At 68.3% G+C, this 56808-nt stretch carries 52 protein-coding genes (1 of these 52 only partly in view); 20 read left to right on the forward strand and 32 right to left on the reverse strand.

Features of this window, described 5'->3' with window-relative positions; genetic code table 11:
- Positions 1 to 587: 587 nt before the first annotated feature.
- From LSI54_RS11645 to LSI54_RS11665, 5 genes are all read right to left on the reverse strand, one after another.
- Entirely contained in the window at positions 588 to 2027 is a 1440-nt protein-coding gene (locus tag LSI54_RS11645) for a maltokinase N-terminal cap-like domain-containing protein (RefSeq protein ID WP_241478437.1), read from the reverse strand.
- Complete coding sequence (gene rlmB / locus LSI54_RS11650) at positions 2028 to 3020, reverse strand: 23S rRNA (guanosine(2251)-2'-O)-methyltransferase RlmB (RefSeq protein ID WP_241466041.1); 993 nt, start codon at positions 3018 to 3020, stop codon at positions 2028 to 2030.
- A gap of 2 nt (positions 3021 to 3022) precedes the next feature.
- Positions 3023 to 4513 (reverse strand): cysteine--tRNA ligase, encoded by a 1491-nt coding sequence (gene cysS / locus LSI54_RS11655; RefSeq protein ID WP_241466039.1) that lies wholly within the window; start codon positions 4511 to 4513, stop codon positions 3023 to 3025.
- 25 nt (positions 4514 to 4538) lie between these two features.
- Positions 4539 to 5882 carry a 2-C-methyl-D-erythritol 2,4-cyclodiphosphate synthase gene (ispF, locus tag LSI54_RS11660; RefSeq protein WP_241476698.1) on the reverse strand — a complete coding sequence of 448 codons (1344 nt, stop codon included), beginning with the start codon at positions 5880 to 5882 and terminating at the stop codon, positions 4539 to 4541.
- A 65-nt stretch (positions 5883 to 5947) separates the two neighbouring features.
- Positions 5948 to 6466, reverse strand: coding sequence for a CarD family transcriptional regulator (locus LSI54_RS11665; RefSeq protein ID WP_036477487.1), 519 nt, complete (start codon positions 6464 to 6466; stop codon positions 5948 to 5950).
- Positions 6467 to 6736: 270 nt separating this feature from the next.
- Between LSI54_RS11665 and LSI54_RS11670 the strand changes: the two genes are divergently transcribed.
- Positions 6737 to 7297 carry a hypothetical protein gene (locus LSI54_RS11670; protein ID WP_241466035.1) on the forward strand — a complete coding sequence of 187 codons (561 nt, stop codon included), beginning with the start codon at positions 6737 to 6739 and terminating at the stop codon, positions 7295 to 7297.
- Positions 7298 to 7429: 132 nt separating this feature from the next.
- Here LSI54_RS11670 and LSI54_RS11675 read toward each other — a convergent pair whose 3' ends face one another.
- The 11 genes from LSI54_RS11675 to trhO all read right to left on the reverse strand — a co-directional run bounded on the left by LSI54_RS11675 (position 7430) and on the right by trhO (position 19726).
- Complete coding sequence (locus LSI54_RS11675; protein ID WP_241478438.1) at positions 7430 to 7690, reverse strand: glutaredoxin family protein; 261 nt, start codon at positions 7688 to 7690, stop codon at positions 7430 to 7432.
- 92 nt (positions 7691 to 7782) lie between these two features.
- A complete protein-coding gene (locus tag LSI54_RS11680; RefSeq protein WP_081652675.1) occupies positions 7783 to 7881 on the reverse strand; it encodes a 30S ribosomal protein bS22 in 99 nt (32 codons plus the stop codon).
- Between the two features lie 135 nt (positions 7882 to 8016).
- Positions 8017 to 9201 carry an acetoin utilization protein AcuC gene (locus tag LSI54_RS11685; RefSeq protein ID WP_241476696.1) on the reverse strand — a complete coding sequence of 395 codons (1185 nt, stop codon included), beginning with the start codon at positions 9199 to 9201 and terminating at the stop codon, positions 8017 to 8019.
- Between the two features lie 10 nt (positions 9202 to 9211).
- Positions 9212 to 9883, reverse strand: a complete 672-nt coding sequence (locus tag LSI54_RS11690; protein WP_241466029.1) for a potassium channel family protein — start codon at positions 9881 to 9883, stop codon at positions 9212 to 9214.
- Positions 9884 to 9992: 109 nt separating this feature from the next.
- The gene (locus tag LSI54_RS11695) at positions 9993 to 11402 is read right to left on the reverse strand and encodes a TrkH family potassium uptake protein (protein ID WP_241466027.1); all 1410 of its coding nucleotides are present in this window, start codon (positions 11400 to 11402) and stop codon (positions 9993 to 9995) included.
- Entirely contained in the window at positions 11380 to 12273 is an 894-nt protein-coding gene (gene proC, locus LSI54_RS11700) for a pyrroline-5-carboxylate reductase (protein WP_241478439.1), read from the reverse strand. The genes LSI54_RS11695 and proC overlap by 23 nt, the downstream gene beginning before the upstream one ends.
- A 2-nt stretch (positions 12274 to 12275) precedes the next feature.
- Positions 12276 to 13115 (reverse strand): sugar phosphate isomerase/epimerase family protein, encoded by an 840-nt coding sequence (locus LSI54_RS11705; RefSeq protein WP_241466023.1) that lies wholly within the window; start codon positions 13113 to 13115, stop codon positions 12276 to 12278.
- Positions 13105 to 14166, reverse strand: coding sequence for a Ppx/GppA phosphatase family protein (locus LSI54_RS11710; protein WP_241471151.1), 1062 nt, complete (start codon positions 14164 to 14166; stop codon positions 13105 to 13107). Before LSI54_RS11710 ends, LSI54_RS11705 begins: the two co-directional genes overlap by 11 nt.
- Before the next feature lie 15 nt (positions 14167 to 14181).
- Positions 14182 to 17004 (reverse strand): type I DNA topoisomerase, encoded by a 2823-nt coding sequence (gene topA / locus LSI54_RS11715; protein WP_241478440.1) that lies wholly within the window; start codon positions 17002 to 17004, stop codon positions 14182 to 14184.
- Between the two features lie 107 nt (positions 17005 to 17111).
- Positions 17112 to 18779: a DUF7059 domain-containing protein gene (locus LSI54_RS11720; RefSeq protein ID WP_241478441.1), complete on the reverse strand. Its 1668-nt coding sequence runs from the start codon at positions 18777 to 18779 to the stop codon at positions 17112 to 17114.
- Positions 18779 to 19726, reverse strand: coding sequence for an oxygen-dependent tRNA uridine(34) hydroxylase TrhO (gene trhO / locus LSI54_RS11725; RefSeq protein WP_241466015.1), 948 nt, complete (start codon positions 19724 to 19726; stop codon positions 18779 to 18781). The genes LSI54_RS11720 and trhO overlap by 1 nt, the downstream gene beginning before the upstream one ends.
- Positions 19727 to 19814: 88 nt before the next feature.
- Between trhO and LSI54_RS11730 the strand changes: the two genes are divergently transcribed.
- The 7 genes from LSI54_RS11730 to LSI54_RS11760 all read left to right on the forward strand — a co-directional run bounded on the left by LSI54_RS11730 (position 19815) and on the right by LSI54_RS11760 (position 26511).
- Positions 19815 to 20516, forward strand: coding sequence for a GNAT family N-acetyltransferase (locus LSI54_RS11730; protein ID WP_241466013.1), 702 nt, complete (start codon positions 19815 to 19817; stop codon positions 20514 to 20516).
- Positions 20517 to 20626: 110 nt separating this feature from the next.
- On the forward strand, positions 20627 to 21673 hold the full coding sequence (locus tag LSI54_RS11735; protein ID WP_241478442.1) for a homocysteine S-methyltransferase family protein: 1047 nt from the start codon (positions 20627 to 20629) through the stop codon (positions 21671 to 21673).
- Positions 21674 to 21754: 81 nt separating this feature from the next.
- Complete coding sequence (locus tag LSI54_RS11740; protein ID WP_241478443.1) at positions 21755 to 24214, forward strand: DEAD/DEAH box helicase; 2460 nt, start codon at positions 21755 to 21757, stop codon at positions 24212 to 24214.
- Between the two features lie 36 nt (positions 24215 to 24250).
- On the forward strand, positions 24251 to 25273 hold the full coding sequence (locus LSI54_RS11745; RefSeq protein ID WP_241478444.1) for an aldo/keto reductase: 1023 nt from the start codon (positions 24251 to 24253) through the stop codon (positions 25271 to 25273).
- A 269-nt stretch (positions 25274 to 25542) separates the two neighbouring features.
- Entirely contained in the window at positions 25543 to 25782 is a 240-nt protein-coding gene (locus LSI54_RS11750) for a DUF4244 domain-containing protein (RefSeq protein WP_241476689.1), read from the forward strand.
- Positions 25766 to 26116 (forward strand): TadE family type IV pilus minor pilin, encoded by a 351-nt coding sequence (locus LSI54_RS11755; protein WP_241476688.1) that lies wholly within the window; start codon positions 25766 to 25768, stop codon positions 26114 to 26116. Before LSI54_RS11750 ends, LSI54_RS11755 begins: the two co-directional genes overlap by 17 nt.
- Entirely contained in the window at positions 26113 to 26511 is a 399-nt protein-coding gene (locus LSI54_RS11760; protein ID WP_241478445.1) for an Rv3654c family TadE-like protein, read from the forward strand. The genes LSI54_RS11755 and LSI54_RS11760 overlap by 4 nt, the downstream gene beginning before the upstream one ends.
- 73 nt (positions 26512 to 26584) lie before the next feature.
- Here LSI54_RS11760 and LSI54_RS11765 read toward each other — a convergent pair whose 3' ends face one another.
- Positions 26585 to 27754 carry a M20/M25/M40 family metallo-hydrolase gene (locus LSI54_RS11765; RefSeq protein ID WP_241465994.1) on the reverse strand — a complete coding sequence of 390 codons (1170 nt, stop codon included), beginning with the start codon at positions 27752 to 27754 and terminating at the stop codon, positions 26585 to 26587.
- 51 nt (positions 27755 to 27805) lie between these two features.
- Between LSI54_RS11765 and LSI54_RS11770 the strand changes: the two genes are divergently transcribed.
- From LSI54_RS11770 to LSI54_RS11785, 4 genes are all read left to right on the forward strand, one after another.
- Positions 27806 to 28618: a hypothetical protein gene (locus LSI54_RS11770; protein ID WP_241465992.1), complete on the forward strand. Its 813-nt coding sequence runs from the start codon at positions 27806 to 27808 to the stop codon at positions 28616 to 28618.
- A gap of 14 nt (positions 28619 to 28632) precedes the next feature.
- Complete coding sequence (locus tag LSI54_RS11775; RefSeq protein WP_241465990.1) at positions 28633 to 29325, forward strand: MurR/RpiR family transcriptional regulator; 693 nt, start codon at positions 28633 to 28635, stop codon at positions 29323 to 29325.
- On the forward strand, positions 29325 to 30455 hold the full coding sequence (menC, locus tag LSI54_RS11780) for an o-succinylbenzoate synthase (RefSeq protein WP_241476685.1): 1131 nt from the start codon (positions 29325 to 29327) through the stop codon (positions 30453 to 30455). Before LSI54_RS11775 ends, menC begins: the two co-directional genes overlap by 1 nt.
- Before the next feature lie 103 nt (positions 30456 to 30558).
- Positions 30559 to 30837 carry an Lrp/AsnC family transcriptional regulator gene (locus tag LSI54_RS11785; protein ID WP_036476260.1) on the forward strand — a complete coding sequence of 93 codons (279 nt, stop codon included), beginning with the start codon at positions 30559 to 30561 and terminating at the stop codon, positions 30835 to 30837.
- A 132-nt stretch (positions 30838 to 30969) separates the two neighbouring features.
- Here LSI54_RS11785 and LSI54_RS11790 read toward each other — a convergent pair whose 3' ends face one another.
- On the reverse strand, positions 30970 to 33090 hold the full coding sequence (locus LSI54_RS11790; protein ID WP_241471161.1) for a TRAP transporter permease: 2121 nt from the start codon (positions 33088 to 33090) through the stop codon (positions 30970 to 30972).
- On the reverse strand, positions 33087 to 34091 hold the full coding sequence (locus tag LSI54_RS11795; RefSeq protein WP_241465985.1) for a TAXI family TRAP transporter solute-binding subunit: 1005 nt from the start codon (positions 34089 to 34091) through the stop codon (positions 33087 to 33089). The genes LSI54_RS11790 and LSI54_RS11795 overlap by 4 nt, the downstream gene beginning before the upstream one ends.
- A 236-nt stretch (positions 34092 to 34327) precedes the next feature.
- On the opposite strand from LSI54_RS11795, the gene LSI54_RS11800 reads away from it, so the two are divergent.
- Positions 34328 to 35242 carry a DUF4031 domain-containing protein gene (locus LSI54_RS11800; RefSeq protein WP_241478446.1) on the forward strand — a complete coding sequence of 305 codons (915 nt, stop codon included), beginning with the start codon at positions 34328 to 34330 and terminating at the stop codon, positions 35240 to 35242.
- On the opposite strand, the gene LSI54_RS11805 is transcribed toward LSI54_RS11800, so the two are convergent.
- Genes LSI54_RS11805 through LSI54_RS11825 form a run of 5 tightly spaced genes read right to left on the reverse strand, consistent with a single transcriptional unit; the run spans position 35229 to position 39261 of the window.
- Positions 35229 to 35534, reverse strand: coding sequence for a thiamine-binding protein (locus LSI54_RS11805; RefSeq protein ID WP_241478447.1), 306 nt, complete (start codon positions 35532 to 35534; stop codon positions 35229 to 35231). The genes LSI54_RS11800 and LSI54_RS11805 overlap by 14 nt on opposite strands.
- A gap of 9 nt (positions 35535 to 35543) precedes the next feature.
- Positions 35544 to 36143: a type II secretion system F family protein gene (locus LSI54_RS11810; RefSeq protein ID WP_241478448.1), complete on the reverse strand. Its 600-nt coding sequence runs from the start codon at positions 36141 to 36143 to the stop codon at positions 35544 to 35546.
- Positions 36136 to 36969, reverse strand: a complete 834-nt coding sequence (locus LSI54_RS11815) for a type II secretion system F family protein (protein WP_241478449.1) — start codon at positions 36967 to 36969, stop codon at positions 36136 to 36138. Before LSI54_RS11815 ends, LSI54_RS11810 begins: the two co-directional genes overlap by 8 nt.
- 8 nt (positions 36970 to 36977) lie before the next feature.
- Positions 36978 to 38147, reverse strand: coding sequence for a TadA family conjugal transfer-associated ATPase (locus LSI54_RS11820; RefSeq protein WP_241465975.1), 1170 nt, complete (start codon positions 38145 to 38147; stop codon positions 36978 to 36980).
- Positions 38140 to 39261, reverse strand: a complete 1122-nt coding sequence (locus LSI54_RS11825) for a hypothetical protein (protein WP_241478450.1) — start codon at positions 39259 to 39261, stop codon at positions 38140 to 38142. The genes LSI54_RS11820 and LSI54_RS11825 overlap by 8 nt, the downstream gene beginning before the upstream one ends.
- A gap of 220 nt (positions 39262 to 39481) precedes the next feature.
- Here LSI54_RS11825 and LSI54_RS11830 point away from each other — a divergent pair, with 220 nt between their 5' ends.
- A complete protein-coding gene (locus LSI54_RS11830; protein WP_241465972.1) occupies positions 39482 to 40219 on the forward strand; it encodes a PIG-L deacetylase family protein in 738 nt (245 codons plus the stop codon).
- A gap of 10 nt (positions 40220 to 40229) precedes the next feature.
- On the opposite strand, the gene LSI54_RS13230 is transcribed toward LSI54_RS11830, so the two are convergent.
- The gene (locus LSI54_RS13230; RefSeq protein WP_241476680.1) at positions 40230 to 41060 is read right to left on the reverse strand and encodes an NUDIX hydrolase; all 831 of its coding nucleotides are present in this window, start codon (positions 41058 to 41060) and stop codon (positions 40230 to 40232) included.
- Complete coding sequence (nth, locus tag LSI54_RS11840; RefSeq protein ID WP_241471168.1) at positions 41053 to 41835, reverse strand: endonuclease III; 783 nt, start codon at positions 41833 to 41835, stop codon at positions 41053 to 41055. The genes LSI54_RS13230 and nth overlap by 8 nt, the downstream gene beginning before the upstream one ends.
- Before the next feature lie 117 nt (positions 41836 to 41952).
- Here nth and acs point away from each other — a divergent pair, with 117 nt between their 5' ends.
- The gene (gene acs, locus LSI54_RS11845; RefSeq protein ID WP_241465966.1) at positions 41953 to 43965 is read left to right on the forward strand and encodes an acetate--CoA ligase; all 2013 of its coding nucleotides are present in this window, start codon (positions 41953 to 41955) and stop codon (positions 43963 to 43965) included.
- 145 nt (positions 43966 to 44110) lie between these two features.
- Positions 44111 to 44563 carry a type II 3-dehydroquinate dehydratase gene (gene aroQ, locus LSI54_RS11850; RefSeq protein WP_241465964.1) on the forward strand — a complete coding sequence of 151 codons (453 nt, stop codon included), beginning with the start codon at positions 44111 to 44113 and terminating at the stop codon, positions 44561 to 44563.
- A gap of 5 nt (positions 44564 to 44568) precedes the next feature.
- Here aroQ and LSI54_RS11855 read toward each other — a convergent pair whose 3' ends face one another.
- The 4 genes from LSI54_RS11855 to LSI54_RS11870 are packed head-to-tail and all read right to left on the reverse strand — an operon-like array spanning position 44569 to position 51528.
- Complete coding sequence (locus LSI54_RS11855; RefSeq protein WP_241466054.1) at positions 44569 to 46395, reverse strand: ABC transporter ATP-binding protein; 1827 nt, start codon at positions 46393 to 46395, stop codon at positions 44569 to 44571.
- Positions 46396 to 46447: 52 nt separating this feature from the next.
- The gene (locus LSI54_RS11860) at positions 46448 to 48307 is read right to left on the reverse strand and encodes an ABC transporter ATP-binding protein (protein ID WP_241476679.1); all 1860 of its coding nucleotides are present in this window, start codon (positions 48305 to 48307) and stop codon (positions 46448 to 46450) included.
- 36 nt (positions 48308 to 48343) lie between these two features.
- The gene (locus tag LSI54_RS11865; RefSeq protein ID WP_241476678.1) at positions 48344 to 49228 is read right to left on the reverse strand and encodes a metallophosphoesterase; all 885 of its coding nucleotides are present in this window, start codon (positions 49226 to 49228) and stop codon (positions 48344 to 48346) included.
- 23 nt (positions 49229 to 49251) lie between these two features.
- The gene (locus LSI54_RS11870; protein ID WP_241478451.1) at positions 49252 to 51528 is read right to left on the reverse strand and encodes a transglycosylase domain-containing protein; all 2277 of its coding nucleotides are present in this window, start codon (positions 51526 to 51528) and stop codon (positions 49252 to 49254) included.
- Positions 51529 to 51632: 104 nt separating this feature from the next.
- On the opposite strand from LSI54_RS11870, the gene LSI54_RS11875 reads away from it, so the two are divergent.
- The 3 genes from LSI54_RS11875 to LSI54_RS11885 are packed head-to-tail and all read left to right on the forward strand — an operon-like array spanning position 51633 to position 53605.
- Positions 51633 to 51800 carry a hypothetical protein gene (locus tag LSI54_RS11875; protein WP_166645872.1) on the forward strand — a complete coding sequence of 56 codons (168 nt, stop codon included), beginning with the start codon at positions 51633 to 51635 and terminating at the stop codon, positions 51798 to 51800.
- 10 nt (positions 51801 to 51810) lie between these two features.
- Complete coding sequence (locus LSI54_RS11880; protein WP_241471173.1) at positions 51811 to 52284, forward strand: RidA family protein; 474 nt, start codon at positions 51811 to 51813, stop codon at positions 52282 to 52284.
- Positions 52274 to 53605, forward strand: a complete 1332-nt coding sequence (locus tag LSI54_RS11885; RefSeq protein ID WP_241478452.1) for a carboxylate--amine ligase — start codon at positions 52274 to 52276, stop codon at positions 53603 to 53605. The genes LSI54_RS11880 and LSI54_RS11885 overlap by 11 nt, the downstream gene beginning before the upstream one ends.
- 134 nt (positions 53606 to 53739) lie before the next feature.
- Here LSI54_RS11885 and LSI54_RS11890 read toward each other — a convergent pair whose 3' ends face one another.
- Positions 53740 to 54417 carry a Crp/Fnr family transcriptional regulator gene (locus tag LSI54_RS11890; protein ID WP_036477681.1) on the reverse strand — a complete coding sequence of 226 codons (678 nt, stop codon included), beginning with the start codon at positions 54415 to 54417 and terminating at the stop codon, positions 53740 to 53742.
- Positions 54418 to 54639: 222 nt separating this feature from the next.
- Between LSI54_RS11890 and LSI54_RS11895 the strand changes: the two genes are divergently transcribed.
- On the forward strand, positions 54640 to 55815 hold the full coding sequence (locus LSI54_RS11895; RefSeq protein ID WP_241471175.1) for a MarP family serine protease: 1176 nt from the start codon (positions 54640 to 54642) through the stop codon (positions 55813 to 55815).
- A gap of 76 nt (positions 55816 to 55891) precedes the next feature.
- Here the strand turns inward: LSI54_RS11895 and purD are convergent, their stop codons facing one another.
- Positions 55892 to 56808, reverse strand: partial view of a phosphoribosylamine--glycine ligase gene (gene purD / locus LSI54_RS11900; RefSeq protein WP_241478453.1) — the 3' end only. 1417 nt of this gene lie beyond the right edge of the window; the window shows 917 of its 2334 coding nt (coding positions 1418-2334); its start codon lies beyond the right edge, outside the window — the gene reads right to left on this strand; the stop codon is at positions 55892 to 55894.

Below are 56808 nucleotides of genomic sequence, written 5' to 3' on the forward strand. Positions count from 1 at the left end.
ACAAACTTGGCACACTATTGAGTTCTCAAACAACAACCGCTACCGGCACCATCAGAAGTTTTTCTCTGAATCGCTCCGAAGCAACTTTGTAAGCTTACCAACAAGCTCCCGCTTCGTCAATTCAGCGTTTCCGCCGTCCTGACCCGACTTCGAATGAATCATTCCCAGCGAATACTCGCTGCGAACGACTCGAACTCGTCGTCTGCGCGGTTCTCAACTCTACGTCGCGGCGTTCGTCTTCGTCAACTCGAGGTCAACTCTGCATGAACACCACACAAACCGTGGTCTCGAACCCCCCGGGAACACCTCGCTTGAGCCGATGACCAACCCCAGAGGGCCAGCGCACCGCAACAAGGAACAGATCCTGTGTGGGGAGAAGCTATGTGGTTATCAAATCCGGGGATCTTCACGGTCCGCCTCAGCTTCCCGCCGTGCCCCCTTGAGCACGAGATAGAACTTTACACACGCCCCGCCGAGTCCGCAAACCAAAACCAGTGCGACCTGCATCACACCCCTGGATCCCCGTGACCTGGCGGTTTTCACATCGAACCCGGACTCATCCCCGACGGACCAGCGCGGTCACAGGCTCAGGTCCTGCTTGGCCGCAACATGGATGGCTGGAAGACCCAGCGGGCGGCCGAGCGGTGGAAGAGCTCGAGTGCTTCGGTGAGCATCGCGGCGCGGAAGGCGTCCGATTCGATTCCGGCACGTGGTGCATCGCTGCTCCGGTACCCCTCCAGCACTGCGTCGGTGACTTGTTCGTACCAGAGGCCAAGGTCGAGCTTGGCTGTGTCGGCTGGGGCTGCCGCTGGGCGAGCATCCTCCTGGGAGGTCTCCATCACCAGCTCCGCCAAGGAGATGAGCACGGAGACCACGTCGCGCAGAGGCAGGGCGTGATCGACCATGCCGCCGTCCTCGTCGATGATCCACCCTGCATCGTGGTCTGCCTGTCGGATTCGATCCACGCTCAGAGCACCGTGGATCTTCTGCAGGCTCATCACCTGCTCGGCATCTCGGAGCTCTCGGGTCAGGAGCTCCACAACCTCGGCAAGGTCCGTCGCCTCGGACTCCTCGAAGTCTTCGCGCACCTGCCCCCACGCCTGGTCCAGCGCGTCGGCGGCACGGCCATTCATGATCTCCAGCTGCAGGGACGTCTGCGGGTATGCCCCGAAGTTTCCGGCCAGATCAGCGTGGAAGTCACCCAGGCTACGACCCAGCCGAGTGGCCTCGGTGAGGAAGTCTGATTCATCGTGCAGGGCGGTGCGGACCAGCGCTGAGGCCGGTGCGGCTGCGATTGAGGCTTCGCGGATGATACCCAGATCGCCGGTGACCCACCGGTTCTCCCCGGTGGTCGGGTTCGACTCTGGCCAGCTTCCGGTGACCACGCCCAGGACCCCTGCCATGGTGCGGCTGCCGCTCCTGGTCATCCGAAGCACCGTGTCCAGCGGTGCTGAGCGCTGCGGGTCAGGTCGGCGGATGAAGTCCACGACAGTCCTGCCTGTCTCGCCGACTTCACCCTCGATGGTGACCGCGGTGCGGACCACGGCAGGCGTCGGCGCGTCCAACGGCGTGCGCTGCAGCTTGGCAGTGAAGGCTGGCCAGGTGTCGAACTCGGCGAAGGCCTCGCCTCTCGAACGGCCGTTGCGGCTGCCCTGCTGGCGGCGGGCCATCTCGTGCCAGGCGGCGAGGAAGGCCCGATCCCTGGCCCCGTCGTAGACCCAGAGGTCACCTGCGGGGGTGGCGAGTCGTCCGATGAAGGCGGTCTTGCCGGCCAGCGCCGATGGTCTGGTGCGCAGCGCCATCGGCACCGCCACGCGTGCCTGCCCGGCGGAATGGTCGACGGTCAAGATGTGCAGTTCAAGGTGCAGGCCCTGGTCGGGGTCGCCGTGCGAGGCGGGCAGCCGCAGACCACCGACACGGGTGATGACACGGCGACCTGGTGCGGCCTGGAACCACGACTGCTGGGACAGCCACGTTCCGACCAGATCCAGGAATCCTGACTGTTCCTCACCTCGGAAGCTCACCATTTACTGACGTGCCCCCTGGCGCCGCATCGCGATCTCGTAGAGGCTGATGCCCACGGCCATGGAGGCGTTGAGGGATTCGGTCGCGGAGGTGATCGGGATCGAGACGATCTGGTCGCAGGTCTCCCGGACCAGCCGGGACAGCCCCTTGCCCTCGGAGCCGACCACGATGATCACCGGTTCCTGGGCGAGTTCGATGTTCTGCAGGGAGATGTCTCCGTCTCCGTCGAGTCCGAGCACGAAGAAGCCCAGCTGCTTCGCCTCCTTGAGCGCCTGGGTGAGGTTCTTCGCCCGTGCCACCGGGATCCTCGCCGCGGCCCCGGCCGAGGTCTTCCACGTGGTGGCGGTGACGCCGGCGCTGCGCCGTTCGGGGATCAGCACGCCGTGGGCGCCGAAGGCCGAGGCAGCACGCAGCATCGCGCCGAGGTTGCGCGGATCGGTGATCGAGTCGCAGGCCAGGAACAGCGGCTGGTGCGGGATGTGGCCCTTGGCCGCGCGCTCCAGCTCGTTCTCTGCCAGGTCCAGCACGTCGACGTAGTCGTAGGGCTCCAGCAGCAGGGCCAGCCCCTGGTGGACCGCGCCGCCGGTGGAGTTGTCCAGGTGCCGGCGGGTGACCTCCCGGACCCGGACCCCGGCTTCGGCGGCGAACTGCAGCGCCTCGCGGACGCGGCCGTCGGATTCCACATCGGTGGCGACGTGCAGCTCTTTGGCGGGAACTCGTTCGCGCAGCGCCTCGAGCACGGAGTTCCGTCCGGCGACCATGTCTTCGGCACCGAAGCCGGAGCCGCGCTGGCGCGGCTGGCTGCTGCTGGTCTTGGTGGCAGCCCGATCGGCGAGCATCTTCTGCCGGTGTGCCTTGTGATAGACCCGGTCCTCCGCCTTCGGCGTCGGTCCCTTGCCGCGCAGCGCGCGTCGTCCCTGACCCCCGGAACCAGTCTGGGGGCCCTTCTTCTCTCTGCGGATCGCGGCCGATTTCGGCCGTGAGTCTTTCGCCATGTTCAGCCTTTCCTGGCCCCGGTGGCGGGGCTGGTGGTCGAACTCGACCGGGCAAGCGCCCAACGAGTTCCATCTTTGGAGTCTTCCAGTGCGATCCCGGCTGCGCTGAGCCGGTCGCGGACAGCATCGGCGCGGGCGTAGTCCTTGGCGGACTTCGCCTCTACGCGGTCGTGGAGCAGGGCTTCGATCAGCTCACTCAGGGCGGTCTCCGCGTGGGAGCCGCCAGCGTCTCCTGATTCGGGGACATCGCTGAGACCGAGCACCGCCACCATGGTGGTCACGGCCCCGGCGCTGCGGGCGAGGAGCGCGGCGTCTTCGGCGTCGAGCGCGATATTGCCCGCGCGCACGGTCTCATGCAGCACCGCCAGCGCCTGCGGGACGTTGAGGTCATCGTTCATCGCCGCCCTGAACGCCTCGGGAACACCATGGTCGGCGCTCAGCTGCTGGCCGGAGAGGCTCTCGGCTGCGCGGGCCAGGAAGGTCTCGATGCGTTCGACGGCGGCCTGCGCCTCGTCCAACGAGGTCGGGCGGTAGTCCAGCTGGGAACGGTAGTGCGCCTGTCCCAGGAAGTAGCGCACAGCGCGGGGTCTGGCTGCGGCGAGCATCTCCTCCGGGGCGATGGTGTTGCCCACGGATTTGGACATCTTCTCCCCGGCGTAGGTGACCATCCCGTTGTGCAGCCAGAAGCGCGCGAAGCCGTCACCGGCGGCGGCCGACTGGGCCAGCTCGTTCTCGTGGTGGGGGAAGCGAAGGTCCAGCCCCCCTCCGTGGATGTCGAAGGTGCTGCCCAGGTACTTGGTGGCCATCGCCGAGCACTCGACGTGCCAGCCCGGCCGTCCGGCGCCCCAGGGGGCGTTCCAGCGGGCGGTCTCCGGGTCGGTCTCCTTGTGGCCCTTCCACAGCGCGAAGTCGCGCGGGTCGCGTTTGCCGCGGGCGTCTGCGTCAGCGGCGTCCTGCATGTCTTCGGCCCGCTGGTGGGTGAGTTCCCCGTACCGGGGCCAGGAGCGGACGTCGAAGTAGACGTCGCCGGAGCCGTCCTGGGCGGGGTAGGCGTGGTCGGCGTCGATGAGTCGTTGGATCAGCGCGAACATCTCGGTCATATGCCCGGTGGCGCGCGGCTCGTAGCGCGGGCGCTTCACCCCGAGGGCGTCATAGGCCTGATGGAAGGCCTGCTCGAAGCGGTAGGCGAGGGCGAACCAGGGCTCCTGCGCCGGGTACTCCGCGCTGGGAGTGTGCTCGGGCTGGTAGGAGAGCGTCGACTTCTCCAGGATCTTGTCGTCGATGTCGGTGACGTTGCGGACGCTGAGCACGTCGAGGCCGCTGTGCTCGAGCCAGCGGATCAGGATGTCGAAGGCCACGGCCGATCGCACATGGCCCACATGGGGGCGCCCCTGCACGGTGGCGCCGCAGTAGTACAGAGACACCCGGCCCGGCTCAAGGGGCTCGAAATCTCGCACGGTCGCCGTCTTGGTGTCATAAAGTCGCAGTGCCACGCGGTCAGCCTATCCGGTCCTCGGTTCAGAGCGTGTAGATCACCGCGGTGGCAGTGGCCAGGATTCCTTCGCCGCGGCCGGTGAAGCCCAGTCCGTCGGAGGTCGTGGCGCTGATCGCGACCGGCGCTCCGGCTGCCGCGCTGAGCACCTGTTGGGCCTCCTCGCGGCGTGGACCGAACTTGGGTCGCTTGCCCACGAACTGCACGGCGATGGAGCCGATCCCGAAGCCTTCCCCCGCCAGGATCCGCGCAGCCTCGGCCAGCAGCTGTGCCCCGGAGGCTCCCTCGAGCTCAGGTCGAGCCGTGCCGATGGTGTCGGCGCCGAAGTGCACCCCCAGATCTCCAAGCCCTGCGGCGCTGAACAGCGCGTCGCAGCAGGCGTGTGCCACTGCGTCGCCGTCGGAGTGTCCGGTCAGGCCCTGCTGGCCGGGCCAGAACAGTCCGGCCAGCCAGAGGTCACGTGGTTCCTCGGCGGGGGCGAAGGCGTGGACATCGTGGCCGATTCCCACCCGCGGCAGCACAGGCTTCGTCTGCTCGGGGGTGTGGATGCTCGCCAGCAGAGCCTGCGCCGCAGCGAGATCGGCTTGAGTAGTGATCTTCAGGGCGCTCTCCGAGCCAGGCACGACGGCGACCGCGATGCCCATCGCTTCGGCGATCATGGCCTCATCGGTCAGCCCCTCCGCCTCCGCGTCGGGGAGATCTCCGATGAACTCGAAAGCCTGCTGGAGCAGCGCGAGCGTGAAGCCCTGCGGGGTCTGCACCGCGCGCAGCGAAGACCGCGGCACGGTCTCGGCCACCCGTTCGACGCCGCTGTCCGCGGCCGGCTCCGGATGCACGCGCTTGATGGTGTCGGTCACCGGCAGGGCAGGGACGACGGCGGCGGCGCCGGCCTCCACCGCTGCGAAGACCCGGGCGTAGACCTGCTCCGGGGTCATGGCGCGGGCGGCGTCCTGGATCAGCACCGTGGTGGTGGCGGGGTCCCAGTCCGCCGCCGCGGCGCTGAGCAGATGGTTCACCCCGGCGCGCACCGAGGAGGACCTGCTGCCTCCCCCGCGGGTGGAGAACACCGGGACTCCCGCAGCGGCGCTGAACTGCTCGCCCACTGCGGCCAGCTGGTCATAGCTGGCCCGGTCCGGTGGAAGCACCAGCACCACGGCGTCCAACCCGTGGCTCAGCCGGCCCGGCGTCAGCCCACCGCTGCTCAGCCCGTGGAGGCGCTGCAGCACCTGGGCAAGGATCGGTCGACCACCCAGATCCACGCAGGCCTTGGGTATTCCGTGTCCGAGCCGCTCTCCGCTGCCGGCGGCCACAACGATGAGCGCCCGGCGCGCTGTGACAGGTTTCCCCGTCCCGGCGTCCGGGCGACTCATCGATGGCGCTCCTGCGGGAGCGACCGTGGCTGCCGGTGCGACCTGTGGTCCCACCTGGCTCATCTCTACTCTGCGACCTTCTCTGGCTCTGCCGGAGTCGGGGCCTGATCGAGGATCTCGTCGAGAAGCTTCGCAGCCTCTTCCTCGTCGAGCTTCTTCGCAAGAGCCAGCTCCGAGACCAGAATCTGCCGGGCCTTGGCGAGCATGCGCTTCTCGCCCGCGGAGAGACCGCGGTCGTTCTCGCGCCGCCACAGGTCACGTACGACCTCGGCGACCTTGTTCACGTCGCCGGAGGCGAGCTTCTCAAGGTTCGCCTTGTACCGGCGTGACCAGTTGGTGGGCTCTTCGGTGTACTCGGCACGGAGCACGTCGAAGACATGCTCCAGGCCCTCCGCACCGACGACATCACGCACGCCGACCAGGTCGACGTTGTCTGCTGGCACCTCGATGGTCAGGTCTCCCTGAGACACCCGGAGCTTCAGGTACATCTTCTCTTCGCCGCGAATGGTGCGGGTCTTCACTTCTTCGATCGTCGCCGCACCGTGGTGCGGATATACGACCGTCTCGCCGACCTCAAAATTCATGTAATGATTCCCCTTTCCCGGACTCAAGTTTATCACGCGTCACAATTGGCTCCGCGTGTCGCTCCGGATTCCCTCCCGCGTCACCACATAGGGTTCGCCGCCGAATGATTTCGACATCCTGTAGAATTGGGCCAGACCAGACCATCACGTGGGCAGAGGATTCTCCGCTGACGTGGACGACATCTGCGCCGCACGCCAATCTCCGGGGTCCAAGACCGCGTACCCTGGAGCTGATCTGTATCGCTCCAAGCCCGTGAGGAGACTCTCCACGTGAAGTTCTCAGCTGATAAGACCCGCCGCATGGCAGCGGTCTCCGTGGCCGCCGCCGCACTTCTGGGCGCCAGCGGCTGCAGCGCCGTCAACTACCAGGCCACCACACAGCAGTACGCCGCCTCCGACGGCACCCGCGCCGACGTCGAGGACGTGAAGTTCCGGCACATGGCGTTCATCACCGACGAGGCCGGCAACCCCGCTCGGGCCATGGGTTCGATCATCAACACCGGCACCGAGGACGCCGAGGTGGAGGTCACCGCCGACGGCGAGACCTTCTCCACCACGGTCCCGGCTGGGGAGAAGATCTCGCTGGAGCTCGACGAGGAGCTCGTCGTGGAGTCCTTCCAGGGCGAGCCCGGCGCGATGCACGAGATCACCGTCAGCGTCGACGGCGAGTCCAAGCAGATCCTCGCCTCGGTCTTCGACGGCGTTCTGCCGGAGTACCGCCACCTGCTCCCCGACGGCTTCGACGAGTCCATGGCCGAGCACCTCGTACACGGTCCTGACACCTGGGGCAGCGGCGCGGCCCACCACGACGAAGACGACGCCGGCCACTAGAGACCACTTGCCGCCGCGGCCCCGGGCCGCAGCGAGCACTGGAGCTTCCCGAACAGAGAGGGCCCGCTTCTTCTGAAGCGGGCCCTCTCTGTTCATCCAGGCCCGTTCCTCGGATCTGGGCGCGGAATCCCGCTAGGATTCTGCGGTCGCTTCCCGCAGCAGTCGGCGCAGGCGCTGCGGATCGATGCGCCAGAAGTCCTTGACCTGACCGTTGATGCGCAGCACCGGGATCTCCTCGGCGAAGCTGGCGAGCAGCTCCTTCTCGGTGGTGATGTCACGTTCGATGAGCTCCACGGAGAACTCCGCGCAAGCCTCGCGGGCGACTGCCACGGCGTCCATGCACAGATGGCATCCCTGCTTGGTGAGCACCTCGACCTCGACTGATCGGCTCACGAACCCCCCTCTCCTCTCAGGACTTCCTGGTGGGACGAAGAAACCCCGGCCGCCTGCTGGCTGCCGGGGTTTCTTCGCGCTTCCAAGAAGTCTTATTTCTTGTTGCGGCGCTGATGACGAGTCTTCCGCAGACGTTTACGGTGCTTCTTCTTCGCCATGCGCTTGCGGCGCTTCTTGATCACTGAGCCCATGGGGTGCAGTCCTTGTCTGTAGGTAAACAACGAGAAAAAGGTCTCGGAACAGTGTAGCCGCAACGCAGTGCTGGCACAGAATCGACGCCCCCTCCGGGTCGCGATCGGACCACAGGGTCCCAGTCACTCCAGACCTCAGTCGAACCAGGGGTCCAGTCCGTAGAGCGGGAAGATCTCTTTGCGGGTCTGCATCACCGCGCGATCCACTGCGTCCGAAGGGTCGTAGCCGAGCTCCCAGGAGCGCCACCACAGCTCCGCGTCATCACCCATGGTCTCGGGTGCGCAGACCTGGTACCGCTCGCGCACATGGTCCCGCCAGGAGCGGGGCACCACGGTCTTGAGCGACAGCGGGGCCCCGACGATGACGCCGGTCAGGTGCGTCCAGCTGCGCGGGACCACGGTGTGCACCGCGTAGCCGCCTCCCCCGGTGGCGATCCAGCGTCCTTCACAGTGCTCGTCGGCGAGGTGGGCGATGTCCAGGGCACTCTGCCGCTGCGCGTCCACGCTGAGCTGCAGGTCCGAGAGCGGGTCGTCCCGGTGCGAGTCACAGCCGTGCTGGGAGACGATGACCTCGGGTTCGAAGGCGGCCACCAGCTGAGGTATGACGGCGTGGAAGGCACGCAGCCAGCCGGCGTCGCCGGTGGTCTCGGGCAGCGCGATGTTCACCGCCGAACCCTCGGCCCCCGGACCGCCGGCCTCGTTGGGGAATCCGGTGCCCGGGTAGAGCGCGACCCCGGTCTGGTGGATCGAGATGGTCATCACCCGCGGGTCGTCGTAGAAGATGTCCTGGGTGCCGTCCCCGTGGTGGGCGTCCACGTCGATGTAGACCACTCGACGGGTGCCCTGATCCAGCAGCAGCTGGATGGCGACCGCGGAGTCGTTGTAGACGCAGAAGCCGCCCGCGCGGGATCTCGCGGCATGGTGCATCCCGCCGGAGAAGTTCAGCGCCCGGACCGCGGTGCCGTCGAGCAGCGCCTGGGCGCACTGGCGGGTGCCGTCGACGATCCGGGCGGCGCCGAGGTGGATCTCGCTGAACACCGGGGTGTCCTCGGTGCCGAGCCCGTGGTCATCGGAGGCGTGTCCATGCTCGGCGGCGTTCTTCACAGCGGTGATGTAGTCGGCGGAGTGGACCGTGCCCAGCACGGTGTCCGAGGCGATCCCGGTCTTCAGCTGCCGCACATGTGAGCCGCTGAACAGTCCGAACTCGTCGCAGAGCTTCGCGGTGAGCTCCAGCCGCACGGGATCCATGGGGTGGTTGGAGTTGAAGCGGTACTCGAGCAGCGCCTCGTCCCAGACGACGGCGGCGGGAAGTTCTCCCACGGTGGCCTCCTCAGGCGTGGTCGGCGAAGTACTCCAGCTGGGAGACGTCCCCGGAGACGATGATGGTGTCTCCGGCGGAGACGAGGGTGTCTGGCTGGGCATAGACGAAGTCCTTGCCCGGCGATTTCACGCCCACCACGTTGACCTTGTGCCGGCTGCGCGGCTGGCACTGGTCGATGGTCTTGCCGTGCAGCTCGCGCGGCGGGCGCATCTTCACGATCGCGAAGTCGTCGTCGAACTTGATGAAGTCCAGCATCTGACCCGAGACCAGATGCGCGGCCCGGACGCCGGCGTCGTGCTCGGGGTAGATCACGTGGTGACACCCGATCCTGGTCAGGATCTTGCCGTGGGTCGGGTTGATGGCCTTGGCCCAGACCTGGTGGACCCCGAGGTCCACCAGGTTCGCTGCGATCAGCACGGAGGACTCGATGGAGGTGCCGACTCCGACGACGGCGGCGTCGAACTCCTGGGCGCCGACCTGTCGCAGCGCCTCGATGTCGGTGGCGTCGGCCTCCACCACATGGGTGAGCATATCGGCGTACTTCTGGACCAGGCCGCGGTTCTGCTCCACCGCGAGAACCTCTTTGTTCTGGCTGACCAGCTGGTTGCTCAGCGCGATGCCGAAGCGTCCCAGTCCCACGACGAGGACCGGTTTGTTGCTCTGGGGGTTCAGCTTGGGCACGAATGCGTCCTTTTCCGCGAAGAAACGTGCTCGGCCAGGAAGGGCCGAGTCGTGAAGTGCTGACTCCAGGGTAGACCCCTTCTGGTCAGCGGGTCAGCCGGCGAGCGGGTCAGCCGATCATCGGACGGCCTTCGGGGTAGCGGTAGCGGACCCGGCTGCGCTGACGCACGGTCAGCGAGGCGGCGAAGGTGATGATCCCGACCCGACCGGCGAACATCAGCGCTGCGAGCACATAGAGCCCTTCCGGCGGCAGGTCCTCGGTGAGACCGCTGGTGAGCCCGACGGTCGCGAAGGCGGAGATGGACTCATACAGCGGACGGCCCATGTCCAGGCCGGTGATGTACATCAGCCAGACGGTGGAGATCAGCACCAGCGTCGCGCCCATGGCGACCACCGAGACCGCCACCCGCACGGCGGACGGCGGGATGGTGCGGCCGTGGGCAGTGGACTCGGCGTCGCCGCGGGCCTCGGCGAGGAAGGCCAGCCAGATCACCGCGATGGTGGTGACCTTGATGCCTCCGGCGGTGGAGGCTGAACCGCCGCCGGCGAACATCAGCGCATCGGAGACGAGCATGGTCTCGGCGTTCTGCAGATTCGACTCCACCACCGAGAAGCCGCCGGAGCGCATGTTCACCGAGGCGAAGAGCGAGTTCTGCAGCTTCTCCCCGATGCTCATGTCGCCGATGGTGGAGCTGTTGGACCACTCCATGATCCCGTAGAGCACCGCACCGATGACCATGAGCAGCAGCGTCACCTCCAGGGTGAGCTTGGTGTGCAGGCTCCAGCGACGCACGTGCCAGCGGTTGCGCCAGAGCATGAACAGCACCGGGAAGCCCAGGCTGCCCAGGAAGACCCCGACCATGATGGTCCAGATGACCACCGGGTCGTTGTCGAAGCCGGCGAGACCTTCGGAGTGCGCCACGAAGCCGGCGTTGTTGAACGCCGAGATGGCATAGAACGTGCCGTCCCAGAGACCGCTGGCGACGTCGCCGTTGAGATGGATGAAGCGCGGGATCAGCACCATCGCCAGCAGCGCCTCCACCACCGCGGAGACGATCACCACGGTCCGGATCACCTGGCCGGTCTCGCCCATCGAACCGGTGGAGATTCCGCCCTCCTGCGCGACCAGCCGGGTGCGCACCCCGAGGTTGCGGGTCACCGAGATGGCCAGCAGCGCAGCGATCGTGATGATGCCCAGTCCACCGACCTGGATGCCGATCAGGATCACCACTTCACCGGCGAAGGACCAGTGGTCAGCGGTGTTCACCGGGGTCAGGCCGGTGACGGTGACCGCAGAGGTGGCGACGAAGAGCGCCTCGTGGAAGGCGGCGGAGGAGCCGGAGGCGGTGGCCCAGGGCATGTTCAGCAGTGAGGCGAACACCGCGATGGTCACCCCGAAGATCAGCATCGCCGCACGTGCCGGCGAGGTGCGGGTCAGCCGCCCCATCCACCGCTTCAGGTAGAGCCGAGGTCCGGTCCGGCGGCCCCTGCCGTGCTCAGTCTGCGCTGCGGAGCTCATCGGTGATCTCCGCTGACCGGTGCGCGCTGGCGTTGACGGCGGCGCGCACGGCGGCGGGCAGGTCGTGTTCGTCGAAGGCGTTGATGGCACGCTCGGTGGTGCCGTTGGGCGAGCAGACCGCGCGGCGCAGTCCGGCGGCGTCGGCGGTGCCCGCAGCCTGGTGCTCGACCAGCATCTTGCCGGCGCCATAGATGGTCTGCGCCGCCAGATCAGCCGCCAGCGCCCGGTCCAGGCCCAGCTCCACGCCGGCCTCTGCCATCGCCTCGGCGAGATAGAAGGCGTAGGCGGGACCGGATCCGGAGATCCCGGTGAGGGCGTCGATCTGGGACTCATCGATCACGTGGACGGCGCCGCTGGCGCCCAGCAGCTGGGCCACGGTCTCGGTGTCCTGCGGGCTCACGTGGGTGCCCGGGACCAGCCCGACCACGCCGAGGCCCACCGAGAGCGGGGTGTTCGGCATGGACCGGATGACAGGTTGGCCCTGGGGCAGTGCCGCCTCGATCATGTCCACGCTGATCGCGGCCGCCACGGAGACCACCACGGCCCCTGGCTTCACGGTGCTCGCGATCTCTGCGGCCAGAGCGACGATGCCATGGGGCTTGACCCCGAGGAAGATGATGTCGGCCTTCCCGGCGGCGCTGCGGTTGGCCTCGGCGTCGTCCTGCTCGGCGAGCACGCTGATCCCGAACTGCGTCGCGCGCTGTTCGGCGGTGGCGGCGCTGCGTGTGGTGGCCTGGACCTGCTCCGGGGCCACCGAGGAGTCCAGCAGACCCGCGAGGATCGCGCCGTTCATCGAGCCGAGGCCGAGCATCGCTATCCGCGGCGCGGTGGGAGTGCTGGTGCTGGTGCTGGTGCTGGTGCTGGTGGACATCGTCACTCCTGACCGAGGTGTCTGCGGGCGAAGGCCAGGGACTCGGCGAGCCAGCGCTCCCGGTCTCCGACGTTGCGGGCGGTGCGGGTGGCGACCTCGACAGCGACGACGCCGTTGAACCCGGTCTCGGCGAAATCGGTCCGGCCGAGCATCTCCATCGCCTCGGCCACGCGCTGCTCCCCCTGACCGGGGATGAGGTGATCGTCTTTGAACCCGTTGGACCAGCCGTCGGTCAGGTGCACGTGGCGCAGGCGCTGCCCCAGTGCCTCGACGGCCTCGAGCGAGTCGGCCTCTGCCGTGGCGGCATGGGAGAAGTCCCAGGTGACGTGCGGGTAGGGCTGATCCACCGGGTCCCAGTGCGGCAGGTACATGGTGGCCTCGCGACCACCGGCCCGCCAGGGGTACATGTTCTCGACGGCGAAGAGCACTCCGGTCTCCTCCTCCAGATCCTTGATCCCCTCGGCGAAGCCTTCGGCGTAGCCGACCTGCCAGCGGAAGGGCGGGTGCGCGACGACCACGCCGGCGCCCACCTCGTGGGCGAGGGCGGCGCTGCGCTTGAGCTTGTCCCAGGCGGAGCCCCAGACCTGCTGGGTGAGCAGCAGAGTGGGGGCGTGGATGGCCATGACCGGCAGGCCGAAGCGCCAGGAGAGCTCGTTCAGCGTGGAGGCCTGCTGGGACTCCCCGCGGTGGGTGACCATGACCTCCATGCCGTCATAGCCGAGGTCCTCAGCGATGGAGAAGCCTTCGGCGACCCCCATCGGGTACACCGAAGAGGTGGAGAGCGCCACGGGGATCCGCGGAAGCTTATGAGGCGGGCGCGGCTGGACTTCCTCAGTGGGCATGTTCAACCGCCGCCGTCGCCAGGGTGCGACCGCCGGGGATCTCACCGCGGGAGGGCTTGCGCAGCTCGCGGCCGAGGTTGACGTGCCCGACGCCGGGAGCGGCGGGCACGGCCACCGCGCCGTCGCGGACCAGGGAGTCCAGCCGGCGCAGGATCAGGCCCTCACGCAGCGCCCAGGGGCAGATCTGCAGCGTCTCGATGCCGAAGACCTTCATCGCCTGCTCAGCGACCAGTGCGCCGGCGAAGACCTGCCGGGCACGCAGGGTGGAGACGCCGGGCAGCTCGGCCCGCTCGGCCGCGGTCATCGTCGCCAGGTTCTTCACCAGCGGCTTCAGCTCGGCATGGGCCAGGCTGCGCGGAACATAGGGACCCTCTGCGGAGGGCGCGGCGCCGGTCATCCGCGCCAGCGAGCGGAAGGTCTTGGACGTGGCGAGCACCTCGATGTGTCCGCTCAGGACCGGGAACTCGCGCCGCGCCGCCTCCAGCTCCTCACGCACATAGCTCTTGAGCGCCTTCACCTGGTCCTTGCTGGGCGGGTCCTCGCCCAGCCAGTCACGGGTGAGCCGGCCGGCGCCGAGCGGAAGCGAGACCGCGGTGGCGGGCAGCTCGTCGCGCCCATAGGCGATCTCGAAGGAGCCGCCGCCGATGTCGAAGTTCAAGATGTCCCCGGCGCTCCAGCCGCGCCAGCGCCGGGCGGCGAAGAAGGTCATCGCCGATTCCTGGGCGCCGGTGAGCTCGGTGAGCTCCACCCCGGTCTCGGCGACGACCCGTTGCAGGACCGCCGCTCCGTTGGCGGCCTCGCGCAGCGCTGAGGTGCAGAAGGAGAGCAGATCCTCGGCCCGGTGCCGCGCGGCGAACCGGGCGGCCTCGGCGATGAAGCCGATGAGCTCGAGCTGACCGTCCTCGGTGATCGCCCCGTGCTCATCGAGGTGTCTGACCAGGGACAGCGGTCGCTTATGGGAGGCGAACGCCTCGGGTTTGGCCCCGAGATGAGCATCCACCAATAACAGGTGCACGGTGTTCGAACCGATATCCAGCACGCCCAGACGCATCAGGTGACTCCTTGACTAGGATCCGGTCTTCGCGGTGGTCTTCTTGGCTGGAGCCTTCTTCGCGGCGGGCTTCTTGGCCGGAGCCTTCTTCGCCGTGCTCTTGGCGGCCCGCTTGGGCGCACCGGGCTTCTTCGGTCCGGCGGCGCGCTTCTCCGCCAGCAGCGAGTATGCGTGCTCCTTGGTCAGCGTCTCCAGCGAGACGCTGCGGGGCACTGTCACATTGGTCTCACCATCGGTGACGTAGGGGCCGAAGCGGCCGTCCTTGACCACCACCTGCTTCTCCGAGGTGGGATCGGCGCCGAACTCGGCCAGCGGGGGAACCGCTGCCCGGCGTCCACGCTGCTTGGGCTGGGCGTAGATCGCCTTCGCCTCGTCCAGGGTGATGGTGAACATCTGCTCCTCGGTCTCCAGCGAGCGGGAGTCCGAGCCCTTCTTCAGATACGGGCCGAAGCGGCCGTTCTGGGCGGTGATCTCTTCGCCGTCTGCATCGGCGCCGACCACGCGCGGCAGCGAGAGCAGCCGCAGCGCCTGCTCCAGCGTCACCGTCTCCAGGGTCATGTCGGAGAGCAGCGAGCCGGTGCGGGGCTTCTCCTTGGCCGGCTTCTTCTTCGGCTTGGGCTTGCCGTTCTTGTAGTACTCGGTCGGCAGCGACTTCATATGCTCTTCGAGCTGCGCCTCGGTCATCTCTTCGATGAGCTCGGTGACGTAGGGGCCGTAGCGACCGTCCTTGGCGACGATCTCGCGACCGGTCTCGGGGTCGGTGCCGAGCACCCGGCCTGAATACTGGGCCTGTTCGAAGAGCTCCTCGGCCTTGGCGACGGTGAGCTCGTCCGGAGCCAGGTCCTGGGGCAGGTTGGCGCGCTGGGGCTCCAGCTCACCCTCGGCGTTGACGACGCCGTCGGGGTTCGGCCGCTCCAGATAGGGGCCGTAGCGCCCCACCCGCAGGTTCACGCCGGGGGCGATCTCGATGGAGTTGATCGCCCGGGCGTCGATCTCGCCGAGGTTCTCCACCACGTGCTTGAGCCCGTCGACGCCGTCCTCGGCGCCGAAGTAGAAGCCCTGCAGCCAGGCCTCGCGCTGGAGCTCGCCGCGCGCGATCTGGTCCAGGTCCTCTTCCATGCGGGCGGTGAAGTCGTAGTTCACGTATTTGCCGAAGTGCTCCTCCAGCAGCCGGATCACGCTGAAAGCGGTCCAGGAGGGGATCAGCGCGGAGCCGCGCTTGGTGACGTAGCCGCGGTCCATGATGGTCGAGATGGTCGGCGCGTAGGTGGAGGGGCGACCGATCTCGCGCTTCTCCAGCTCCGCGACGATCGTGGCCTCGGTGTAGCGGGCCGGCGGGGTCGTCTCATGGCCCTTGGCCTGGACGTCGCGGCCGATCAGGCTCTCGCCGGTCTCGATCTTCGGCAGTCGCTTATCGGCCTTGCCGGCCTTGGCCTCGTCGTCCTCCGAGGTGCTCTCGCGGATCTCCTCGTAGGCGGCCAGGAAGCCGGGGAAGGTGATGACGGTGCCGGAGGCGCCGAAGGTGGCGGTGGTGCCGGCCTTGGGTCCGTCGGAGACGGAGGCGCTGAGCCGCACGGAGGCGGTGAAGCCTTTGGCGTCCTCCATCTGGGAGGCGACGGTGCGCTTCCAGATCAGCTCGTAGAGCTTGAACTCATCCTTGGAGAGCTCCTTGGCCACCTGGCCGGGGGTGCGGAAGTGGTCGCCGGAAGGCCGGATCGCCTCGTGGGCCTCCTGCGCGGTCTCGCTCTTCTTGGAGTACAGGCGCGGGCTGGCGGGCACATGGTCGGCCCCGTAGAGCTCGGTGATCTGCCGACGCGCCGCGGTGATCGCCTCGTTGGAGAGCGTCACCGAGTCGGTACGCATATAGGTGATGTAGCCGTTCTCATACAGCCGCTGCGCCACCTGCATGGTCGCCCGGGAGGAGAAGCGCAGCCTGCGGGAGGCTTCCTGCTGCAGCGTCGAGGTGATGAAGGGAGGCTGGGGACGGCGCGAGTACGGCTTGTCCTCCACCGAATCCACGGTGAACTCCGCCTTGGTCAGACCCTCGGCCAGGGCCTCGGCCGCTTCGCGGTCCAGGACGCTGACCTCTGTCTTGGAACGGGTGGACTTCAGCTCGCCGCGGTCGTTGAAGTCCGCGCCGGTGGCCACGCGGGCCCCGTCGACGGCGTTGAGCTTGGCGGTGAACTCCTCACCGGCGGCGGTGGCGAAGCTCCCGGAGAGGTCCCAGTAACCGGCCGGGATGAAGGCCATGCGTTCACGCTCACGCTCGACCACCAGTCGGGTGGCCACTGACTGGACGCGTCCTGCGGAGAGGCCCTTGCCGACCTTGCGCCAGAGCACCGGGGAGATCTCGTAGCCGTAGAGCCGGTCCAGGATGCGCCGGGTCTCCTGCGCGTCGACGAGGTCGTCATCGATCTGACGCACGTTCTGCAGGGCTCGAGTGATGCCCTCATTGGTGATCTCGGTGAAGGTCATCCGGTAGACCGGGACCTTGGGCTTGAGCACCTGCAGCAGGTGCCAGGCGATGGCTTCGCCTTCGCGGTCGGCGTCAGTGGCGAGATAGAGCTCCGAGGCGTCTTTCAGGGCCCGCTTGAGCTCTGTGACCTTCTTCTTCTTGGAGTCGGAGATCACGTAGTAGGGCGCGAAGCCGTCGTCGGGGTTCACCGCGAACCGACTGAAGGGGCCCTTCTTCATATCAGTGGGCAGCTCTGAGGGCTGTGGCAGGTCACGGATATGCCCGGCGGAAGCGTCCACGATGAAATCATCGCCAAGGTACTTGGCGATGGACTTGGACTTCGCCGGGGACTCGACGATGACGAGTTTCTTGCCTTCGGGCACTGATCTCCTTGAGGGAATTCTTGCGGTGCAGTCTCGGGCGCTCAGCAGTGGGCTGGCCGTCGAGTGCTCAATATATCAGCGAGCAGAACACGTCGAGGCCGGTGGAATCAAGACTCCCTGAGGTAGCCCTCGACGTAGAGGTCGAGGATTTCGCTGCGCAGCTCCTGTTGAAGCTGGCCTTGATCGGTGGACTCATCCGCCATCAGAGCGGCGACGGCGGTGACGAGCGCGGCGGCCTGATACTCCCCGTCGGCGGCTCCCAGCAGGCCCGCCGCGGCGCTGGAGACGGCCCGGCTGCGGCGCAGCCCAGCGCCCTGACGTGCGAGGATCACCTCCGGGTGGACGGCGCCGAAGCGCTGATGGCGTTCTTCGGTGACATCTGCGGCGACGGCGAGGACCGCATCGAGCACCGCCTGCGGGTCCCGGGCGACGGCTTCTGCCCGGGCCGCGGTGGCCCCGATCACCGGTCCCAGCGGCTGCTCCACCGCGCCGGTGAGCTCCTCGAATCGCCGCCAGGGCGTGATCGCGCCCGCATCTGCCGGGCGGCGTCGGATGAAGATCATCCCGAATCCCACCGCGAGCACCGCGCGGGAGTCGAAATCATCCAGGTATTCGGCGTAGCGGCGGCGGTAGTTCTCCGGCTCCCGCTGGGTGGAGGCGTCGCGCAGCCAGGTCTCGGCGTATGCGGAGCTTTCCTGCCGGTCGCGCTGGATGAACCAGGCATCGACCTCCGCGCCGAACGTCTCGCACCACAGGCGCGGTCGGGCGTCCCAGGCGGCGTGGTCCTGGATCTCCCAGTTGCCCAGCAGCTGCGCGGTCCCGGACTCGGCGAGGTGCGGGGGCAGCGAGGCGATCAGCTCCGCCATGAGCAGATCCCCGGCCCGGCCGCCGTCTCGGTAGGTATAGCGCCCGTCGATCTGCTCATCCTGCGGACGCGGGGTGATGACGAAGGGCGGATTGGAGATGATCAGGTCGAATGTCCGCCCGGCCACCGGTTCCAGCAGGCTGCCCTGCACCAGCTCCACCCGAGCACCGAGGTCTCTGGGGTCCAGCCGCAGCGCGGGGGCGTTGAGAGCCAGGTTGAACTCGGTGAAGTCCAGTGCCCGTTGACTGAGATCGGTGGCCACGACATGCTCGGCGTGGTCCAACAGGTGCAGAAGCTGGATTCCGCAGCCGGTGCCGATCTCCAGGGCGCGCTTGACCGGAGTGCGGTGGATGCTCGCCGCCAGGGTCAGACTCGCGCCGCCGATCCCGAGCACATGCTCGGGGTGCAGCGGACCCTGCACCTGTGCGGCGGGAAGGTCGCTGGCCACCCAGAGGTCGGCCAGGCCCCGAGCCTGCTCGGCCTGGTAGGGCCGCAGGTCCACGCTGGGACGGTAGAGCGCGGCGTCGTGCCCTTCCCCGGGCTCCGGGGGCCCCGGTGCCACGGGGTCTGCTCGGTGCACCAGGTTCAGGCGGCGCAGACCGTCGACGCCGACCTGAGGCAGGGCGGCATGCAGCTGCGCGGCGGTGGTCTCGAGCCCGAGCAGCCAGAGCCCGGTGAGCACGGCGCAGGGGTCCGGCGCGGGTTCGGCGGCCAGCAGCTCCGAGACCCGCAGCGCTGCGGGCACGGGCTGATCGCGTTCCAGCGCGGCGAGCGCGACGGGGCCCAGCAGCTGCGTGACACGTTCGTTGGTGAACTGCGCGGAGACCAGGTCCGTGCGCAGGGCGGCCAGCAGCTCGGAGTCAGCGACCGGGGCCGGCAGGATGACATGCTGCTGCTCGAGATGGCTCATCAGCGACGCACCTTCTGCAGGGGACCGGCATTGGGATCGGAGGGGTCCTGCTCCAGCCGCGCCTGACAGTTCTCGCAGCGGGTGGTCTCCGGTATGTCGCGGTGGTCATCGCAGTAGAGCTGCAGCGTGGAGCATCCGCGGTCCATACAGTTATAGAAGGAGCTGGTCGGGCTGGCGCAGCGGCTGCATTCACCGATGGTCTTGGCCTCGGAGGAGAAGCGGGTGTTCATCCGGGAGTCGAAGACGTAGAGCTCGCCCTCCCAGAGTCCCTGATCACCGAAGGTCTCTCCGTAGCGGACGATCCCGCCGTCGATCTGGTAGACCTCTTCGAAGCCGCGCCGGCGCATCAGCGCCGAGAGGACCTCGCAGCGGATCCCGCCGGTGCAGTAGGTCACCACCGGCTGGTCCTTGAGGTGGTCGTATCTGCCGGAGTCCAGCTCTGCGATGAAGTCCCGGGTGGTCTCGGTCTCCGGGACCACAGCGTTCTTGAACTTTCCGATCTGCGCCTCCATGGCGTTGCGGCCGTCGAAGAAGGCGACCTCCACGCCTTGCGCCTGCTTCGCCTCGACGAGCTCATGGACCTGCTGCGGCTGCAGATGCTCACCCCCGCCGACGACGCCGTGCTCATCGACCTCGATCTCCTCGGGCACGCCGAAGGCCACCAGCTCGGGGCGGACCTTGACCGAGAGTCGGGGGAAGTCCTCCGCCCCGCCGTCAGACCATTTGAAGGCCATCTCACGGAACGGGGCGTACGCCCGGGTCTGCTTCACGTACTGCTTGACCGCCTTGACCTCACCGCCGACGGTGCCGTTGATCCCCTGCGGGGAGATCAGGATCCGGCCCTTGACTCCGAGTTCCCGACAGAGGGTGTGCTGCCAGAGCCTCACCGCCTCGGGATCCGAGAGGGGGGTGAAGGCGTAATAGAGGACGATCCGGGACATGCTCACCTCTCAAGGGTAGTTCTGAACAACATCTTTATGAACTCGTTGTCCTGCCCTCTCACGGTGCGCTGCTTTTTCTTTGTATGGTCGGACTATGACTTCTGAGCTGAGCGATGACCTTGTCCGCCACTGGGTAACCGGATGGGCGCGAACTCACGACTATGACGTCCACCATGAAGGCAATGTTCATTCCGCTCTGCGCTCCGGAGATTCAGACGAGTGGGAGTACGTGCTCTATTCCCCTCAGGACACCGACCTGCGCAAGATCGCCTCCGCCGTCTCCAAGGATTCCGCCCGGCTGCTGACCGTGATCGCCGAGCCCGGCGCCGAGTCGCTGACCCAGAGTCCGATCGAAGGCCTCCAGCTCATCAGCGATGAGGAGAGGCTCATGGTGGTGGACATGGACACCCAGGACGTCGAGGATCCGATCACCCCGGAGGGGTACACCACCACTCGCGAAGACCATGACGGCTGGACGCTCTTCACCGTGCGCGACGGGGACAAGGTCGCCGCCCGCGGCCGGGTCGCCACCGTGGGCCATTACGCGATCCTCGACCGGATCTATACCAACGACGACTATCGCCGCCAGGGCCTGGGCACCTATGTGACCCGCGCACTGATCGCCATCGCCCATGAGCATGACGTCGAAGAGGGCCTGCTCGTGGCCACCGGTGATGGCCGTGAGCTCTACGAGTACCTGGGCTGGACCCTGCTCGGCGACGTCCACGTCTACGGCGCCACCTCGGGTGGACGGCTGCGCCCGAGCCACTCCCAGTTCGACGACCTCAACGACTAGGCTCCGCGCGGCACCTGTTGTATGATCGGCGAATTGGCTGCACTAAGTTCAATTGTTCATGAATTATTGAAGGAAGATGCAGCTCCGCACCGTCGCTGAAGGAGCACCCCATGGCCGCCAACCCGTTGACCGACCGCCTCGATGCAGGCCCCGTCATCTGCGCCGAAGGATTCCTCTTCGAACTTGAGCGGCGCGGCTACCTCACCGCAGGAGAATTCGTGCCCGAGGTGGCGCTCGAGCACCCTGATGCGCTGCGCGCGCTGCACCGGGACTTTCAGCGCGCCGGCTCGGACATCGTCGAGGCGTTCACCTATAACGGGCACCGGGAGAAGATGCGGGTCATCGGCAAGGAGGACCTGCTCGAACCGTTGAACCGCTCGGCCCTGCGCATCGCCCGTGAGGTCGCCGATGCCCGACCCGGGGACCTGGTGGCCGGCAACATCTCCAACACCAACATCTGGGACCCCGCGGACGTGCAGCGCCAGAACGAGGTGCGCGGCATGTTCGAGGAGATGGTGGGCTGGGCGGCGGAGGAGGGCGCAGACCTCATCGTCGGCGAGACGTTCTACTATGCCGGGGAGGCGCTCGCGGCCCTGGACGTGGCCCGGTCCTCAGGGCTTCCCGTGGTGCTCACGCTCGCGCCGATGGCCTTCGAAGAGATGGCCGACGGGCTCGGCGTGGTCGAGACGTGTCAGCGCCTGGAGCAGGCGGGCGCCGACGTCGTCGGGCTCAACTGCTTCCGCGGCCCGGACACCATGATGCCGTGGCTGCGCCAGATCCGGGAGGCAGTCTCCTGCCACGTGGCCGGGCTGCCCGTGCCCTACCGCACCACGCAGAGCGAACCCACCTTCTTCAACCTCACTGATGTGCGCGCCAGCGTGCCGTCCCCGCATGGACGGACCTTCCCCACCGCGCTGGATCCGCTGTACACCAATCGCTATGAGATCGGCGCGTTCGCGAAGCAGGCCTACGACCTGGGGGTCAACTACCTGGGGGTCTGCTGCGGCGCCTCGCCGATGCACATCCGCGAGACGGCCGAGGCCGTGGGGCGCAGCACCGAGGCCAGTAGGTACTCCGAGCGCATGGAGAACCATTTCATGTACGGGTCCCATGATCGGCTGCCCGACCACATCCGGTCCCTGGGGGATCGCGCCTGAGCAGCACCGGCGCATCAAGCGCTGTTCAGTGCTGCCAGCGCAGCGGGGGTGAGAGCAGGATGCTGACGTAGCCTGAGGGTGATGCCCGATCAGGAATCCTTTGAGCTGCTGCGCCGTGCGGGTCTGCCGGCTGAGATCGGCGACGCCGGTCCGCTGCGCCACGTCCGCACGCTGCCGGCTCGGCAGGCGCAGACCGCCGCCTGGCCTGAGTGGGTGCCCGCTGAGCTGCGCGCGGGCTACCGGCAGCTGGGGGTCTCCGGGCTCTACACCCACCAGGTGCTCGCCGCCGAGGCCCTGCACGCCGGGCGCCACACGATCCTGGCCACCGGCACCGCATCGGGGAAGTCCCTGGGCACCCAGCTGCCCGGACTGGCGGAGATCTGCGGAGGCCCGCGCGGGGCGCTGCCATCGGCAGGCCACGGCGGTGCTTCCGGGAGCCTGGGCCCTCCGCCCAGCGTGGGCACGACCATGCTCTACCTCTCCCCCACCAAGGCGCTGGCCGCCGATCAGCTGGATGCGCTGGGCCAGCTGGCCGAGGCCACCGGGCCCGCCGGCACCCAGGGCGGCATCCGCCCGGCCTCATACGACGGGGACACCGACCCTGCTGAGCGCCGCTGGGTCCGCCAGCACGCCAATGTGGTGCTGACCAATCCCGACATGCTCAACGTCGGGATCCTGCCCAACCATCGGGCCTGGGCCAGGTTCTTCGCCCGGCTGCGCTATGTGATCATCGATGAGGCGCACAGCTGCCGCGGGATCTTCGGCTCACATATCGCGCTGCTGCTGCGCCGGCTGCGGCGGATCTGCGCCCACTACGGGGCCTACCCGGTCTTCACCGGGGCCTCCGCGACGAGCGGTGACCCCGCCACGTCGTTCTCCCGGCTGATCGGGCACCCCGACACCGCGGTCCGAGCCATCACCGAGGACGGCTCACCCCACGGGGCCGTGGACGTCTACCTCTGGGCGGCCTCGAACTCCGCGCTGACCGGAGACAACGCGGCACCGCTGAAACGCAGCCTCACCGTGGAGGCCGCAGACGTCCTCACCGACCTGGTGGTCGCCGGGCACCGGACGCTGGCCTTCATCAAGTCCCGGCGCGGGGCCGAGACCATCGCGCAGATCGCCGCCGATTCGCTCGCCGAGGTGGACCGTGACCTGCGCGGACGGGTGGCAGCCTACCGGTCCGGCTACCTCAAGGAGGAACGCCGCGAGCTCGAGGACGCGCTGCGCGAAGGGCGGCTGCTGGGCGTCGCCTCCACCCCTGCGCTGGAGCTGGGAATCGACATCTCCGGACTGGACGCGGTGATCATCGCCGGCTGGCCCGGCACCCGAGCCTCGTTCTTCCAGCAGCTGGGCCGGGCTGGACGCTCGGGCCAGCGCGGTGCCGCGTTCTTCATCGCCGGCGACGATCCGCTGGACTCTTATCTGCTGGACCACCCCGAGGCGATCTTCGACACCGCTGTCGAGGATGCGGTGACCGATCCTTCCAACCCGCATGTGGCCGCGCCGCACATCCTCGCCGCCGCCCAGGAGCTGCCGCTGACCCATCCTGACCTGGAGCTGTTCGAGGCCTGGCTGATCGGGTCGCTCACCGAGCAGGGGCACCTGAGACGCCGGCCGCGGGGCTGGTTCTTCGCCCACGACGACGTCTCCGCCGCGGCCTGGGTCAAGCTGCGCTCCGACGGCGGCGGGCCCTACACGATCGTGAACGCGCAGGACGGCACCGTCGTCGGTGACATGGGCTCCGCCCAGGCGCAGCCGCAGGCCCACCCGGGGGCGGTCTATGTGCACCAGGGGCGCAGCTACATCGTCGAAGAGCTGGATCGGGAGAACAGCGCGGTGCTGGTGTTTCCAGCGAGCCCGCCGTATTACACCCAGGCCCGGGAGACCACCTCAATCGAGGTGGTGCAGATCGAGGAGTCCATGGACTGGGGCCGTTACCGGCTGCACTCCGGGATGGTCGAGGTGACCAGCACCGTGGTGGGCTTCCAGCGCAAGGCGCTGGGCTCCTCCGAGGTGCTCTCGGACGAGCCGCTGGACCTTCCGCCCTCCTCGCTGCGCACCCAGGCGATGTGGATCACCGCCCCGGAGACCGAGCTCGCAGAGGCGGGCGTGATCCCGGAGCATGTGCCCGGGGCGCTGCATGCCGCCGAGCACGCGATGATCGGGCTGCTGCCGCTGCTGACCTCTGGTGACCGCTGGGACATCGGCGGCGTCTCCACCGCGCTGCACCGCGACACCGAGCTGCCCACGATCTTCGTCTACGACGGGCACCCCGGCGGAGCCGGGTTCGCGCGGCGCGGCTTCGAGCTGGCCGCCGATTGGATCGGCGCCACCGCCGAGACCATCGCCGGCTGCGGCTGCGCCACTGGTTGTCCCTCCTGCGTGCAGTCCCCCAAATGCGGCAACAGGAACAACCCGCTGGCGAAGCAGCCGGCACTGGACCTGCTGCGCGCGATCCTCGCTGCCCGCCCAGAGGGTTCCGCTCCCGGTTCAATCCGCTCGGCGGACGAGAACCCACGCACGCTCGACAACGCTTGATCTGTCTCTGGCCATCATCTTCGGAAGGATCCACCCATGACCCTGCGCTCCATCACCCTGGGAACCGGCGAACATCGTCTCGAGGCGTCAGCGCTGGGCTACGGCGCGATGTCGCTGGCCGGGGCCTATGGGGCCATCACCGAGGCGGGCTCGCTCGAGCTGCTGGACCACGTGGCCCAGCGCGAGGTCACCTTCCTGGACACCGCGAACATCTACGGCGACGGTGAGAGTGAACGGGTGTTGGGGACGTTTCTGAAGCACCGCCGCGAGGAGTTCGTCCTGGCGACCAAGGTCGGCATCGAGAAGGGTGCTGGGGTCGGGAAGCGCCGCGCCCGAGGGGACGCGGCGCATATCCGGGAGCAGGTCGACCTGAGCCTGCGCCGGCTGGGGACAGATCACGTGGACCTCTATTACCTGCACCGGGTGGACCCCGGCACGCCGATCGAAGAGAGCGTCGGAGCCTTGGGCGAGCTCGTCTCCGCCGGCAAGGTGCGCACCATCGGCCTTTCCGAGGCCACCGGGGAAGAGATCGCTCGCGGCCATGCGGTGCACCCGATCACGGCGGTTCAGAGCGAATGGAGCATCTTCGCACGGGATGTGGAAGCCCATGTGCTGCCGACCTGTGCGCGGCTGGGGATCGGCTTCGTGCCGTACTCCCCGGTGGGCCGAGGCATGCTCACTGATGCCCTCGATCCACAGTCTCTCCCCGCCGATGACATCCGGCAGAACTTCCCGTGGTTCAGCGCAGAGAACATCTCGCGCAACGCCGTTCTCGTCGCGCGGGTGCGTGATGTTGCGTCCAGGCTCGGGATCCCCACAGCCGGGCTTGCCCTGGCCTGGCTCTACCAACAGGCGGACACCCTGGGGGTACAGATCTCCCCGATCCCCGGGACCAGGACGGCGGCGCACTGGGATGAGCTGCAGTCCGGTGTGGATGTCTCACTTCCCGGTGAGGCCGTGGAGGAGCTGGACAGGCTGGCCGGGCAGGTTCATGGAGATCGCAGCTTCGATCCGCGCTGGGTCTCCGGTGGGCGCGAGGGCCTGCTCCCGCGCAGCTGAGCAGGTCGGGACTCCCCTGTGCTCGGGCGGCTCAGGACACGCCGGTGATTTGCTCGAGGTTTGCCCCAGCACCGGCGATCTCGGGGCCCTGGATCCATCCTCTCCACAGCAGCGAACGCTCCTGCGGAATCGGCGATGACGCACCCGAGACTGGTGAGCACCTGCAATCAGCAGGGCTCACCAGTCGTCTGGTCCACGAGGCCGAGAATCTCACTTCCCCGAGGCTCGGTTCGCTGAGGCTCGGGGGTCCCGAGCTCCGGGCGACCGTCATGGAAGGCACTGTCATGGAAGGCATGGTCAGGGAGACGACGCAGGAGCGCACCGGTCCGCAGGAGCCCAGGGGCTGGGGGCGACGGCTCCACCAGGAAGAGGAAGGGCTCGCGACGGCCGAATACGGCATCGTCATGCTCGCCGCGGTCGGGTTCGCGGGGCTGCTGGTGGCGGTGCTGAGCTCCGGCACGGCACGAGGACTGCTGAGCGGCGTCGTGGAACGTGCGCTCTCGTTCTGAGCGCGGCTCGATCAGCGCGGAATTCGCGGTGGCGCTGCCCGGGGTGGTGCTCGTGCTGCTGCTGGTGCTCGCCCTCGGTCTCCATGGCGCCGCCCAGGTCACTCTGGAGACGGGAGCTCGGGCCGCGGCTCGGGAGCTGGCCCGCGGGGAGGACCCCGCCGCGGCGGAGGCGGCCGCCCGGCGGGTCGCCGGTGAGGAGGTGTCCTTCCAGCTCAGCCACGATCAGGACTACGTCACCGTGGCGCTGGTCCGCCCGGTCCGGGTGCTCGGGTGGGTCGAGGTCGGGATGACCCAGGATGCCCGCGCCACGGCCCGGGTGGAGAACCTGCCATGAGGCCCCGGGTGTCGCTCTCGGAAGAGCGCGGTTCGGGCACCGTCCTGGCTCTGGGGCTGATCATGGTGCTGCTCATCCTGCTCGCCGCGGCGCAGACCCTGAGCATGGTCGCGGCGTCCTCCGCGCAGGCTGCCCGGGGAGCGGATCTGGCGGCGCTCGCGGGAGCCGATGCGGCCCGCGGCCTGAGCGCCGGGAGCCCGTGCACCGTGGCGGAGGCGGTGGCCGCCCGCAATGCAGTGGAGCTCACCAGCTGCACCGTGACCGGCGAATACCGCACCGAGGTGCTGGTGAGCACCGTTGTGCCGATCCTGCCGGAGCGGCTGCTGGACGCCGGCGGTGTGGATCTCTCCGGACTGCTCAGTCGCGGGGCTGCGCGCGCCGGGCCTCCCCCGTGATCGGCAGGCTGGACCGAGATCCGCGCGAGGACCGCGCGAGCAGAGGCTGCCGCCCACCGGGGGCCGGTCTGGCTCAGAGACGGGCGAGCAGCGCCGCCAGCAGAGCGATCCGCTCTGGGATCGATTCCAGCCGGACCTGTTCATGATCGGCGTGGGCACCGGCGCCATCGGGACCCAGACCGTCGAGGGTCGGCAGGCCCAGCGAGCCGAGGAAGTTGGTGTCTCCTGCTCCTGCCGCGGGCCGACCGCCGACGGTGGGAAGTCCAGCGTCCGCAGCGGCGGCCTCCACCGCGGCGAGCAGCTCCTCATCGGCCGCGTCGGCCTGCCAGGCGGGGCGCTGGGACAGGGTCTGCACCTGCAGCTGGGCGTCCCGACGGACCGGGACGAGATCACTGATGGACGCCAGCACCTGGTTCTCCACCTCGGGGGTGCGGAACCGCAGTCCCACCTCCACCGATGCCGCCGCAGGCACCACATTGGTCTTGCCGCCGCCGGCGATGGTCCCGACATTGCACAGCACATCTCCCGGAGCGGCGTCCTGGGCCGATCCGATGATCTCGCGCAGGGCGAGGATCTGATCCACCAGCTCCTCGATGGCGTTGACTCCGCCCTCGGGGTCCAACGCCGCGTGCGAGGCGCGCCCGGTGACCTGAAGCCGGAGCCTGGTGCTGCCGAGCCGACCGACCTTCAGCGCTCCGCCGGGGTGGGGGGACTCGAAGCCCAGCACGGCGCTGACTCCCTCGGCGCTGGCCAGCAGCAGCTCCCGCGAGCTCGGGGACCCGATCTCCTCGTCACCGACCACGATCACCCGCACCGGCGGCCGGCTGAGGCCCAGCTCTGTGCTGACGCTGAGCCCCTGGTGCATGATCAGCAGCCCGGACTTCATGTCGAAGATCCCGGGCCCGTGGGCGATGCCTGCTTCGATGCGGAACGGCATCTTCTCCAGCGTGCCGGTGGGCCAGACCGTGTCGGAATGTCCGATGAAGAGCACCGGAGCGGCCTCACTGCGCTCGCCGGCTCCCGGGACGTCCATCACCAGGTGCGTCCCCCACTCCCCCTCGTGGACGGCGACCTCGGCATCGTGCTCGGTGAAGAGCACGCGCACCTGATCAGCCACTGAGGTGACCCCCTCGGCGTCTCCGGTGGGCGACTCGGTCACTACCATCCGTTCCAGAAGCTCGAGGGTGCGGTCATAGCGATTCCCTGCCAGGTCAAGCAGGGCAGTGGGAGAAGAGTTGTCCATGGGGCTATGATACGCAACGTAAGAACATATACCAGGCTTCGAGAGGACCGCATGACAAATCAGGATGCAGCCGCACCCGCTTCCCCCGCCATGCCGGAGACGATCAGCCTGGATGATGGGGTCATAGTGCGGGGTCTCACCGAGGTCGCCGAGCTGGAGGCCGCATGCCGGCTCTACCGCGAGGTCTTCTCCTACAGCGGGGAGGACCAGGGGATCAACGCCCGCCTGTTGAAGAACCTGCTCACCTATGGCGGCACAGTCATCGGTGCGCTCGACGCCGCCGGTGCCTTGCGCGGCATGGCCTTCGGCTGGACCGCGGTGGAGACCGATCAGGATGATCCGCACATCTACCACTTCTCCCAGGCCGCAGTGGTCTCCCAGGACCTTCAGGGCCAGGGCGTCGGCCGCGCGCTGAAGAACGTCCAGGCCGCCGTCGCCCACCGGCAGGGATCAAGCCGCATGCGCTGGACCTACAACCCAATGATCAGCCGCAACGCCCACTTCAACCTCGACGTGCTCGGCGCGCAGGGCCGCTGGTTCACCCGCGACGCGCTCGCCGGGCCCGGCACCGATCGCATCACGGTGGAATGGCGACTCGATGAGTCGCACGAGGGACACCGGGTGGCGACCGACAGCAGGTTTGAGGCAGAGCTCGCGGCACACCCGCTCACCACCCCCGGGGAGATCCGGGCCGGCGGCGAATCCACCGCGCTCGCCGTCCCCGCCCAGCAGCCCACCGATCCGGCAGTCATCGAGCTGCTCCGATCGCGCTTCCAGGAGATCTTCGACCAGGGGTTCGTCGCGGTGTCCTGCCGCCGCATGGACGAGGACCTGGCTGTCTACAGCTTCACCCGACCGGCATGAACCGGATGAACAGCATGGTCACCGAAGAGTTCACAGACCAGCATGCGAGTGGCGGAGCAGAGGACGCGGGGTCCGATGATCAGCGCGGTCCGGACAATCCAGCCGCGCGCTTCGGAGCCAGCATGTCCCCGCGGGCCTCGGCCAAGACCCTGCAGGCGCGACTGATCCGCAAGGAGCGCGAGAACCTGGAGCGGGTCTTCGCCAGCTTCGAGACCGAGGACTCGGTGGCCCGGGCCGCGGCGCTCATCGCCGGGGCGCGCCGTCGCTTCATCGTGGGCCACGGCAGGTCTGCGGCCTTCGCGCACCTGCTGGACCTGGACCTCTCCCATGGGGTCTCGCAGGTCTCGCTCATCGACGGCCAGAGCACTCGCAGCATCGATGTGCTCACCGATGTGCGCGGCACCGACGTCCTGGTCGCGTTCTCGATGCGCCGCTACCGCCGGGAGACCGCCGACCTGGTCCATGCCTTCGCCCAGCGCGGCGGCACTGTGGTCGCGGTGACGGACTCGGTCGATTCCCCGCTGGTCGCGCCGGCCAGCGAGGTCGTGATCGTGCCCACCGGCTCCGCCTCGGTCACCGACTCCGCCACCGGCATCGCCGCGGTGATCCACCTGCTCACCGCGCTGACCACCGCAAGTGCCAAGGGAAGCCGCCGTCGGCTGACCGAGAGAGAATCACTGATCCAAGAGATGGGACTGTATATCTGATGCGCGCCACAGAGATCGTGCTCCACGACGTCGAGCTGCCCCTGCGGCACGCCTTCGAGACCAGCTCACACCGGAAATCCTCGCTGCGCCACCTGCTGGTGGAGATGATCGCCGAGGACGGCACCGTCGGCTGGGGCGAGATCGCCTCCCCCGCCGGCCCCTTCTACGCCCCGGAGACGACGACGACGGCGTGGCAGACCGCGGTCGAACATCTGATCCCCGCCGTGCTCGGCGCAGACTGGGAGCACCCAGACGAGGTCGCGGGACTCTACGCGAAGGTGCGCGGAAACTATTTCGCCAAGGCCGGGATCGAGATGGCCGCATGGACCCTGTGGACCGCGGCCCGGTCGGTGCCGCTGGCACAGGCTCTCGGCGGGGAACGCGACTCCGTCATCGCCGGCGTCTCCTTGGGCATCGAGCCCAGCATCGACGCGCTGCTCACCGAGGTGACCCGCCACGTGGAATCGGGCTATCCCCGGGTGAAGCTGAAGATCGCACCGGGTTGGGATGTCGATCCCGTGCGCGCGGTGCGTGCGGCCTTCCCGGACCTCGATGTCCATGTCGACGCCAACGGCGCCTACCCGGGGTCTGCCGAACCGGGCGGCGAGGAGGCCTTTGAGGTGCTGCGCGCCCTGGATCCCTTCCGGCTGACCATGATCGAGCAGCCCTTCGCGCCGAAGAACTTCTTGGACCACGCCCGTCTGACGGCGGCGCTGGAGACCCCGGTCTGCCTGGACGAGTCGGTGGAGACCCTCGATGACCTGCGGACCGCGCTGGCCCTGAAGGCCGGGAATGTGCTCAACATCAAGGTCTCCCGCATGGGAGGGCTCAGCGCGGCGCGCGACGCCCACGCCATCGCCTCCGCCGCGGGCTGGCCGGTCTGGTGCGGCGGGATGCACGAGTTCGGGGTGGGCCGGCTCGCCAATGTGGCGCTCTCCTCGCTGCCCGGGTTCACGCTGCCCTCCGACGTCTCCGCCTCGGGCAAGTACTACGCGGAAGACATCATCGATCCACCGGTCACCGCCGAGCAGGGCGTGGTGCAGGTCCCGACCACCCCGGGGCTGGGCGCCGGCGTGCGCACCGACGTCATCGCCGCGCACGCGACCAGACAGCAGCGCTTCCAGGCCTGAACCCACCCCGCAGCGCGATAATCTGACGGCAGTACTCTGACACCAGCATCCTGACATCCCAGCGGTGCTCAAAGAGTCTCCCCGGCTGAGAGGCAGCGATAACATGGTCACCGCATTCGTGATGATGAAGACCGACCCCCACCGCATCCCCGAGTCCGCGCAGGACATCGCCAATATCGAAGAGGTCCAGGCCGTCTATTCGGTCACCGGCAAGTGGGACCTGGTGGCCATGGTGAAGACTCCGAACCTGGAGGATCTCAGCGATCTGGTCCCGGCGAAGATCTCCAAGGTGGCCACGGTCCATGACACCGAGACGATGGTCGCGTTCCGCACATACTCGGACCAGGAGCTCGAGGCCAGCTTCAGCCTCGGCGGAGAGTAGCCCCGCGGGGGTACGCGCCAGGCCCCCGCCATGTCCGAACACTGAGGGCCCGACCGGATTCCGGTCGGGCCCTCAGTGTTCATTCATCCACGGTGCTTCGGGTTCCAGCGTCTTGAGCCCGGGCGGGTCGGCTCAGGCCATCCCGGGTGCTGGGTTCTCCACCGAGCCGCCGCCGCGGGCGGTCACGTGGGGGCCGTCCTCCTCGGACGTGGCCTCCTCGGCAGACCCATCCCCGCGGCCGCGGCGGATGAACTGCAGCGCCACAGCAAGTGCCAGAGCCACCATTCCGCCGACCGAGAACGTCAGATCCGGGTAGATCAGCAGCAGACCACCGACGATCAGCAACGTCCGTTCGATGACCGAGGCGCGCAGGAAGAGATATCCGGCAAGGCCCGAGGATAGCGCGATCAGCCCCACGATCACGGTGAGCAGGGAGACCGCAAGCTCGTCCCAGGTGCCTTGCAGCAGCAGCGCCGGCTGAAGGATGAAGACATACGGGATCAGGAATCCGGCCAGCGCGATCTTCACCGCCGCCACACCAGCAGCCATCGGATTGGCCCCGGCGATGCCCGCACCGGCGTAGGCCGCGAGACAGACCGGTGGCGTGATGTCCGCGAGGATGCCGAAGAAGAACACGAACATGTGCGCCGCGATCAGCGGGACGTCGAAGTTGTTGTACAAGATCGGCGCCGCCACCGAGGCGGTGACCACATAGTTCGCGGTGGTCGGCAGGCCCATGCCGAGGATGATGCAGGCGATCATCACGAAGAAGAGCACCAGCAGGAAGCTGCCGCCGGCCAGCGACACCAGCCCGCGGCCGAGCTGGCCGCCCAGGCCCGTGGCGGTCACGGTGCCGGCCACGATGCCTGCTGTGGCACAGGCGGCGATCACCGGCAGAGCGGTCCGCGCAGCGGCGATGAACAGTTCCACGAATCCGCGCACGTTGAGCCGGGTGGAGGAGCGGAAGAAGCTCAGGACGATCGCGGTCGCGATGCCCAGCAGTGCCGCCCGGGTGGGGGTCAGGCCGGCGATGAGCGTGCTGATGATCACGACCAGCGGCAGCAGCAGGTCGGCGCGGGTGACCAGCGACCGGATGCTGGGCAGCTCCTCGACCGGCAGACCTTTGATCTCCCGGCGCTTCGCCTCGAAGTGCACCGAGAGGAAGGCGCCCAGGAAGTAGAGCAGCGCCGGGATGATCGCGATGACGATCAGCTCGTTGTACTCCAGGTTGGGCACGTTCTGCGCCATGATGAACGCCGCGGCACCCATGATCGGGGGCATCAGCTGACCACCGGTGGAGGCCGTGGCCTCGGTGGCGGCCGCGAAGTGTGGCTTGAACCCGGCCTTCTTCATGATCGGGATCGTGAAGGAGCCCGAGGCCACGGTGTTGGCCACCGAGGATCCGGAGACCATGCCCTGCAGGCCCGAGGCGGCGACGGCGGCCTTGGCCGGGCCGCCGGTGTACTTGCCTGCCGCGCGGAAGGCCAGGTCGTTGAAGAACTGGCCGATGTTGGTCCGGAGCAGGACCACCGCGAAGAGCAGGAAGAGGAAGATGAAGTTCGCCGAGACCTGCAGCGGAGTGCCGAAGATCGATCGCGTGGAGAGGAAGGTCTCCGTGGCGAAGGCGTCCCAGGAGCGTCCGCGGTGCGGGAAGATCGGGCTCATGTTGCCGAAGATCGCGTAGGCGATGGCGGCGGCGGCGATGATCACGATGGGCAGTCCCACGCAGCGACGCGTGGCTTCCAGGACCAGCAGGGTGCCCGCCACTGCCACGGTGTAGTCCAGCGCGCTGAAGCCGAGGATCTGAACGGCGTTGCCGACCAGGTACTCATAGCGGAAGACGATGTAGAGGTTGACCGCCATGCCTGCGGCGGCGAGCAGCGCGTCATACCAGGGCACTCCCCTGCCACGGCCGAGCAGCAGGTCTTTCCAGAGGACCCCGCTGGGCTTCGTGTTGAGCAGCTTCTTGCTCGCCGGGTAGAGCAGGAAGATCAGGGAGGTGGCGCCCGCGAGGTGCAGCGCGCCGTGGATCCAGCCGGTGAAGGGCCGCTCAAGCGCGTAGTAGAGGTGGTACAGCGTGAAGGCTACGGAGAGCCCGCCCACGATCCATGTCCACCAGCCCAGATCCGTCCGGAAGCGGCTCGAGGTGTCGTGCTTCCGAAGAATCTCGGCTGCGCGCTCCTCACCACCGACCCCCGGCTCCTGCAGATCAGCAGAAGCCGGGGAGCGATTCTCAGCAGTGCTGCGTGTCACGGCAGGTCAATGCCCTGCTCTTCGAAGTAACGCTCTGCGCCGGGGTGCAGCGGGATATCGCCGATCCCGGTCAGGGCGTTCTCTTCGCTGATGTTCTCACCGATCTCGAGCGTGACGTCTCCGGCGTTCTCCAGAGTGGCGGCGGTGATCTCGTAGCCGAGGTCCTCGCTGACCTGGGTGGTGGAGGCGACCAGGGCCGCGAACACCGAGACCGTGGTGACGTCCTCGTCGAGGAAGTCATAGGCGTCGGCGGAGATGTCGTAGGACTCGGCGCCGGACTCACCCGAGATGGACTCGGTCATGTCGTCCTCGAGGCCCAGCAGCGCGACATCGGTGGAGGCGGCCAGCTGGGTCAGACCTGCCACCGGGACGCCGACCACGAAGATCGACGCGTCGATCTGGCCGTCAGCGAGCATCTCCGTGGAGGTGCCGAAGTCGGCGATCTCTGCGGTGTAGTCACCCTCCTCGATGCCGTGCGCGGCGAGGATCGCGTCGGAGATCGCGCGGGTGCCGGAGCCGACGTCGCCCACGGCGATGGTCTGTCCCTCGAGATCCTCGATGGACTCGATGCCGGAGTCTTCGCGGACGATGATGTGCGCGGCCTCGGGGTAGAGGTTGGCGATCCAGCCGAAGTTGTCCAGCGCCATGCCGTCGAGGTCATCGATCTCACCGTTGACGCCCATCTCCGCCGTGTCGTTCTGGGTCAGGCCGAGCTGCATCTCTTCCTGGAAGATGCCGCCCAGGTTGTCTGCGGAGCCGCCGGTCTCGATCGCGGTGACCGAGACGTCTTCGATGTTGTCTTCGAAGATCGAGGCCAGCTCGTCTCCCAGCGGGAAGTAGGTGCCGGCGACGCCGCCGGTGCCGAAGGTCAGCTCATTGGTGTAACTGTCCTCGTCCCCGGTCTGGACGTCTTCGTCCCCACCGTTGTCATCTCCGCCGCAGGCGGACAGGGCTAGAGCGGCTGCAGCGGTGACTGCAATAGTTGTACGACGCATTTTCATGAGTCTTCTCCTCAGTCGAGTGATTCAAGGTGCGTTGAGTAGTCAGAGGTGCGTGGAGTAACCAGCGGGTTGAGTACACGGTGCGATGTGTAGTCAGTCACTTTACCGTGGTGTACGACACTTTACTGGCTCCGCGGATACCCTTTTTATACTGCCCTAGATGGATGAGCAGGGTGTTTCGTGATCTGCACAGCATGGAACCCGGTGCCAGGGCCGCGAGAGAGGGAGGGTCCGAGATGACGATCTACATCGACCCGCCGAGCTGGCCGGCCCACGACACCGTGTTCTCGCACCTGATCTCGGACCACTCCCTGCAGGAGCTGCACCAGATCGCAGCGGCCGCAGGAGTCAGCATCCGCGCCTTCGACCGGGATCACTACGATGTCCCGGCCCACCTCTTCGATGAGCTCACCGCCCTGGGGGCAGTGCCGGTCTCGGGGGGTGAGCTGACCCGGATTCTGCTCGGCTGTGGGCTGCGCATCCCTGCGGCGCAGCGGCCCGAGAAGCTGCGCCGGAATCTGCAGCGTGCCTGGCTGCGGCTGGGCACACGCTGGGAAGCCCTCGACGGCACGTGGACGACCCTGGGCGAGGAGCTGCTCACCCGCTGGTCAGAGCCGCACCGGAACTACCATTCGCTGACCCACCTGAACGCGGTTCTGCGTGGGGTGAGCACGCTGGAGCGTGCCGGGGAGCTGTCCCCGGAGCAGCGTCCCGTGGTGAGCCTGGCCGCATGGTTCCATGACGCGGTCTACGTCGGGGTCGCAGAAGAAGATGAAGAAGCCTCGGCATCTCTGGCCGAGAGCAGGCTCGGGGCGCTGCTCCCCACTCATGTGGTGGGAGAGACGGCACGGCTGGTGCGGCTCACCACGCATCACGACCCGCCGACCGGGGATCGCAACGGAGCGGTGCTGGTCGACGCCGACCTCGAGGTGCTCGCCCAGACTCCGGGGGGCTATGCGCGCTACGTCGCGGCGGTGCGTCGGGACTACCACCACGTAGCCGAGGACGATTTCCGCCGCGGCCGGGCACGGGTGCTTCAGCGGCTGCTCGCCGCGCCATCGCTGTTCCACACAGCCACCGGCGTGCAGCGCTGGGAGCCGCAGGCACGGGTCAACCTGACTCGCGAGCTCGAGCTGCTCAGTCGCCGCTGAGGCGCTCTTCGAGGCGGGTGACCTTCTCGGTGAGCTGCCCGGTGAATCCGGGGCGGATGTCGGCCTTGACCACGAGGCTGACTCGAGGGCTCACTGCGGCCACAGCCTCGGTGGCCCGGCGGATGACGTCGAAGACCTCATCCCACTCACCTTCGATCGTGGTGAACATCGAGGTCGTCTCGTGCGGAAGCCTGGAATCACGGACCACCCGGACGGCTTCGGCCACGGCCGCGCTGAGCGAACCATCGGGGGTGTCTGCGGCGACGGGAGCGACGGAGAAGGCTGCCAACATGGTCACAGATTACGCCAGTTCCTCCACCAGGCCCAGCACCACCGGAATCACCCCGAGCAGGATGAACCCCGGCAGGAAACAGAGTCCCAGAGGCAGCACCATCTGCACCGCCAGGCGGGCGGCCTGCTCCTCGACCGCCTGGCGGCGTCGTCTGCGCGCCTGGACCGCAGTCAGTTCCAGCAGCTGGACCGTGGGGGCGCCGGTGGCGTGTGCGAAGGCCAGCTCCGCACCGAATTCGCGAAGCTGCACCTGGGAGTCCACACCGGACCAGGCGTCCTGCCATCGTCGCCCGGCAGCGAGTCCACGGTGCACGCGGGCCAGCGGCGCGCATCCCGGGACGTCCTGGGAGAGCCGCTGCACAGCGGTTTCGATGCCCGCACCGGCCCGCAGCATCGCTGCGGTGAGGTCGAGCAGCGTCGCGGCATCGGGGGTGCGATCCGCGGGAGCCTCTGCCGGCGTCGAAGCCCTCGACGCCGGTGCACCCCGCCTTCGCCGCCGCGGCGACGCGGGCGCCGGCAGGGGCGCAGGTGCGGGCGCAGGCACCAACGCGATCAGAAGCCCCACCAGCAGGGCACAGAGAAGTGCCGGCAGCACCTGCCCCTCAGCCATGCTTCCCCACCGCTCGGATCATCCTGGTGCTCCAGCGCCAGCCGAGCAGGAGACTTCCCAGCCCGACGACCAGGCATCCCCACCCCAGCGCCGAGCCGAGCAGCACAGCGAAGGGATCAGCCCCCATCAGGGCGCCCATGGCCAATCCACCCAGCGGGAGCGCAGCCAGGATGAACTGGGTCAGTCGGGGACCGGCGGCCGCGGTGCGAACGGCGGCCTCCAGGGCGGCCGAGTCCTCCAGTGCATCGGCGGCCTTGCGGCACAGCGCCGAGAGGGGTGCACCGGTGGACTGGGAGAGCGCGTGGATGCTGATCAGCCGCTCCAGCACCTCGGTGAGGACCACCGTGGCGGTGGCGCTGGACCGGGCCGGCGCGAAGTTCCCCATGGTGCGTCCGGCTCTGCGGCGTTGGCTGGCCGTGACGGACGCCAGGCTGCGCCGGAGCCCGACCACGGCCCCGAGGCCTGCCTGCTCTGCCGCTGCCGCGAGTTCACAGACCTGTGTCAAGGGGTGCGTGGTCTCCCGCGAGCGCCAATGGGTCCCAAGGTCGGCCCATGCCTGGGCCTGGGAGCGTCCCGACTGCAGCAGTGCCGCATATTGGTGCAGCAGAGAGCCGGCGCTGCTGCGCAGATCGTCGGCGGAGCGCCCTGCCCTGAATCTCCCGCCCCGCAGCGACGCCGTGCGCAGGACCTCCCTGCGCAGCACCTCTATGAGCAGCGCCTTCGGAGGTCGCAGCGCACGACGAGGCCATCCCCCACGTGGGGGAACTCCGAGAAGCGCCGCGCTGGCCGCCGCAGCGGCCACGCAGAGCAGGAGAAGAAGCGGCACCGGTGTGGTCATCGCAGACCGATCCGCTTCGTCAGTTCATCCCAGCCGCTCTGGATCTGCACGCTCGGTTGGACTGGCACCCCGAGGGCGTTCGGGTCGATGAACCTGGCCAGCAGTGCTGGCACCATCTGAAGCGTCCGCTCACGGCAATGGACGAGTGAGATCGCCACGGGCATCCGCCGACCTCGACGCCGCTCCATGTGGATGACCGCGTCCAGGGCGGCGCCGGCCTGCAGCGCCACCGACTCCGGGGGCAGCTCGGCGAGAGCGCCCATCGCGATGAGTCTGGCCGGGACCGCGTCCGGTGAATTGGCGTGGACCGTCCCGACCGCGCCCTGATGCCCGGTGTTCATCGCGGTGAGGAAGTCCTTGAGCTCACTGCCCCGGCACTCCCCGACGATGAGCCGGTCCGGGCGCATCCGCAGCGTCTCCCGGACGAGTCGGCCCATCCCGAGCTCGCCGGCTCCTTCCACATTGCCGCGGCGCTGCTGAAGGTGCAGCACATGCGGGTGATCTGGCCGAAGCTCTGTGGTGTCCTCGACGATGATGATCCGCTCCTGGTGCGGGCACTCGGCGAGCATGGCCCCGAGCAGGCTGGTCTTGCCAGAACCCGTGGCGCCGGAGATCAGACAGTTCAGCCGGGCGTCCACGATGCCGCGGATCACCGGGAGCCACACTTCTGGTGCGTCCCATTGCTCGGCAAGCTGATCCAAGGTTGCCGCCGAGCCGCGGGAGATGCGCACCGAGATCATCGTGCCCTCCACCGCCACCGGAGGAATCACGGCGTGGATGCGACACTCACCGATCCGTCCCTCGGCACACGGCTGACCCTCATCGAGCCTGCCTCCGGACAGGGCGATGAGTCGCCTGGCCAGGCCACGGACCTGCTCCTCCCCGGCGAACTTCACCTCGGTCTTGCTCAGACCTGCGGCGCCGTCGATCCACACCTGACGGCGACCATCGATGAGCACGTCGGTGACGCCGGGCCGCTCGACCAGCGGCTGCAGCGGGCCGAGCCCGACGAGCTCGTCGCGCAGCGTCCTGACCAGCTCCCCGGTGGTTCGAGACCCCAGCGCCAGCCCTGATGCGCGCACGGCCTCCGCGATGCGGGCCGCGGTCACCGGCTCGGCGGAGCTGGTGAGCTTCTCCCGCAGCGCGTGAAGCTGCTGGTCACTCATGGCGGAGGCCCCGCTCGAGGTCCAGGGCCTCGAGCAGCGCCCCGATGTAGGCCGCGCCTCGCCGTGAGCGAAGCAGCTCGTAGGCGGCACCGAGTTCATCCTCTCGGCGGAGCCATCGCTGCTCGGGGAGATCTCCGGCCAGGGGGATCTCTGTGGCTGCCGCCAGCTCCTGCGGACTCCACCCGAGATGCCCTGCACCGTTGGCGACGAGCATCGGCGGCACCCCTGTGAGCGCGCGTGCCAGCTGCCGCGCGGCCGCGGCGCCCCGGGCACTGCAGGGTGTGACGAGCAGCAGCTGATGCAGGTGCTCGCGCACCAGCGCCACCGCGTCTGCATCACGCCCGACATCGATCACCACGGTGTCGAAGACCCTCAGGGCCGAGCGCACGACGGGGTCCAGCATCCGCCGTCGCGCGTCAAAGCCTGGTGCGCCGCTGAGCATGTGGACCCCGTCGCGGAGCGGCAGCGCGGCGGCCAGCTGCGGGGAGGCGATCTCCCCCTGCAGACCGGCCAGCTCCTCCCACCCGAATTCTTCGCCGCGCTCTGCGGCCGCTGGACCGCGTCGGTCCTCCCTTCCACGCCCGTTCAGGGCACCGCACGAGACCTCCGCCACCCCCATCAGCCCCGCGATTCCTGACCCCGGGGCGGGATCCGCATCGACCAGCAGCGCCGAGGCACCTCTCACCGCCTGCTCTGCGGCGAGCAGATATGCCACGGTGCTGGCCCCCACGCCTCCCAGGACCCCGGCAACAGCCACCACCCGACCTGGGCCCCGATCCAGCACCCGCTCGCCCAGATGACCGGCCAGCCACGCCTGTGCCGCCGGCAGCGGCACAGGCTGCAGCCCCGGATGCTCCGCCGCGATCCTCCACAGCTGCTGATCCTGCCCCTGTCGCGCTCCCGAGCTGCTCAGCAGCAACGCACCCCGCGCCACCTGCGGAAGCGAGGGCAGCCGGTCGGTCCCACACATCAGGACCGCCCATTCCTGCGGAACCACCGCCTCCCAGCTGGAACGAGACTCCAGCGCAGCGCCCACGGTGGCGGCGATCAGCGCGACGTCGTCGCGCAGCACTCGATCCTCGGTGATCAGCAGCAGGCGAGGTTCAGCGTCCATGACCCCACCCTGCCGGTGTCGGCGGCAGCGGTCCGTGGAAGCGGAGGAGCTGTGGGCAGCGGCTTCGCGGCGCGAGGTTATTCCCAAGCTGGGGAAAACTCTGGGGAAAACCGGGGGGAACAGTAGAGCGAACCATGCGGATCATCACGGACGCTGTTCGGAGACCCTGCCCGGCACCACACCCTGCGCCTCGCCGCTCATTGCCTCCTAGACTGGGCCGATGAGCACCGATTCAGCCGCCCTGCCCGCATACCCCGACGCTGAGCTGCGCCGGGTGCTGTGCGTGGTGGCCCATCCGGATGACATGGAGTACGGCGGTTCGGCCGCCGTCGCCCGCTGGACCGCGCAGGGGGCTGAGGTCTCCTATCTGCTGCTCACCGCGGGAGAGGCCGGGATGCGCAGCCGCGACCCCGAGGAGGCCGCAGAGATCCGCGCCGAGGAGCAGCGCAGGGCCTGTGAGCTGGTCGGCGTCACGGACCTGGTGATCCTGGATCTGCCCGATGGCACGCTGGAGGCCTCGCTGGACACCCGCCGACAGATTGCTCGACGCATCCGCCAGCTGCGTCCCGAGGTGGTGCTGACCCAGACCTGGGATCTCGAGGTCGGCTGGGGGCTCAACCATGCGGACCACCGCGCAGCCGGGCTGGCCACCCTGGACGCGGTCCGCGACGCCGACAACCCCTGGGTCTTCCGTGAACTCATGGACCAGGAACGGCTCGAGCCCTGGGCGGTGCGGGAGCTGCTGGTCTTCGGGGCGGCACCGACCCATCTGATCGACATCAGCCGGGAGCCGCTGCAGCTGGGCCTCGCCTCGCTGGAGGCCCATGAGCAGTACCTGGCCGAGCTGGGCGGCGCCGCCGAGACCCGGCAGATGCTGGAGTCCATGGCCGCGCAGCAGGCCGAGGACCTGCCCGGGGTGGATCATGCCCTGGGTGTGGCCGTGCACCGCATGGGCTGACCCGCAGGACCTAGAGACCCGGCAGGTAGTCCTGCGGGTCCACGCTGCGCCCGGCGTCCCAGGGCTCTTCCCAGCCGAGCCGGTTGAGCACCCGGTCCACCAGGATCCCGGTGAACCCCCAGATCAGCGTGCCATCGACGAGGAACGCCGGGGCCTTGAACACGGTGCCAGAGCGATGCAGGACCGTGGTGCGGCGGTTCTCCGGGCGGATCAGCGCATCCAGCCGGACGGGCAGCACCCGTTCCACCTCCCCTGACTGCGGGCGGAGCAGACCGGTGTGTCCGGCAATGCCGATCACCGGTGTCACCATGAAGCCGCTGATCGGCACCGGGGCCGGAGGCAGGGAGCCGAGCACCCGGACGCGGGCGGGGTCCAGCCCCACCTCCTCCTGGGCCTCACGCAGCGCCGCGGCCGTCGGGTCGCGATCGAACTTCTCCTGGGCGCCACCGGGGAAGGAGATCTGTCCTGGGTGTTTCTTCAGTCCCGGGGAGCGCTCGGTCAGGAGCAGGTGTGCGTCGTCGTCGTCGGGGGTGGGGGCGCAGAAGAGCATCAGCACCGCCGCCCGCCTGGCGTTCTCCATCCCTGCCGGGGTCATCCGGGGAGGCATCGTGGTCGGGCGCTGGTTCCACCAGCCCCCGGACCCTGCGGATTCCGGATGCGTGCACGCGTAGTCGCGCCCCTGCTGCAACAGCGCCTCGAGTCGGGTCGGGACCGCCGTGCCGGTCAGCGAGAACCCAGCGGGCACTCCCCCGCCGAGAAGGTCGGGCCGGGCGATGTCTGGACGAGCTGCGTCTGGGCGAGCGGCGTCTGGGCCCTGAGATGCGGTGTCGGCGTCACGCACTGAGCGGGTACCCCTGCGCTCGCAGCTCCCGGCGGGTGTGCCCGGCCTGCATCTTGGCCAGCAGCTCCTCGCGCCCCGGCGCCAGCTCGTACTTCAGCAGCGTGGCGGCCAGCTCCGGGTTGACCTCCCCGGCACCGAAGGCCGGGCACATGGAGGCGATCGGGCAGGCGCCGCAGGCCGGTCGACGGGCGTGACAGATGCGCCGGCCGTGGAAGACCAGCCGGTGGGACAGGTCGGTCCAGTCGCGCCGCTCGAAGAGCTCCGCGACTTCCTGCTCGACCTTCACCGGGTCCTGCTGCTGCGTCATGCCCAGCCGGCGGGCCAGCCGACCGAAGTGCGTGTCCACGGTGAGTCCGGGCTTGCCGAAGGCATCGCCGAGCACCACGAAGGCGGTCTTGCGCCCGACCCCGGGCAGCTTGACCAGCTCCTCGAGAGAGTCCGGCACCTCGCCGTCATGCTCGCTGACCAGCGCGCGCGAGAGCCCCAGCAGCGAGCGGGTCTTCGCGCGGTAGAAGCCGGTGGACCGGATCACCTCTGCCAGCTCGTCCTCCTCGGCGTGAGCCATGGCGCCGGCGTCGGGCCAGCGCCGGAACAGCTCGGGCGTGACCGCGTTGACCCGCACATCGGTGGTCTGCGCGGAGAGCACCGTGGCGATCAGCAGCTCGAAGGCATTGTTGAAGTCCAGCTCGGCCACTGCGTAGGAGTAGACCTCCCCCAGGACACGATTGATCCGGCGCACGCGGCGCTTCTTCCCCAGCAGGGTCTCATCGGGCATCGAGACCATTCTACGAAAGCCCCGAGGGTGCGTCCGCTATGTGATATCCGCCTCAGGCGCCCGGCGGCAAAGGATGTATTGTGAGCGGCAACACAGGAGTATCCAAGGAGGAGCCGCATGACCCAGAATGCCAAGCAAGAGAACAAACTGGACTCGATGCAGAAATCGGGTCAGGTCTTCCCCCCGAGCGAGACGTTCGCGAAGAACGCCGTGGCCACCCAGGAGCGGTATGACAAGGCCGCCGAGGATCGCCTCGGCTACTGGGCCGATCAGGCCCGCTCCGTGCTGAGCTGGGACAAAGACTTCACCGAGGTGCTCGACTGGTCCGAGGCCCCAGTGGCGAAATGGTTCGTCGGCGGCGAGGTGAACGCGGCCTACAACGCAGTGGACCGCCACGTCGAGGCCGGTCACGGCAGCCGCGTCGCCCTGCACTTCGAGGGCGAGCCCGGCGACTCGCGCAGCATCACCTACCAGGAGCTGGCCGACGACGTCGCCCGCGCCTCCAACGCCTTCGAGTCCCTCGGCCTCACCAAGGGTGACCGGGTGGCCATCTACATGCCGATGATCCCCGAGGCGGTGGTGACCATGCTGGCCTGCGCCCGCATCGGCGCCATCCACTCGGTCGTCTTCGGCGGCTTCTCCGCCGACGCGCTGCGCTCCCGCGTGGACGACGCCGAGGCGAAGCTCGTGGTCACCGCCGACGGCTCCTACCGCCGCGGCAAGCCCTCCACGCTGAAGCCGGCCGTCGACGACGCGCTCGCGGCGCCCGGGCACACCGTGGAACACGTGGTCGTGGTCAAGCGCAACGGCGAAGAGGTCGCCTTCAACGACGATCTCGACGTCTGGTGGCACGACATCGTGCCGCAGCAGTCCGCCGAGCACGCCTACGTCGCACACGACTCCGAGCACCCGCTGTTCATCCTCTACACCTCCGGGACCACCGGGAACCCCAAGGGCATCCTGCACACCACCGGCGGCTACCTGACCCAGACCGCGGTGACCCATCGCGACACCTTCGACCTGCGACCGGAGACCGATGTCTACTGGTGCACCGCCGACGTCGGCTGGGTCACCGGGCACTCCTACATCGTCTACGGCCCGCTGGTCAACGGCAGCACCCAGGTCATCTACGAAGGCACCCCGGACTCACCGCACAAGGGCCGGCTCTGGGAGATCGTTCAGAAGTACGGCGTCACGCAGTTCTACACCGCGCCGACGCTGATCCGGACCTGCATGAAGTGGGGCCGGGAGATCCCGGACCAGTTCGACCTCTCCACCCTGCGCGTGCTGGGCACCGTGGGCGAGGCGATCAACCCCGAGGCGTGGCTGTGGTTCCGCGACGTCATCGGCGCCAACAACGGCGTCGGCAAGGCTCCCAAGGAGGAGCCTGCTCCGATCGTGGACACCTGGTGGCAGACCGAGACCGGCGCGCACATGATCGCCCCGCTGCCCGGGGTGACCGCGACCAAGCCGGGCTCCGCCCAGACCGCGGTGCCCGGCATCTCCATCGGCATCGTCGATGAGATGGGCACACCCCTGGAGAAGGGCGAGGCCGGCCTGCTCGTCATCAAGGAGCCCTGGCCCGCCATGCTGCGCGGCATCTGGAAGAACCCGGAGCGCTACCAGGAGACCTACTGGTCACGCTTCGGTGACGTCTACTTCGCCGGCGACGGCGCTCGCACCGACGAGGACGGCGACGTCTGGCTCATGGGACGCGTGGACGATGTCATGAACGTCTCCGGGCACCGGCTCTCCACCACGGAGATCGAATCGGCGCTGGTCTCGCACCCGTCGGTCGCCGAGGCCGCCGTCGTCGGGGCCAAGGACGCGACCACCGGCGAGGCTGTCGTGGCATTCGTGATCCTGCGCGGCGACTCCGAGGGTGGGGACAAGGAGCAGATGGAGCAGGATCTGCGCGCCCATGTGGGCAAGGAGATCGGCCCGATCGCCAAGCCGCGCAACGTGCTGGTGGTCCCTGAGCTGCCGAAGACCCGCTCGGGCAAGATCATGCGGCGTCTGCTCAAGGACGTGGCCGAGGGCCGTGAGGCCGGAGACGCCTCCACCCTGGCCGATCCCACGGTGATGCTGCAGATCGCGGAGGACATGCGCGCCAAGCATGGCGCGTCCTGACCTCCCACGGCTGAACACCGCTGAACACCGCTGAACAACCCGAAGACGCCTGAGTGGCGGATTCTCCGGGCATGTTCTCCCCTCAGAGGGGCGAACTGCACGGAGAATCCGCCATTCGGCGTTGGGGGGACAGTAGGGTGTGACCATGCCCTCTGAGACTCCCCGCCTGCTGATCATCAACGGTCCCAACCTGAACATGCTGGGCACTCGTGAGCCCGGGATCTACGGGGCCGCCACGCTGGCCGACATCGAGCAGCTGTGCCGCGAGTCCGCCGCCGCGCTCGGCTTCGCCGCGGAGCTGCTGCAGTCCAACCATGAGGGCACCATCATCGACGCGATCCAGGCCGCGAAGGGCAGCGCCTCCGGGATCGTCATCAACCCCGCGGCCTATACCCACACGTCGGTGGCGATCGCGGATGCCCTGCGCGCAGTGGACCTTCCGGTGGTGGAGGTCCATATCTCCAACGTCCACGCCCGCGAGGAGTTCCGCCGGCATTCCTATGTGTCCCCCGCCGCGGCGGCGGTGATCGCCGGTGCCGGACTCAACGGATACCGCTACGCGATCGATCACCTGGCGTCGCTGCTGCGCGAGAGCTGAGCCGCTCAGGCCCCCATGGAGCTCTGCCACGCCGCGTCCAGCTTGGCGTAGTAGCCGCCCTGGGCCGCCAGCTCGGCAGGAGCTCCGTCCTCCACCACCCGGCCGTCGTCGATCACCAGGACCCGGTCCGCGATGGCCACGGTGGAGAGCCGGTGAGCGATGATCAGCGCGGTGCGGTTGCCCAGCAGCCGCTCGAGCCCCTGCTGCACCAGCGCCTCGCTGGGCAGGTCCAGCGAAGAGGTCGCCTCATCGAGGATCAGCACCGCAGGGTCCGCCAGGAACGCGCGTGCGAAGGAGATCAGCTGACGCTGTCCGGCCGAGAGCCTGCCGCCCCGCTTGTTCACATCGGTGGCGTAGCCCTCGGGCAGCTCCATGATCAGGTCGTGACAGCCCACCGCCTTGGCCGCGGCGATGATCTCCTGCTCGGAGGCCTCCGGGCGGCCCAGCGCGATGTTGCCGCGGATGGTCCCGGAGAACAGGAACGCCTCCTGGGTCACCATGGCCACGTGGCGGTGATGATCGGTCACGGCCAGGTCCCGCAGGTCCACCCCGTCCAGGCTCACCGCGCCGCTGCTCACGTCATAGAACCGCGCCAGCAGCTTCGCCAGCGTGGACTTGCCCGCTCCGGTGCGTCCCACCACTGCCACGGTCTGGCCTGCGGGGATGTGCAGGTCAAGGGCGTGGAGCACCACCGGGCCGTCCTCGTCGTAGCGGAACGAGGCCTGGGTGAACTCCAGCTCTCCACGGGCCTCGGGCAGGTGCCGCGGGTGGTGGGCCTCGGTGACCGTGGGGCTCTCCTCCAGCAGCCCGGAGACCTTCTCCAGCGCCGCGGTGGCTGACTGCAGCGAGTTGTAGAACATCGCGATCATGTCCAGCGGCTGGAAGACCCGTTTGGTCGCCAGCACCAGGGCGACCAGCACCCCGATGCCGAGATCACCCTCGAGCACCCGGTATCCGCCCCAGAGCAGGACCACGGTGACCGTGATGTTGCCGATGAGCATCAGGGAGGGCTGCAGCACCCCGAACAGCGAGATCGAGCGCACCATGTCCTCGCGGTAGCGGGCCGCCAGACGCCGGTACTGCCTGGACCGGGAGTCTTCCCGGCGGAATGCCTGCACGGCGCGGATGCCGGTCATGGACTCCACGAAGTGCACGATCATCTTGGCCGAGGAGACCCGGGTGCGCCGATACGCCACCTCGGAGTTGCGCTGGTACCAGCGGCCGAGCATCGCGATCGGAATCAGCGCCGCGACCAGGACCAGGCCCGAGCGAAAGTCCATGATCCAGATGGTCACCCCGGTGAAGAACATGAACATCACGCCCTGGACCAGCGAGTTGATCCCGCCGTCGAGCAGCTCGCGCAGAGACTCCAGGTCGGAGGTCTGCCGAGAGATCACCTTGCCCGAGGTGTAGTCCTCGTGGAAGTCCAGGCTCAGCGCCTGGGTCTTGCGGAAGACCTCCCCGCGCAGGGTGAACAGCATCTGCTGCGAGGCCTCAGCGGTCATCCGGGTGTAGTGGAAGATCAGGATCCCAGCGGTCACCGCGCAGGCGATGTAGGACAGACCGGGCAGCCACATGCCGGAGCTCTGCCCCTCGATCATCCGAGGCAGCCCCCAGTCGATGGCCCAGGCGACGATCAGCGGGATGGAGGCCTGGGCGGCCTGTGCGATCACCACGAAGAGCGCGGTGATCAGCAGCTTGCGCCGGACCCCGACGGAGAGCTGGACCAGCAGCTTCCAGGAGCGACGCCGGATGAACCCGCGCTCCTCCTTGTCGAGCTCGATCTGCTCCTCGCCCGCGGTCCCGCGCAGGTGCGCGAAGCGGTCGCTCATGGCGTCGTCCGTGGCAACGTTGGCGGCGACGCCGCCGGCTCTGCTGGTGGCTTCACTCACGGCCGAGCACCTCCTCGGCACTGACGGGACGAACGCTGGCGCTCATGACCTCGCGATAGGCCCGGCTGCGCTCCAGCAGCTCCGAGTGGGTGCCGACGTCGCTGATCCGCCCGTGCTCGAGCAGCGCCACCCGGTCCGCCATAGCGACGGTGGAGGGGCGGTGCGCGACGATCAGCGTGGTGGTCCGGTTCAGCACCTCGCGCAGCCGGTGCGTCACGGCCTCCTCGGTGCGGACATCGAGGGCGGAGAGCGGATCATCGAGCAGCAGCACAGAAGGCGCGGAGGCGATCGCGCGGGCCAGCGCCAGGCGCTGGCGCTGGCCGCCGGAGAGGCTGAGCCCCTCCTCACCGACCGGGGTGTCCACACCCTGGGGCAGGGTCTCCACAAATTCTGCGTCGGCCGTGATCAACGTCCGGCGCAGCACCTCGTCGAGCTGATCTGGCGCAGGTGCGGCGTCACGGTGCGGGTGCTGCGGGTCGTCGACGTCGCGCAGGTGTGAGGTGCCCAGCAGCACATTGGACTTCACCGAGGTGGAGAACAGGATCGGGTCCTCGAAGGCGACGCCGATCCGTGAGCGCAGGTCTGCGAGGCTGTAGTCCTTCACGTCCACCCCGTCGATCCGGATGGCGCCGCCGGTGGTCTCGTAGAGCCTGGGGATCAGGTTCAGCAGCGTGGAGGTGCCCCCGCCGGTGGCGGAGACCAGCGCCATGGTCTCTCCGGGCCGGACCTGCAGGGTGACCCCGTCGATCAGGTCACGGTCCCCGGCCTTGGTGTCGGGGTAGCGGAAGTGCACGTCGTCGAACTCCAGCACGCCGCGCTCCGGGGCCACCACAGGCGCGTGGGGTGAGGTGATCTCGGTGGCGGTGTCCATCACGTCGGCGTGCCGGTCGATCGCGGTCTTCGCGGTGAAGGTCATCCCCAGCATCATGCCTACGCCTTCGATCGGACCCTTGAGCACCGCGGCGGTGGCGAAGAACGCGGCCAGGGCACCGATGGTCACACCGGTGGTCTCCTGGTTCGCGACCTGCCAGAGCCCGATCAGCAGGCACAGTCCGAGGATGCCCTCGGGCAGGATCACCATGGCCATCAGGAACTTCGCCAGCGTGCGGGCCTTGGAGACCTCGAGGTCGCGCAGCTCGTCGGCCTCCTCGGTGAAGCCCTCCTGGGCATAGTCTCCGCGGCCGAAAGCCTTCAGCACGCGGATCCCGTGGACCGATTCTTCGACCTTGGTGGCCACATCTCCGGCCTGGTCCTGCGAGGCGCGCGAGTAGTGCACGAACTTCTTCCGGAACCGCGGTCCGATGATCATGATCGGCAGCGCGGCGCCGAGGAAGACCACCGCCAGCAGCGGGGAGAGCGTGGCCATCAGGGTGAAGCCCACCAGCAGGCTGACCACCGAGGTGATGAGCATCAGCGAGCCGAACGCGAACCAGCGGCGCAGCAGGTTCAGGTCGGCGATCGCGCGGGACTGGAGCTGTCCGGCACCCCATGCCGAATGGAAGGACGCGGAGAGGTCCTGGAGCTTGTCGAAGAGCCGCGTCCGCATGGAGGTCTCGGCGTCCGAGGCCGGCGGGATCACGAAGAATCGGCGCAGGTAGACCAGCCCAGCCTCCAGCACGCCCAGCCCGAGGATCACCGCACCCGCGGTCCAGACGGCGCTGACCTCTGCGTTGTCATCCAGTAGGGAGTTCACCAGGACCTGAAGCACCTGCGGGATGGACAGTGCGACGACGCCGGCGCCGATCGCCGCGATCAGACCCAGGGTCCAGCGCAGCTTGAGGCCTTCGAGGTAGGGCCCGAGCCGGGCCAGGGCCTGCCAGAGCGTACGACTGCGCCCGGGGGACTCAGTCATCTCAACTCCTGCAGCTCGTTGCATCAAGCAACTAATCTATGTCGTTTCGTGCTGAACTTCAATGAGTGTGGCCTCGGGCGGGCAGAACAGCCGCACCGGGGCTGTGCGGGAGGTTCCGATGCCCGCTGAGACGTGGAGCGGGACCTGCCGGGCAGGCTCCCCCGGCTGGCCCGGCACCGACTGCGCCGGCACCTGCACCGAGCTCAGACCCTTGGCCTGGGGCCGCGGCAGGTCGCAGTTGGTCACCAGCGCGCGCCCGCCGGGCAGGCAGACCTGTCCGCCGTGGGTGTGGCCGGCGAGGATCAGCTCGGCTCCGCTGCCGGCCAGTGTGGCCAGCGCCGCGGAGACCGGGGCGTGGGCCAGACCGATGCGCAGCGGATCGGGGATCGAGCCCTGCTCCTGGACCGACTCCCCGGGCGCGGGCCAGCCCTGGAACTCGTCTCGGGCGATATGCGGATCATCCACTCCGGAGAAGGCCAGGGGCCGTCCGGCCACGGTCAGCTGGGCGGTCTGGTTGTTCAGGTTCTTCCAGCCGCTGGATTCGAAGCCGCCGAAGAGGCGCTGCCAGTCCAGCTCCTTGGGGTGCGCATCCAGACTGGAGGGGCCGCGGAAGTAACGCAGCGGGTTCTTCCAGGTGGGCGCGTAGTAGTCGTTGGATCCCCCCACGAAGACTCCGGGGAACCGGCGCAGCGGCTCCAGCGCCTGGAGGACCTCGCCCACGGCGTCCGGGTGGGAGAGGTTGTCACCGGTGTTGATGACCAGGTCGGGCTTCAGGTCCGCCAGCGACTGCAGCCAGGCGAACTTCTTGCGCTGGCCCGGGACGTAGTGGATGTCTGAGATGTGCAGGATGCGAAGCCCTGCCCCGGCGCGCAGCGGCACGGTCACGTGGCGGGTCCGGAAGTCATTGACGCCCAGGCCCACCACCTTCAGGGATGCGGTGGCGCTCAGTTGTCGTCTCCGCCGCCGTTGTTGGAGCCGCCGTTGTTGCTGTCGTTGTTGCTGTCGTTGTTGTCGGAGTCTCCGCCGTCGGAATCGTCGTCGAGGTCAACGGCGGAACCGTCGGTGCCGGGGTCTCCACCCTCGGACACGGTGCCGCCGTCGCGATACCGGGCGCGGTCGCGCCGGTCCTCGAACGGGGAGTCATCGGCCTCGCGGAAGTCGGAGGTGTCATAGTCGTCCCCGACCTGCTCCATGTACTCCAGCCACATCGGGGCCGCCAGGGTGGAGCCGAAGAACTCTTCGTAGAACTCACCGGCGACGGTGCGCCCACGGTAGCCCTGGTTGCTCTCGGGGTTGCCGATCCAGCTTGCGGTGGACACACCCGAGGAGTAGCCGACGAACCAGGTGTGGGCCGCCTCGTCGGTGGTGCCGGTCTTGCCAGCCATCGGGAACGGCGGGTCGCCTGCGGCGATGGTGCCCTCGGCGATGTTGATGGTGATGTCGTTGACCTGCGCGACGATGTCCTCGTCGACGACCTGCTCACAGTTGGCGGCGGGGACGTCGTACTCGTTGCCATGGGTGTCGGTGACCTCGAGGATCGCGCGGGGCTCGCAGAAGGTCCCGTCGGCGGCGAAGGCGGCATAGGCGGCGGCCTGAGTCAGGGGCGCGATCTCGTCGGTGCCCAGCACGAACGAGGGGTTCTGCGGAGAGAGCCCCTGGCTGGTATCGGTCGCCCGATGGACGCCCAAGCGGTCGGTGAGATCGGTGATGGCGCAGAGGTCCATGTCCGCTGCGGTGGCCAGGGTCGCAGTGTTCACCGAGAAGTAGACGCCATAGTCGATGGTCATCCGGCGATTGGAGTCTTCCTCGACGTTGCCGACGCTCCAGTCCTGATCCGAAGTGGTGTAGCCGCGCTCGAGGCAGCTGGCCTCCCAGCGCGCAGTGTCACCCCATTCATCGACGGAGGCATCGACGACGTCGTCGGTCTCGCCGCCTTCTTCGAGGTATGCCGCGACGACGAAGGGCTTCAGCGAGGATCCGGGCTGGAAGCCGTTTCCACCGCCGTCCTCGGCGTCGACGTTGTAGTTCAGCGTGGTGTTGCCGTCACCCTGTTCAGGAGTGAAGTTGCGGTTCTGCGCCATGGCGAGGATGTTGCCGGTGCCTGGCTCCACCGAAGAGATCGCGGCACCGGCACCGGAGCTGTCATCCGCGGGAACGGTCTCCATGACGCCCTCCTCTGCGGCGGTCTGGGCGTCCGGGTCCAGCGTGGTGGTGATCCGGAGTCCACCGCGGTCGAGCAGCTCTTCGCGGGCAGCCTCATCGGGGCCGAAGGTGTCGCTGGCCAGGATCTCGCGACGCACGTAGTCACAGAAGTAGGCAGCCATGCTGGCGGAGACGCAGCCGACCTCTTCGCGGTTGACATCCAGGCCGAGCCCGGAGCCGAGGGCCTCGTCGTATTCCTCCTGGGTGATGAGTTCCTCGTCGAGCATCGAGCCGAGCACGATGTCCCGGCGGGCCTGGGAGGCTTCGGGGAAGACCTCGGGGTTGTAGCCGTTCGGTGACTGCACCATTCCGGCCAGGACTGCGGACTGGGCCACGTCGAGCTCGGAGGCCGGGATGCCCCAGTAGTACTGGGCGGCGGCCTCGACGCCGTAGGTGCGGCCACCGAGGAGCACGATGTTCAGGTAGCCCTCGAGGATCTCGTCCTTGGTCATCTCCTGCTCGACCGCGACGGCGAGCTTCATCTCGCGCAGCTTGTCGGCGTAGGTCTTCTCGCCGGTGCCGGAGATGGTCAGGCGGCCCTCGCCGCTGATCACCACCGCGTTGATCAGCATGTTGTTCACGTACTGCTGGGTGATCGTCGAGGCGCCCTGCTGGGTATCAGAAGTGGCGTTGTGCACCAGCGCACGGGACAAGCCGCGGGGGTCGACGCCGCCGTGCTCATAGAAGCGCTCGTCCTCGATCGCGATGATGGCGTCGATCATCTCCTGGGAGATGTCCTCCAGCGCGACCGGCTGCCGGTTCTCCGCATAGAAGGTCGCCAGCTCTGTGCCGTCGGAGGCATAGATGTAGGAGGGCACGCTGAGCGGCTCCTCCGCCAGCTCGGCGGGAATGTCTTCGAGGATGTCTGTGCCGGCGGCCGCGGCGGCGCCGCCGGAGGCCGCCAGCGGGAAGATCAGCCCTGCTGCCAGCAGGCCGCAGAGAGCACTCACGCCCAGGAAGGACATGATCTTGCCGACCGTGGTGGCAGTATCAAACAGGGGGGATTTACGTGACGCCATGGGCTTCATCTTAGCGGCACGCTCTGTGCGCCTGCGCGAGGTGACGTCACGCGGATCTGGGCGGGCTCTTCTTGGTCCCGGCGGGCGTCCGTTAGTCTGAGAATATGAGTGCATCTGAGACCCAATGGGAATACGCGACGATTCCGCTGATCATCCACAACACCAAGGGCATCCTGGACCAGTGGGGCGAGGACGGTTGGGAGCTGGTCACCGTGCTTCCCGGCCCGGAGGGCAACGCCCCCGTGGCCTACCTCAAGCGACCGCGGAACTGAGTCACACACCATGGCTGAGCAGATCTCTGCAGTTGAAGCGCGCCTGGCCGAACTCGGCCTGAGCGTTCCCGAGGTGGTCCCCCCGGTCGCCTCCTATCAGCCGGCGGTCATCGCCGACGGCGTGGTCTACGTCTCCGGGCAGCTGCCCTTCGTCGACGGCGCGCTGCCGTTGACCGGCAAGGTCGGCGCCGAGGTCTCCGAAGACCAGGCCTACGAGCTCGCCCGGCAGTGTGCGCTGAACTGCATCGGCGCGCTGAAGGCGGCCGTGGGTGATCTCGACCGGATCACCCGGATCGCCAAGGTGGGCGGCTTCGTCGCCTCGGTTCCGAGCTTCACCGGTCAGCCCAAGGTGCTCAACGGCGCCTCGGAGCTGCTCGGTGCGGCCTTCGGCGACGCCGGGCAGCATGCCCGCAGCGCCGTGGGCGTGTCGGTGCTGCCGCTGGACACCCCGGTGGAAGTCGACCTCATCGCCCATGTCCGCTGAGGCCTCCCCGGTCTTCACCCAGGACAGACGCTGGCAGGACCAGGAGCGCCGCTGGGCCGCCGCCGGCTTCGCCCCGGTGATCATCGGCGGCGACGCCGGAGCCTATGGCGCAGCACGGGCCTTCCATGAGGCCTACGGCATCACGTCGCTGGTGCTCTCGAAGCACCAGATGTGGATGATCGCGCATTCGAAGATCATCACCCACCTGGAGATCGAGAACGGCACGGTGATGGAGCATGTGCGCACCGGGCTGAACCTCGCACCGATCCGGCGGCTGCGCGATCAGGGGATCCCGATCCTGCTGCTGGGCGCGATCGACTCCACCGTGCAGGCGATCATCGAGCTGCGCGAGGCGCACCCTGAGGACCTGGGCGACGACGTCGTCGTGCCCTATGTGGACCGGGCCCGTTTCGACGCGGCCACCGTCAAGGACAACTTCACCGCGCTGGCCGAGAGGCTCGGCGTGGATCACCCGGTCACCCGGGTGGTGGACTTCGGCGCCGCTCTGGACACCCAGCTCCCGCTGGATCTCAGCTTTCCGGTATGGGCGAAGCCTGCTGATGTCACGGCCTGGTATTGGACCGAGTTCGAGGGCAAGCACAAGGTGCACCGGGTGGAGACTTCCGAGGATCTGGCCGATCTCTTCGCCAAGGTCCACGCGGCCGGGTACCGGGCGAGCTTCGTGGTGCAGGAGGAGGTCCCGGGCGATGACCAGAACATGCGGGTGCTGACCTGCTACGCCGATCAGAACTCGGTGATCCGCTTCGCCTCCTGGGGCGAGACCGTGGTGGAGGATCACTCCCCCGCCGCGCTGGGCAACCCTTCGGTGATCCTCACCACGAAGAACTCCGAAGCGGTGGATCAGGCGCAGAAGCTGCTCACCGAGCTGGGTTGGGTGGGTTACGCGAACTTCGACCTGAAATTCGATCCGCGCGACGGAAAGACGAAGTTCTTCGAGCTCAATCCCCGGCTGGGTCGCTCCAGCTACTACATCACCGGGGCGGGCAACAACCCGGTGGAGTACTACGTGCGGGACTTCATCCGCGGCGAGCTCTCAGCCGATGGCGACACATCCCGCGTGGAGGATCAGCAGGAGACGGTCTACACCGTGCTGCCGGGCTGGCTGGCCGGCCGGTATGTCTCTGACCCGCAGCGACGACGCCGGGTCGCAGGGATCCTGCGCTCGGGCGGTGCGCGGAACCCGTTCTTCTACGCGGCTGATCGCAGCCCGCGCCGGGTGGCGCTCCTGCTGGCCGCACAGGCCTCCCTGGTGCGCAAGTTCCTCCGCTTCTATCCGCCCTCACGGGTCACCGGGGAGTAGCCTCCGAGCGTCACCCGCAGATCAGGCGCAGATCAGGCGCAGATCAGGCGCAGACATAGAAGGAGCGCCCGGCGATTCGCCGGGCGCTCCTTCTATGTCTGGGATCAGTGCTGGTGGAGACCAGCGGGTTCAGCTCAGCGGGAGCGCTGGCGGATCCGCTGGATGTCCAGGATCACCACGGCGCGCGCCTCCAGGCGCAGCCAGCCGCGCTGGACGAACTCGGCCAGCGCCTTGTTCACGGTCTCGCGGGAGGCGCCGACCAGCTGGGCCAGCTCCTCCTGGGTGAGCTCGTGCGCCACCAGCACGCCGTCCGGAGCCGGGCGGCCGAAGCGGTCAGCCAGGTCCAGCAGCGCCTTGGCGACGCGTCCGGGGACGTCGGAGAAGACGAGGTCCGCGAGGGACTCGTTGGTCCGGGTCAGCCGCTTGGCCAGGGCCTGGAGCAGCTGCACCGAGACCTCTGGGTTGGTGGTGATGACGTTGCGCAGGCTGTCATGGCGCAGGCCGGCCAGTCGCGTCTCGGACACGGCAGTCGCCGTGGCGGTGCGTGGCGCGGGGTTGAACAGCGCCATCTCGCCGAAGATCTCGCCCGGGCCGAGGACTGCAAGCAGGTTCTCACGGCCGTCCGGGGTGGTGCGTCCCAGCTTGATCTTGCCGGAGATGATGAAGTACAGCTGATCACCCTGGTCACCCTCGTGGAAGACGGATGACCCGCGGGACAGGTCGACCTCGTTGAGCTCTTTGATGAGGGCGCTGAAGACGTCGTCGTCGAGCGTGGCGAACAGCGGTGCGCGGCGCAGTACTTCAAGGTCCATGGGCGATCCGTTCTTCCTGGATGTGTGAGATAAACAGAGTCTCGTTGCTTAGAAGTTACCAGTTCGCCTCGACGTGCGGAAACGTTCAGCAAGCGGCCAGGGATTCTATGTCATTCTTTGGGGACCGATTCCGTCGGCCGACAGCCAGGCCCAGCGGTCCCAGAGCAGCAGTCCCGAACCGCAGAGCCACGATCCCCCTGAACCATAAGGAGCCCGCCACCGATGGGAATCACCATACTCGACGTGATCTTGGTGGTGGTGCTTCTGGGCTTCCTCATCGCAGGCCTGCGCAGGGGCGTCTGGGCCACCCTCGGCGGTGTCTTCGGATTCCTCATCGGCGCGACCGCGGCGTTCTTCGCGATCCCGCTGGTCGCATCCTGGGTCCCTGATCCGCTCTGGCGGGTGATCGCGGTGCTCGCCGCCGCCATCGTGCTGGTGGCCGCCGGGCACGGGCTGGGATCCGCCGCCGGGGCCGAGATCCAGAGGATGTTCAAGTCCCGCGCGGTGCGCGGCCTGAGCTCGCTGGTCGGCGGTGTCGTCAACGTGGTGGTCGCCGTGTTCGTGATCGCGCTGCTCTCCTTCTCGATCTCCGCCATGGGCTTCCCCGCAGTGAACCAGGCGATGAAGCAGTCCACCGTGCTGAGCACCGTCGACTCCGCGGTGCCCGATCAGGCAGAGTCCTGGTTCGCCCAGGTCCGCTCCGCGGTGCTGGACTCCGACATCCCGGAGCTCGCACAGCTGGTGCCCGAGCCTGCGGAGCTGCCGGAGAACCAGGACCTCAATGACGCCGGCGTCGCCTCCGCCGCCTCGGTGGGGAGGATCACCGGGGTCGCGGAGCAGTGTGGGCAGTCCCAGTCGGGGTCCGGCTTCGCCGTCTCCCCCACCCGGGTGGTGACCAACGCCCATGTCATCGCCGGTGTGGCCGAGCCTGCGGTGGAGATGCCGGACGGCGAGGTGCTCACCGGCCGCGCGGTGCACTTCGATCCCGCCTCCGACCTGGCCCTGATCGCAGTGGACGGCCTCGATGTGGCGCCGCTTCAGATGAGCGAGGGGGTCGACGTCGGAGATTCGGGCTACGTGATGGGATACCCCGCGGGCGGGCCGTTCTCCGCGGGCAGCGCGGTGATCCAGGCGCGCGACGTCTCCCAGGTGAACAACATCTACGGCAGCTCGCCGAGCACCCTGGAGATCTTCCAGCTCAGCGCCGATGTCCGGCAGGGCAACTCGGGCGGGCCGTTGATCGATCGGGCCGGGGACGTGGCCGGCGTCGTGTTCGCCCGCGCCGTGGAGGGCAGCAACGTCGGCTTCGCGATCACCGCGGACCAGGCCGGGGATGTGCTGACCGATCCGGATCGCTACTCCGAGACCGTCTCCACCGGGCAGTGCACCGACCGCTGAACACAGCTCCCTGAGGTGCGCAGCCCCAGGAGCGGAATCCCAGGGTCGATGCCCCCGAGTCGGGCAGCCCCAGGGGTCAGAAGACCAGTTCGGTCCCGGTGAGGCGCTGGTAGGCGTCCAGGTAGCGCTGTCGTGTGGCGCCGATGACCTCCTGCGGAAGCGCCGGCGGTGCCTGCCCGGCGCTGCGGTCCCATCCGGACGCGGCCGAGGTCAGCCAGTCGCGGACGAACTGCTTGTCGAAGGAGGGCTGTGCCGCCCCGGGCTCCCAGCTCTCGGCGGGCCAGAAGCGTGATGAGTCAGGGGTCAGGACCTCATCGGCCACGGTGAGCGCGCCGCCGGGGTCGAAGCCGAACTCGAGCTTGGTGTCCGCCAGGATCACCCCGGCCTCGCGGCAGATCTCCTCGGCCAAGACGTAGATCCGCAGCGTCGCGTCGCGCAGCTGCGTCGCCACCTGCACGCCCACGGTCTCGGTGAGCGTCTCGAAGCTGATGTTCTCGTCGTGATCACCCTGGGCGGCCTTCGAGGACGGGGTGAAGATCGGCTCGGGCAGCGCGGAGCCGTCGGTGAGGCCCTCCGGCAGCACCAGCCCGGTCACGCCGCCGGTCTCCCGGTAATCGGCGAGCCCGGACCCGGTGAGGTAGCCGCGGGCGATGCATTCGGCCTGGATCATCTGCAGGTTCCGGCAGATCATCGCGCGCCCGGCGACAGCTTCGGGCACCTCGACCGAGACCACGTGATGCGAGATCCCGGCGGCCTCGAGCTGATCGAACCACCACAGGCTGAGCTGGGTGAGGATGATGCCCTTGTCGGGGATGGGGCTGGAGAGCACGTGGTCGTAGGCGCTGATCCGGTCGCTGGCGACCATCAGGATCACGTCCTGACCGTCCCAGGGGGATCCGGGGGCGGGCCGGTAGAGCTCGCGGACCTTCCCGGAGGACACGTGCACCCAGCCGGGCAGGTCTTCGGCTGACTGGTCGGCTGTTTCGCCGGCGG

This window comes from Nesterenkonia sp. AY15 (genome assembly GCF_022565855.1).
Lineage (GTDB): Bacteria > Actinomycetota > Actinomycetes > Actinomycetales > Micrococcaceae > Nesterenkonia.

Coding starts and splice junctions, on each gene's coding strand:
- LSI54_RS11890 (WP_036477681.1), bottom strand. CDS start 54,417: ATGGACCTTGAAGTACTGCGCCGCGCACCGCTGTTCGCCACGCTCGAC.
- LSI54_RS11805 (WP_241478447.1), bottom strand. CDS start 35,534: ATGTTGGCAGCCTTCTCCGTCGCTCCCGTCGCCGCAGACACCCCCGAT.
- LSI54_RS11795 (WP_241465985.1), bottom strand. CDS start 34,091: ATGAAAATGCGTCGTACAACTATTGCAGTCACCGCTGCAGCCGCTCTA.
- LSI54_RS11875 (WP_166645872.1), top strand. CDS start 51,633: ATGAGTGCATCTGAGACCCAATGGGAATACGCGACGATTCCGCTGATC.
- LSI54_RS11860 (WP_241476679.1), bottom strand. CDS start 48,307: ATGACTGAGTCCCCCGGGCGCAGTCGTACGCTCTGGCAGGCCCTGGCC.
- LSI54_RS11810 (WP_241478448.1), bottom strand. CDS start 36,143: ATGGCTGAGGGGCAGGTGCTGCCGGCACTTCTCTGTGCCCTGCTGGTG.
- ispF (WP_241476698.1), bottom strand. CDS start 5,882: ATGAGTCGCCCGGACGCCGGGACGGGGAAACCTGTCACAGCGCGCCGG.
- LSI54_RS11760 (WP_241478445.1), top strand. CDS start 26,113: ATGAGGCCCCGGGTGTCGCTCTCGGAAGAGCGCGGTTCGGGCACCGTC.
- LSI54_RS11770 (WP_241465992.1), top strand. CDS start 27,806: ATGACAAATCAGGATGCAGCCGCACCCGCTTCCCCCGCCATGCCGGAG.
- aroQ (WP_241465964.1), top strand. CDS start 44,111: ATGCCCTCTGAGACTCCCCGCCTGCTGATCATCAACGGTCCCAACCTG.
- LSI54_RS11870 (WP_241478451.1), bottom strand. CDS start 51,528: ATGGCGTCACGTAAATCCCCCCTGTTTGATACTGCCACCACGGTCGGC.
- LSI54_RS11745 (WP_241478444.1), top strand. CDS start 24,251: ATGACCCTGCGCTCCATCACCCTGGGAACCGGCGAACATCGTCTCGAG.
- proC (WP_241478439.1), bottom strand. CDS start 12,273: ATGTCCACCAGCACCAGCACCAGCACCAGCACCAGCACTCCCACCGCG.
- LSI54_RS11895 (WP_241471175.1), top strand. CDS start 54,640: ATGGGAATCACCATACTCGACGTGATCTTGGTGGTGGTGCTTCTGGGC.
- LSI54_RS11680 (WP_081652675.1), bottom strand. CDS start 7,881: ATGGGCTCAGTGATCAAGAAGCGCCGCAAGCGCATGGCGAAGAAGAAG.
- LSI54_RS11775 (WP_241465990.1), top strand. CDS start 28,633: ATGGTCACCGAAGAGTTCACAGACCAGCATGCGAGTGGCGGAGCAGAG.
- LSI54_RS11720 (WP_241478441.1), bottom strand. CDS start 18,779: ATGAGCCATCTCGAGCAGCAGCATGTCATCCTGCCGGCCCCGGTCGCT.
- LSI54_RS11710 (WP_241471151.1), bottom strand. CDS start 14,166: ATGCGTCTGGGCGTGCTGGATATCGGTTCGAACACCGTGCACCTGTTA.
- acs (WP_241465966.1), top strand. CDS start 41,953: ATGACCCAGAATGCCAAGCAAGAGAACAAACTGGACTCGATGCAGAAA.
- LSI54_RS11645 (WP_241478437.1), bottom strand. CDS start 2,027: ATGGTGAGCTTCCGAGGTGAGGAACAGTCAGGATTCCTGGATCTGGTC.
- rlmB (WP_241466041.1), bottom strand. CDS start 3,020: ATGGCGAAAGACTCACGGCCGAAATCGGCCGCGATCCGCAGAGAGAAG.
- LSI54_RS11825 (WP_241478450.1), bottom strand. CDS start 39,261: ATGGACGCTGAACCTCGCCTGCTGCTGATCACCGAGGATCGAGTGCTG.
- LSI54_RS11750 (WP_241476689.1), top strand. CDS start 25,543: ATGGAAGGCACTGTCATGGAAGGCATGGTCAGGGAGACGACGCAGGAG.
- LSI54_RS11695 (WP_241466027.1), bottom strand. CDS start 11,402: ATGAGCTCCGCAGCGCAGACTGAGCACGGCAGGGGCCGCCGGACCGGA.
- LSI54_RS11735 (WP_241478442.1), top strand. CDS start 20,627: ATGGCCGCCAACCCGTTGACCGACCGCCTCGATGCAGGCCCCGTCATC.
- menC (WP_241476685.1), top strand. CDS start 29,325: ATGCGCGCCACAGAGATCGTGCTCCACGACGTCGAGCTGCCCCTGCGG.
- LSI54_RS11820 (WP_241465975.1), bottom strand. CDS start 38,147: ATGAGTGACCAGCAGCTTCACGCGCTGCGGGAGAAGCTCACCAGCTCC.
- LSI54_RS11765 (WP_241465994.1), bottom strand. CDS start 27,754: ATGGACAACTCTTCTCCCACTGCCCTGCTTGACCTGGCAGGGAATCGC.
- LSI54_RS11785 (WP_036476260.1), top strand. CDS start 30,559: ATGGTCACCGCATTCGTGATGATGAAGACCGACCCCCACCGCATCCCC.
- LSI54_RS11705 (WP_241466023.1), bottom strand. CDS start 13,115: ATGCCCACTGAGGAAGTCCAGCCGCGCCCGCCTCATAAGCTTCCGCGG.
- LSI54_RS11830 (WP_241465972.1), top strand. CDS start 39,482: ATGAGCACCGATTCAGCCGCCCTGCCCGCATACCCCGACGCTGAGCTG.
- LSI54_RS11740 (WP_241478443.1), top strand. CDS start 21,755: ATGCCCGATCAGGAATCCTTTGAGCTGCTGCGCCGTGCGGGTCTGCCG.
- LSI54_RS11885 (WP_241478452.1), top strand. CDS start 52,274: ATGTCCGCTGAGGCCTCCCCGGTCTTCACCCAGGACAGACGCTGGCAG.
- LSI54_RS11880 (WP_241471173.1), top strand. CDS start 51,811: ATGGCTGAGCAGATCTCTGCAGTTGAAGCGCGCCTGGCCGAACTCGGC.
- LSI54_RS11800 (WP_241478446.1), top strand. CDS start 34,328: ATGACGATCTACATCGACCCGCCGAGCTGGCCGGCCCACGACACCGTG.
- LSI54_RS11665 (WP_036477487.1), bottom strand. CDS start 6,466: ATGAATTTTGAGGTCGGCGAGACGGTCGTATATCCGCACCACGGTGCG.
- LSI54_RS11730 (WP_241466013.1), top strand. CDS start 19,815: ATGACTTCTGAGCTGAGCGATGACCTTGTCCGCCACTGGGTAACCGGA.
- LSI54_RS11855 (WP_241466054.1), bottom strand. CDS start 46,395: ATGAGCGACCGCTTCGCGCACCTGCGCGGGACCGCGGGCGAGGAGCAG.
- nth (WP_241471168.1), bottom strand. CDS start 41,835: ATGCCCGATGAGACCCTGCTGGGGAAGAAGCGCCGCGTGCGCCGGATC.